The sequence below is a fragment of the Streptomyces regalis genome, from assembly GCF_001509475.1.
Taxonomy (GTDB): Bacteria; Actinomycetota; Actinomycetes; order Streptomycetales; family Streptomycetaceae; genus Streptomyces; species Streptomyces regalis.
Genome location: NZ_LLZG01000081.1, coordinates 1 through 56463, shown reverse-complemented (window position 1 = coordinate 56463; position 56463 = coordinate 1). Strand labels below are relative to the sequence as shown.

The following is a 56463-nucleotide window of genomic DNA, read 5'->3' as shown; positions in this document are numbered from 1 at the left end:
CAGCGGTGCGGCAGGGGGTGGCGGCAGGCAGTACCTGCTGACGGACACGGGCCTGCGGTACGCGCTGCCGAAGGGCAACGACAGCGCGGCGAAGGGAAGCGGCGGAGACTCGTCTTCGGACGCTTCCGGCTCTTCGAACGGTGACGCGAGCGAGACGGACAAGGCGCGTACGCGGCTGGGTTACGAGGACGCGACCCAGTCCCTGTTCGTGCCGCAGACGTGGGCGACGTTCATCCCGAAGGGGCCCATGCTGGACACCGGCAGCGCGACGCAGGAACAGAGCCAGTGACCGTCCAACACGCCTGCGGACAGACGCACTTGACAGTAAGACGGTGCGAGAGTCACAAGATGATCGCTCAAGTGTGTGAGGCGTGTAACTGATTGGCCGCGTCTGTGGCCGAGTGACAAGCTGACGATAGAGTGTTTGCAGCGCTCAACGGTGCGAAGCTTCTCCGGGCACCAGTGCAGGTTTCCCGGATCAACGACGACATGGGGGAAGGTTCATCATGGCCGGCCAGTTCCGGGTAACAGAGGACGAACTCACCAAGCTCTCCGGTGACATCAACACCGTGAACGGTCAGCTGCAGGGCGAGATCCGCCGCCTCAACGGAGTGATCGACCAGATCGCCGGAGGCTGGAAGGGCCAGGCGGCCCAGTCGTACCGCCAGCTGCAGGACCGTTGGAACCAGGACGCGAAGAGGATGACCGACATCCTCAACGACATCAAGGAAGCCGTGGACTCCACGCGGAGCAACTACTCCGCGTCGGAAGAGCAGCAGAACTCCGAGATCAGCAAGATCATGTCCGACTTCGGCTGATCAAGCCGCTCGGTCCGAAGTTCTTCGGTTCCACCCGATTTCCACAGACTTCCTTCGATTCTTCCTGAAAGGGAATGACGATGTCGATCCTCGTCAATTACGCAACCATCACCAACGCGTCCACGGACGTGAAGTCCACCGCCGGCCGCATCAAGCAGCAGCTCGACGACCTCGAGGCCGCGGTCAAGCGTGTCGCCAGCACCTGGGAAGGTGAGGCGCAGGAGGGCTACCAGCGCAAGCAGCGCGAGTGGGACCAGACCGCTGCGGACCTGCACGCGACCCTGCTGAAGATCTCCACGGCGCTGCAGAGCGCCGCCGAGAACTACCAGGCCACTGAGAAGAGCAACTCCGCGACCTGGGGCTGAGCCCGTCAGCGACCCGTGGGACCTGAGATGAAGAGAATCGGCCCAGCTGACGCCACGGCGTCGGCTGGGCCGACCTCTGCTTCGGGGTCGTACACAACTTCTGCGGGATCGCGGGCAGCCGTTGTCGGTATGTCCGCAGCAAATCCCGCAAATCTTCACATGGATCGCGACACCAACTACACCCGCGACATCCACTACACCCACTACATCCGTCACAGACACATGACCCAGCTTCGAGAGAAGCAAGGAAGCCCTGGGGGCCTGAACATGGGGGGCCTGAGCGTGAAGGGCCGGACAGCCCGCTCGCGTAGCCGCAACAGTGGAACCCGCGCACTGCAGCGGGTTTTTGGCGTGCTTGCGGTGACGGGGATCTGCTGTGCGTCGGCGTCGGCGTCGGCGTCGGCGTCGGTGCCGGCGTCGTCGGCTTCCGCCGACCGGTCGGTACCCACGCGCCTCACGGCCGCGGGCGCCTCTGGTTCCAGCGGCACTGTCTTGGCCGGTGGTTCAAGCGGCACCGTCTCGGCCGGCACGGAATTCGGCCTGGCGGACAGCTCGGAATGCGTCTTCGGCGGCAAGGTCATCAAGTCCACGCCGTGGTCGCTCCAGCGGATCCTCCTGGACCAGCTGTGGGGGCAGGCGACGGGCAAGGACGTCACGGTCGCCGTGATCGACACGGGCGTCGACGCCTCCAACCGCCAGCTGACCAGCGCCATGGCCTCAGGCAGCAAGACCTTCGTCGACGGTGCCGCCACCAAGGACATCGAAGGCCACGGCACCCGGGTCGCGGGCATCATCGCGGCCCGCCCGCTCAAGGGCACGGGCTTCGTGGGCATCGCACCCGACGCCAAGATCCTCTCCCTCCGTTACACGGGCGGACAGGAGAAGCAGGGCGACGCGGGGACCATGGCCGACGCGATCCGATACGCGGTCGCCAAGGGCGCAGATGTCATCAACATCTCCTCGGACACCCAGAACAAGCAGGACGACCAGACACTCGCGGACGCAGTGAAGTTCGCGGTGGGCCAGGGCGCCCTGATCGTGGCTGCCGCCGGCAACGACGGCGCCGACGGCAAGTTCGCGAAGACTTACCCCGCCGCCTACGACGGCGTCCTCGCGGTCGCCGCCTCCGACCGCAACGACGAACGCGCCCCCTTCTCACAGTCGGGCGACTTCGTGGACGTCGCGGCACCGGGCGTCAGCATGGTCTCCACGGTCCCCCTCGGCGGCCAGTGCACGGCAGACGGCACGAGCTTCGCGGCGCCGTACGTCGCGGGCGTCGCGGCTCTGCTGAAGGAGAAGTACCCGAAGTGGAAGGCCGCCCAGATCGCCACCCGCATCGAGGAAACCGCCCAACGCCCGGGACGCGAGGCCGACCCCTACATCGGGTGGGGCGTCGTCGACCCGGTCGCCGCGCTGCAGGAGGAGTCCACACCGGGCGAGTCCCCGGAACCGGCCCCGCCGGTTGCGCCCGGCGCGGGCGGGGTCGTCCCTATGGCTGTGACCATGGGGGAGAGCGAGGCGGAGCGGGAACGCCGGGTAGCTGTCTATGTGTTGGGCGCGGGGATGGCTCTGGCGTTGGTGGTTGCGGGGAGTGGGGTGGCTGTGCGGGACTGGCGGGGGCGGCGGGTTGGCCAGCCCGGGCGGGCTCGACGGGCTGGGCAGTCCGTCAGTCGGCTTGGGCGATGATTGGGCACCGAGTGGGTGCTGACAACTTGAGGAACAGGGGAGAGGACAACGGGGTATGAGTAACGGAATGCGGGTTGATCTGAGCGCGCTGGATGAGGTGATCCGGAAGCTGTGGACGCTGCTGGATGACATGGACAAAGCGGGGCAGACGTCGCGGTATAACACGGAGATCACAATGGCCGCGTTCGGGAACAATTGCACGTTCCTGGAGGCGGGCGATCTCTTCAGCGCCCACAAAGAGGCGAAGAGTGATCTTGAGGGCGCGATCAAGGGACTCCATGACCTGATCGACAGATTCGGCAAGAGTACCTCCAAGGTGAAAGACAAGTACACCGAGCAGGAATACGCGAACAAGAACCAAATGGGTGGTGGCGGGGGAAGCTCGGACGGCGAGTTCGCAAGGTAGTCCGATCGAGAATCACCTACTAACGGAGGAGTTCAAGTGGCCGGTGACAAGGACCTGCCTAAGCCCGAGATCGTGAATGACGTCTGCGTCGCAGACCCGGGGCGACCTCAGACCAAGACTCAATTCATCAACTACTCGCTCAAAGAGCTCAAGGCGATGCTTGAGGGAACCAATCCGGGCCTGATTGAGGAGACGGGCCGTCACTGGGGAAAGGTCAATGAAATCCTTTCCGGTGGCGAAGGAGGGGGCATTGCTGGCTTGCTCGACAAGTCGGTCGACAATGTCCTGGAGCACTGGGAAGGGGAAGCGGCCCAAGCTTTCGAGCGGGCGGCACGCAAGATCGCGCAGAGCATCCGAAATGCGGCTTGGCATGCGGATCTCAACAGCTCTCAAATGGCCGACGCCGGCTCCCAGCTACGCAGGTTCAAGGCGCAGCTGGACGAAATCGAGGAGCCCAGTGGCTGGGCCAAGGTCGGTGATGCTCTCAGTGACTGGAAATGGGACAACGGCGAAGCAGTAGCCAACGATCTCCAGGACCGCAAGCTGACCGCTAAGGAAGTAGCGGAAATCAACGAGGGCAAAATTGGCGCGAGCCGTGAAGCCCAACTCAATGGTGTTGCTGTCATGGAGAACCTGGGCGCTCAGTACATGCGCATCTCGGGGAATCTGCAAAGGAATCGGGTAAAGGACCCCGGAGACGGGCACGTCGGGGAACCGAACCGTGACGTGGTGTACCCACCGCCGGTCACGGTACCGACGGGAGGCGGGTCCCGGCCAGGGGCATCAGGCACGGCCCCCAAGCCGTGGAGTGCAGGGCCGACCACGAACGTCAAGCCAGCCCCGAACGTGCCCCGTGACCAAGGCATCACGGGAGGCGCGCAGCTCCCGACCACCAAGACGAAGGTAGACAGCATCTCTCCCGGGCTGACGGGGACCGGGCCCGGTACCAGCACTGGCGGCCCCAGCGTCGGCGGGGGCGGTGTCGGGACCGGCGGGGCTCAAGGTCCGGGCATCATGGCTCCCGGCGGAGGGGCCGGGGTCGGACGCGGTACGGCCGGACGCGGCGGCATCGGCGTTGCAGGCGGTCGTGGCGGTGTGGCTGGTTCCGGTGCGGCAGCAGGTCGCGGTGCCGGAGGCCGAGCCGGTATGGGCGGTATGGGTGGCGCGGGAGCCGGTGCGGCTGGCCGAGGCGGTGCTGGCGCTGGTGGACGTGGAGCCCTCGCGAAGTCCCGTGGCGGTGTTGTCGGCGCAGCCAAGGGGATCACCGGGAAGGGCGCCGGCGGCGGCGCGGGCCTGCACGGCAGCCGCGGTGGAACTCAGCGTGGCGCCATGGCGGGTGGAATGGCTGGCGGTATGGGTGGTCGCAGCGGCCGGCGGCCCAACGACGAGAACAGCCAAGGGGACCGTCCCGACTACCTGGTCGAGGACGAAGAGACCTGGATCTCGGAAGAAGACCGCAACCGGAACGTACCGCGGACCATCGAATAGGCACGCGAGCGAGCCGTACGGAGAAACGTGCGGCTCGCTCGCATGAAGACTGGCGGAACCAGTCGTAGTTGAGTGAGGAGCAATTAAGTGAGTTTCAAGCGAGTCTGGTCTACGGCGGGAGTCGTGACGCTGACAGGAGCTTTGCTCCTCACTACAGCCCCAACGGCATCGGCGGACTACGTCAGAGATCAACAATGGGCCTTGAACGCATTCGCAGCAGACGATGTCTGGGCTGAATCCCAAGGGCAAGGCGTCACTGTTGCGGTTGTCGACTCTGGAGTCGATGCCAGTCACCCTGATCTGAGTGGCCAGGTCCTCAAGGGGAAGGACTTCACCGGCGGAGGGAACGCCCAAGAGGACATCATCGGTCACGGAACAAAGATGGCGAGCATCATTGCTGGGCATGGGCACGGCTCGGGAAATGATGACGGTGTAATTGGACTTGCGCCGAAGGCCAAAATCTTGCCGTTGCGCACTCTCCAGACGCGAGAAGACAGGAATCTGGATGAGACATGGGGAGCTGCAGTTCGATATGCAGTAGACCAAGGCGCGACCGTTATTAATCTCTCTTTCGGTAACGATGGTGGCGGTAAGACTCTAAGTGCGGGTCGGGATGCCATCGCGTATGCACAAGCGCACGACGTTGTAGTTGTTGCAGCCTCAGGTAATGAAGCGTCTGTTGCTGTAAGCGAACCAGCAGCACTGCCCGGGGTTGTATCTGTGGGTGCCGTAGATCAAGACGCCAACCTCTGGACAGACTCGAATACTGGAAAGGGGCTGACGCTCACCGCGCCAGGTGTGAAAATCGTCGGCGCAAATAAGACCATGTCCAATGGGTACGGCGAGTCCAGTGGCACTTCGGAGGCCACGGCCTACGTATCCGCTGCTGCCGCTCTGGTCCGCTCCAAGCACCCCGACCTCACCGCAGGTCAAGTAATCAACCGCCTGATCAAGACGGCCACCTTCGCGCACCACAAGGGGCTTAAGGCGCCCGACGAAGAATACGGCTACGGGATCGTGCGGCCCTACTCGGCACTCACGATGGACATCCCCGCCGGCTCCAAGAAGAACCCTCTTGGCCAACTCTCGTCGTCTAGTTCGACGTCCACTCAGTCATCGAAGGGAACGGACTCTTCGACCCAGGCAAAAAAGAAGAAGAAGTCCTCCTCCAGCAGTTCCCTCATCCTCATCGGCGGTATCGCAGCGGTCGTCGTAATCGGTGCGATCGTCTTCGTGGTAATCCGCAGCCGCCGCAACGGCGGTAACGGCGGCCCCGGTGCCGGCGGCGGAGGCTCCCAGTACCCGGGGTACACGCCCGCCCAGCAGGCGTATCCCAATTCCGCTCCGAGCCAGGGGTACCCCGCTCCCCCGGGACAGCAGGACCCCAACCCCTATACCCAGCAGCCTCCGCACCAAGGGCAGTAGGAGCAGTTCGCCCAGGAGAGGCTGTGGACTCGGACCTACCGGACTTGAATTCACAATCTGCTGCCGATGAAATGACATCGCGGACCGCGAACTACTTCGTCGGCATCTTGCTCGGGATTGCAATCGTCGCCCCTTGGTTGCTCTTCGTCGCGTCGATCATGTCTGGCAAGCTCGTGTGGCTGACAGCCCTCGATCTGATTGGTACGCGCGTTTGGGTCTCGTGGTCATGCTGCGCGGGTGCCGCGACGACAATCGCGCCTTGAAAAGGTGGGGGCAGGGACTCACGCGATGACCCTATTGCTCTCCCTCGTCGCACTCGCGATTTTGCAGTGACCTAGATGCCAAGAACGAGCAAGAACGAGAAGGGATCCTCTTCAATGGGCCTCGTTGTCCTTGCGGTTGGCGTTGTCGGCCTTGGAGCTGTAATTGGAGCCGTCGTCGTCTTCGCTGTAGCGCGTAGCCGTCGCAACTCCGGCACCGGCCAGGTCGGCCCTGGCACTGGAATCTACCCCCAGAACATTGGTTACCCGCCCCAGCAGCCGATCCACCCACCCGCTCAGCAGCCGTACCCGCCAACTCCCCATCAGGGATATCCCGCTCCTCCCGGACAGCCGCCCCAGCACCCCGGCCCCTACACCCAGCAACCCCCGCACCAGGGATAAATGCGCGAATGTCGCATGCAAGGGGCGCCCAGGTGCGGTGGATCATTCATCGTGCCCGTCAGTGATAGGGCTAGCGTTTGAGCTGCAAGTGCCAGGCACTCATCGGGGCGAGTGGTTGGAACAGCGGCCACGACTCCGATGACTGAACAGATCTCATCATGGTTGTTGGTCAACCGACCCAAGTACCGAACTACGGAAGGGGACTTATGAGCGGGGGATTCAATGTCGAGGGCGATGCCCTCCGCAAGTATGCGAAGGCTGTGGAAGCCGCAGCCGGCCGGATCGACGGCATCCGGACGCGTACACAGCAACTGGAGCTCACGCAGGAGACGTTCGGAAAGCTGCCCCAATCGGACGACCTGAAGGCTGACTACGACACTCAGCGCAAGGAGTCCGGCAAGGACCTCACCGACGCCGTCGACACGCTGTACGCAATAGCCGACGCGCTCAAGGATTCCGCGGCCGCATACGACGGCACGGAGATGGACAACAGGGGCATGATGGGCGGGGGCAACTGATGGGGGCGGGACAGGCGGCGGGCGATGCCCTGAGCCGGGTCAACTTCGCGCTGGACTGGAGCAACCCGCTCGCCGGTGTCCTCGACGAGATCATCCGGGGCATCATCAAGCAGTTCAACCTGGACGAACTCCTGGAGCAGGTCAGCGGAGACAACGAGCTCCTCACCGAGACCGCGATCAAGTACCGCAGGGCCGCCAATGACCTACGCGGTGTGGTTGATGACCTGGTCGCCGATCGCCGCACGCTGGCCACCCAGTGGGAGGGCGAGGCGTTCGGGAAGTTCGACGGGATGATGACCGAGTTCGAGGCGGCTCTCAAGGGCGAAGCCGCGGACATGGACACCACGGCGGAGCTGCTTGAAATGGCGGCCCAGGAGTGCGCCGCCGCCGAGCAGTTGATGCTCGATCTCATCGTCGAGATCGTGGAGACCGCGCTCGCGGCCGCCGCGACGACCGCGATCCTCTCGCTCTTGACGGCGGGCGCCGCGGCGGCCATCGGCCCGCTCATCGCGGCCGCGGGCATCGCCCACAAGGCGGCGAAGGCCGTGAAGATCACCGCGAAGCTGGCGGATGCCCTGGCAGACATCGCCAAGCGCATGCAACTGCTGCGCAAAATGGAGAAGGCACGGGATGCACTGCGTAAGGGGCCTAAGTACTTTAGTGGTGGCCTCAAGCGCTACATAAAAAAGGTAGATGAGCACGGCAATCCAATTCCTGAGCGCAATCTCAACGATCTGGCCATGTATGCGGGCTACAGGGTTGTGAAGAAGGGCGTGAAGGGCGTTGTCAAGGACGTCATCGGCGCGGACCCGGCCGGGGCGGTCCAGGATCGTCTGCTGGAGGACGGGCCGGGAGTGGCGGAGGAGCGTTACGAGTACCACCAGCGTCCCGATCCACAGAGTTTCGACGAGCGTACGGATGTGACTCCTTCGAGTGCGGCAAGGACAATCAGGGACGATTTCGGATGAGCAGAATGAACATGGCAGCCTTCGTCCGTGAGACGGTCGAGCGGGCGAGGGCGTTGGCGCCAGCGGGTGAAGCGCTGCGTGCTGATCACGGGGTCAGTTTGGCCGTACGGGCACCGTCGCCCGGCTATTATCGCCGTCCGCGCGTTCTGCGATCCGAGCGCCGTGCGCTTGGTGGCTGGTTGCTGCTCCCGGTGAGCTGGCTCTTGAGACTCCTTACTGCCACCTGGAACCCGGTCGAGCGGCTGGTCGAAGCGTTTACAGAGCGTGAGAAGAAGAGGCCGGGCAAGCCGTTTCACGGCGGCTGGAACAGCATGGCCGGCCATCTGGCCCGCGGCCTGGTGCCTCGGACGAAGAACCCGGCAAACCCGGCATCCGTGGTGATGCAGGTGACCGACCGCCGCCTGCAAATCGTGTACGTGTCTCGCGTGCGTTCCTTCACTGGCAAACCCGGGCTGGTTGAAGCGGGGTGGGCCACGGCTATTCGTAATGTGACCTGGATTCGGGATCGCGGCGACGTGGTGGGCGGCGACCACGAGATCGGCTTCGTCGATGGTTCGTGGTGCACGGTCCACTTCTGGGGTGAGGGGTGGAGCCGGATGTCGGACGCGTTCCCGCTCCGGTTGAGCCACCTAGACCCGATTCCGAACCTGAGATGAGCGGCCAGTTGGCCGTGAATTCGCCCGGGACCGACTCGATCGGTCCCGGGCTGTCGGCGATGTTGTGGTGAACAGCACCAGGCGAGTCGGACAGCGGAACCTGAACCGCTCCGGGATCGGTGGAGGCTCTATGCGTTGACTCCAGCCGCCGGTTGGGGCTGGTGTTGAGCGTAGTAGTTGGTCTCGTGCTCGTGGGGCTGGATATTGCCGATCGCCGTGTGGAGACGCTGGTTGTTGAACCAGTCGACCCATTCCGCGGTGGCGAGTTCGACGTCGGCAGTGCTCCTGCGCTCGTCGAGCATCTTCTGGGACTCGGGGCCGTTCGGGTCGTACATCACCGACCACTGACAGGGACTCCTGCTCCTGTCAGGCTTCGAAGCCAAGTCTCCTAGCCCGAACGACAGTTACGAACTCCTGTGGGTGACGGCTGGCGAGTTCGATCAGTTGACCTGGGATCCAAGTTGCAGTTCAGTTCAGCACTTTGAACAGTGATGTGCAGACGATCAAGCACGCCAACGAACTCGCCAACGCTACATACATTCGCCGAGTCTGGTTCCGGCGCCAGGCCCGAACGATGACGTAGAACCCCGTGTACATGCCGATCAGATTCAGCACGGAAAGCCAGACAAGGCTCAGGTTCCTCGTCGACACGTAGATGAAGACCCATGGGGACACAACGCCGAAGAAGATCAACGCGTTTCTGTAATAGTTGTACTGGCTTTGAGTAGGCCCCTCTTGTGGAATCGGATCTCCCATGTCGGGGAGTTCTGGCACAGTCATCCTGTTCCTCCGCTGCCTTGTCAACCAGGCCACGCAGCCTCAGCGCACGGTGCCGACGGTGCGCTCCCGGTGTCCGTCGGCCTCGGGGAAGCCACAGTGGCCCGGCTCGCGTTGCGTCTCGCCGAGCCACAGGTGCGGGGCGTGCTGCCGGATCGCCTCAACCAGGGGCTCCCGATGCCTGGCGTATTGGCCGTTGGTCGGGAAGCGATAACGCAGGCGCGGGAGGCCGGGGCGGATGGGCTCTTCGTCGCGGACCAGGGTCCACAGGACTGGGTCGTCGCGGTCGATCGGGCCCGTCGGGCACAGCTCGATCGAGTACTGCCTGCCACCCCGGTTGTCGGTTTCGCTCCAGTGGACGGCAACACCGGCGAGAGTGTCCCAGCGGATGGCACGCTCGCCATTGCGGGTGCGTAGCCACAGCCCCGCGTCGTCGACGCGAACGGCCAGGTGGTGAAGTGAGAGGGCCGAGCGGAAGATCTTGAAGCCCGAGTAGCCAAGGGTCGCGAAGAGCAGTGCCACGAGTCCCACCGGCTGGGGTTCGTTGCCGTTGAGCCCGGTGGTGATGACCACTGCCAGGACCACGCAGAAGGCACCCATCGCCATGAGGATCCCACCGAGCACGAACCCTTGCCGGGCGACTCTCCTGCCGTAGGGAATGTCTGTGGCGGTGGGGGCGGGACCGTGCGGAGGGATCGTCGACATGATTCGAGAGTCTATGCAGGCTGCCGAAACACGGCCCACCGGACGTCTGGCAAAAGTGCCGGGTAGAGGTAGGGGCCACGTGCCGCGTTGGGTGCCGTATGGGCAACAGCCAGTGGTGTGGGTGTGGCTGCTGCCCGGGGACGGGCCGGGATCGCCGGCACGGTCTGCTGCGGCGACGGCACGCGGCTCAGCTGGTCGACTCCTGCTGACCCTGCCGCGCGACCTACGCGGCAATGACCTCGCACCACACGTACTTTCCCCGGTTGCCGTTTCTGGACAGCGGCTGCCACCCCCATACGTCAGCACAGGCGCTGACGAGCGCAAGACCGCGGCCTCCCTCCGCGTCGACCAAGTCGCCCAGCTTCGATGGAGGTTCGGGCGGCTCGGGGTCGGCGTCCCAGGCGCCGATACGCAGCACACCGCCGCGCCATCGCAGGCGCAGGGCGGCGGGTCCCTTGGTATGGCGTACGGCGTTGGAGACCAGCTCCGTCGCGAGGAGTTCGGCGGTGTCGACGAGGTGGATCAAGCCGTGCATCGTGAGGATCAGGCGGACGGTGCGGCGACAGACGGTGACGGCGTGGGGGTCGTTGGGGATGTGGAGGGAGTACTCCCAGGGTTCGTTTTGAGGCATGGCTGAACTCCTGTCGAGAGAGGGGGGTTGGCAGCTTGCTGCAGGAGGGCGGGCGGTGGCAGTGCCGCAGCCGTCATGGCAGGACGGGGCGGTGCGCTTCCGGGATCCCAGCAAATCCACAGCGTGTGCGTTGCGTCACTGACGGTAGACTTAATTCTTTAAGTTGTGCAAGCCGGTCGCGTAATCTGCCCCCGAACGGGCAGCGCTTCCAGGCGCGTTGAGAGGAGCGGTAGATGGCATTGAGGAGCGAGCCAACGGCACGTCAGATGCGCTTGGCCGTCGAGCTGCGGAGGCTTCGTGACTCGGCAGGACTCGCAACCCGAGAGGCGGCGGCTCTGCTCGGCGTGAGCGCTCCTCAGATCAGCCAGATCGAGGCGGCCCTCGCCGGCGTAAGTGAGAAGCGTCTACGCCGCCTTGCGGCCAACTATGCTTGTCCGGATGCAGAGTTGATCAACGCCCTGGTGGTCATGGCGACCGACCGGACGCGTGGCTGGTGGGAGGATTACCGAGGAATCCTGCCAACGCAGTTCCTGGATCTGTCCGAACTGGAGCACTACGCCAGTTACCGGCGAGACGTGGACTTCCTGCATGTTCCGGGCCTTCTGCAGACCGAGAACTACGCCCGATCGCTCTTCTCCTACGTGAATCCGGAGTTCCCGGACAGCGAGGTGGAGCGCTGGGTGGAACACCGGATGAAGCGCCAGATCATCATCGAGCACCCTGACCCGATCCCGTACGAGACCGTGATCCATGAGGCGGCGTTGCGCATCAGAACCGGCGACCGTGCCACGGCACGGACTCAGCTCGCCCGCATCCTGGAACTCTCCGAAGCGGACCATGTCACCGTGCGCGTCATCCCCTTCGAGCTGGATGGCTTCGGGGGAGCTGGGAGCACCATGGTGTATGTGGGTGGCCCAGTCTCCAAACTGGACACCGTGGTGCGCGACGGGCCCAACGGCCCCGTGTTCATCGACGCTGAAGCCCAACTCAGCCGCTATCGAACGCTTTTCCGTAGGGTAGAGGCGGTGTCACTTGAACCCGAGCGTTCGCGTGACTTCATCTACCGGCTGGTGAAGGAGCTGTAAGGACATGACCTCCCCCGACACCTGGCAGAAGTCATCTTTCTCCGGTGGTGGCCAAGGTGACGCCTGTGTGGAGATAGCGAACTTCTACACTCGAGTCGCGATACGCGACTCGAAGGCCCCGGCTCAGGGCACGCTCTCCTTTCCGGCCGAAGCCTTCACGGCGTTCATGAGCAACCTCAAAGCCGACACTGGTTGTGACACCGACGCACCGTAGGGTGTTGTTGGCTCGACCAGCCCGGGGGAGCACACAGCCGGAAGCGGCGCGTCATCAGGGACCGCAGTCGCGGCCCGCGTCGCACTGCCAGTCGGAGAAGCCACCTTCGCGGGGATGGTCGATGTCGTGGTCGAACAGGAGGAACCCCCAGGCCACCCAGGCGATGAACGCGATGCAGAGGGCGAGTCCGGACCACAGGGCCAGCCTCTTCAGAAGGCCGCCGGGCCCCGCCTCGTCCTCCTGGACGCCGGGTCCGTTCCCGTTGTTCCCGTTGCGGACGTCGTTCGGGAGCGCGGGAGGTGTGGTGCCCTCCGACCCCGGCCGCGGCTGTCCGGCGGGTGTGTGCCGGCCCTTCATACGCGGGCCGTCATCTCGCCGGGCGAGCCGGACATGCCGAAGTCCCGGGCCATGGCGGAGTAGGTATTGTCGAGTTCCCTGCTCCCGGTGGGCTTCGGACCGGTGGCGTACAGCGCGTTCAGCGCCGGTCGCATCTCGTCCCGGTTCCGGGGGAGCTTCCTGACGAGGCCGTCCAGCTCCGAGGTCTCCACCTTGCAGCCTGCTCGCATGGCACCGGTCTCCCTCTGTCTCGCAAGGCGCGGGTCATCTGCCGCCGCGACACGTTATCCAACAGGCCTCGGGCGCCCCGTCGGGGTTTTCCCGTTCGCAGAACTTTCACGACTTCTTGCGAGGTAGATTCCGGCGTTCGTGCTGAGCAGACACCGGACCATCAGGGCAGGAGCCTTCAATGCGATCGCTATACGAGTTCCAGGGGGGCGGGACACGCCTTGCGTCTGCGAAGGTCATAAGCTGTCGTGAGATTAGCGGGGGCGCCGAAAGGTATGCGAGTGGCTTTAGTTGGGCTTCGCAGCAACCTGGGCGAGTCAGTTGAGATGCGGGCTCTGTCACCGGAGGCCGGACCACCCATCGTGCTCCCTCGCAGATAGACCTGTGAGAGGGAAGAACTGATGTCTTATCCCACGCCCCCGGGGGGCGGCAACCCGTATGGGCAGCCGCCCCCGCAGAGTGGTTGGCAACCGCAATGGCAGGGGGCAGGCCCTGTGCAGCCGCCCACCCCGGCCGCGCCCCCCGGGGCCGCCGCCGATCCAACCGGGGCCGTCTCAGTACGGTGCGTACGCCCCGCCCGGGAGCCCTGTCCCCGGGAACCCCATGGGGGCGCAAGTACCCCCCTCGGGTGGGGGCGGCACTGCCCGAAAGGTCATCGGCGGTCTGCTCACCGTGTTCGGCGTGCTCGGTATGCTCGGTGGCGGAGCGCTGGCGGCTCACGCGTACAGCAACGCCGGGCAGGAGACACCGAATGACGAGTACGGCAACGTGATGTGGCGCGACGAGCCGGTGGATGACTTCTTCCCGATCACACTCGGCGGCCGTGGCGGCTACAACGGCGGGCTGTACGACCCCAAGCGGGCGATCTGGAATCGCGTGGGGATCTCGCCGGAGACCGACTGCGACAAGGGCCTCACGCGTTATACGTTGAAGGCTGCCAAGGACAACGGCTGCAAGGCAGTGTTGCGCGCTACGTACGTCGATCCCACCGCGAACATGGTCGCCACCGTGGCTGTCGTGGTGTTGCCCGAGGGACCCGAGAGCGGGCCGAGGGAGAAGGTCTACGCGGCCTACCAGGACCATCTCTACGACGATGGCGTAGTTACTCCGTACGCGGTGCCCGGCACGCTGGCCGCCAAGTGGAAGTACCGGAACGGCTCCGCCCTTTCGCCGGTGGGTGGCGAGAACATGCCGTATGTCGTGGCGGCCAGCGTCGGCTCCGTCGACGGTTACATCGCGGGCGATCTGCCTGGCGAGTGGAGCGACGACAGCGACACGGACCGCGAGTCCTGGAGCGCCAACGCCGACGACCTCGTCACTCTCTTCCGCGCTCATATGGACCGCCTGCAGAGGGGAGACACGCAGTGACCACCCGATCCATGCGCAACGCCACCGTCACCGGTGCTGTGCTGATGGTCCTGATGGGTGCGACCCTCTCTTGGGGCGCGGTACCCGCGTCAGCCGCTGAGAATGCGCCGGTCAGCTGGGAATCGGCCGCACTCGACCTACCTACGGCCCATCAGGCCACTCAGGGCGAAGGCGTCACCGTGGCGGTACTGGACACTGGTATCAACCCTGACCACCCCGCACTCAAAGACAGGGTGACCAAGGTCGGCCCTGATTTCTACGAGCTTGCCGGTCTCGAACCAGGGAACAGCGGCTACGGCGTGCACGGCACCGCCATGGTTTCGGACGTCCTCAAGGTCGCGCCTAAGGCCAAGATCGTCACGGCTCGCGTGATCGACGATGAGCACGATGATTTCAGCGGGGACGTTGAGAGTCTCAAGGACGGCGTCAGCCCGATCGCGAAGGGCATCGACTTCGCGCTGGAGAACGACGCCGACGTGATCTCGCTGTCCGTCGGTGGAGGGGTCGTCAACGAGCTGAGAGGCGAAGAGCTGGCTGCTGCTGCTCGCGCTGTGCAGAAGGGCGTCACCCTGCTGGCAGGCGCAGGCAATATGGGCGACGAAGGCAACGAAGGCAACTTCCCCGCTGGGTTGGCGAACGTCATCTCCGTCGCCGCGACCAAGCCCGGAGGACAGCGCGCCGACTTCTCCACGGTGCGCACCCACAACACCATCGCTGCCCCCGGTGTCGATATCATCAGCGCCGACAAGGACGGCGGCTACCGTCCGGTCGACGGCACCTCCCCGGCGACGGCGCTCGCCGCCGGTGTCACCGCGCTGATGCTCGCCGAGAACCCGGATCTGACCCCGGCCCAGACTCGCGCGATCCTGATGCGCACGGCCGATCATCCCGCAGGCGGGCACAACGCACTCGTTGGCGCCGGCCAGATCAACGCCGCGGCGGCAGTACGAGCGGCGGACAGCCCGCCGAAGATCGACACCGCGCCCAAGCCGTACAAGGGAGACGTCGAGCACTTCGCGTCACCGACCGGCACCGACAAGATCTCCCATCCGGCGATGGAGACGGAGCTGCTCGCGACCGGTCTCGGTGCGCTCGGTTGTGGTGTGCTGTTCGTGGCGGGGGGCGGTCTGCTGCTGTTCCGCAAGAGCAGGCGGCAACGAGCCGCGGTCTGAGACACCGGGTTTGGTGATGCCGTCCGTCTGGCGCCGTACCGCAACAATCGTCTGGCGTCGAGCAAGGGTTCGCACCCTGCTCGACCGGTGACCGGCCCCGGTGCCCCTCTTTCTCAGGGGCACCGGGGCTCCCGTCACGCGAAGACCCCCACCAGCAAACTGGCCAGGAGCCCGACCACGGCCACCAACGTCGTGATGAGGTAGGGCCGGAACCGGCGCCGGCTCCACGGTTGCGTGGAGGAGAAGCCGGTGGTGGCGCCCAGTACGCCGATCGACAGGGGCATCAGGCCAACGAAGAACCACGCGCAGCCCACCGCGATGGCGCCGACCCACCCACGGTCCGGCTTGTACGAGGTGTCGCCGGTCTTGAGGGCCTCGATGACGTAGCCGCGCTGGTGCAGGGCGTCGCTCTTGAGTTCGGCGTTGAGGTCCTTCACGGAGCCGTCGTTGGCGGTGAAGGTGCCGTAGCACCACCTGGTCTTGGTCTTCTTGCGCGAACTGCTCGACGTGCTCGAGCGGTACTTGTAGTCGACGGTGCAGGTCTCGACGGTGAGCTTGCCCGGGGTGGATGTCGCGTAGGTGTAGGGGCCGAGGTAGGCGCCGAGGGCCATGAGGACCACGCCTACGAGGATCAGGCCTGCGCCGATGAGGCGGCCGAGGCTCGCTCGGTCTTCCGGTGCGGCGGCGTTCGGCGAGGCGTTCCCGTGTACTTGTGTCATTGGGGTTCCTCAGGAATGGGATGCGGCAGGTGGCAGGCAGGTACTGCTGTTACAGGACGAGGGCGCAGACGAGTGCTGCCAGGACGCCCAGGGCGCAGAGGCCGCCCAGGACGGGGCCGGTGACGGTCCGGGCCGGCAGGCTCTGCCAAGAAGCCGTGAATCCCGGGCCGTTGCGGCTGCCGAAGCCGGTGAGGAGGCAGTAGATGCCGAAGGCCAGCAAGGAGAGGCAGAACGCGAGAATCGCGGCGTCGTCTCCGGGGTCGCGGTCCTGCGGTTGCTCGAAGGTGTCGTCCACCTGAACCACGGGGATTTTCGCCCCGGTTTCGAAACGCGATGAGGTTTCTACTACTACGTCTTGGTAGGTGGCTTCACCTTCTTGCGCGCTCCAGTTTCCGGTGCAGCTGAACTTCAGTTCTGTGGAACGTCTGTGCGTGCCGTAGTGGGTCTTCGTGTGTGTCTCGCATGAAGAAACGGTGAGGGTTCCATCGGTGCCCTCGCCGGCGAGTTCGCTGCGCAGTTCCGGAATGGTCACCGCAGCGACGACTGCGGCCAACAGAAGCAGCCCCAGGCCGAGGAGTCTTCCCGCCCACAGGCTCCCTGTGTTGCTGTGATGCGACTGTACTGTCACCACTTTTTGTCGTCCCCTTGCGTAACTTGACGATCTCTTGACTGGCGGGTTGGCCGGGTCGTGCGCGAGGAGTCTAAGGTATCCGTCTGTCGTGCAATATGAAGTGCAGCCAGGGGAGTTCGGGGGAGCGCAATGGAGTTCGAAACCTTTGATGTGGACACGGGCGTACTCCGCAGGCAGGGCGGGAAGTTCGTCGACCTCGGGGGCGATTTCTCAACCGCGTCCAAGCGGTTCAAGGACAGCCTTGAGGGGCTTGGTGAGCCATGGGCGGACGCGGATTTCGGGGAGATCTTCGGCCAGGTCTACACGCCGATTCGTGACGGAATCTTCACATCGATGGACAGCCTCGCGGAACGGCTACAAAAGATCGGGTACAACCTGCAGGACATGGCACGTAACTACGACGCATCGGAATTGTCGAACAGCGGCCTGCTGAACGGTATTTCCGGCGAACTCTAATCAAATACGGGGCTATTGGCATGTCGCTCACTCTGCCCGGCGAGCTTGTCTGGGTGCTCGACCTCCTCGGATACTCCTGGCCCGAGGCCGACGAAGAGGCACTGCACAAGGTCGCGGAGACCTGGCGGGCTTTCGGCGAGGAACTCGAAGAGATCCAGCGGGACGGCGAAGGCCTCGCCCGTACCGTCGTCGCCCACAACTTCGGTATGGCTGTTGAGGGATTCAGCAAGGACTGGGGCGCCTACACCGGCGCGAACGGCGAGGACAGATATCTGCCGGACGCCAAGACCGCGTGCGATGTGATCGCCTTCGCGTTCGACGCGGCGGCGGTGGCGGTGCTCACGGCGAAGCTGGCGGTGATCGCACAACTCGTGGCGCTGGCGATCGAGATCATCGCGGCGCAGGCTGCAGCTCCCTTCACCTTCGGACTGTCCGAGGTCGGTGCGCTGGGTGCGACACAGGCCACGCGGCTGATCGTCCGCGAGCTGCTGGACAGGCTCAAGCGGGAGGTTATGGAGGCGGTGACCAAGGCCATGGAGCACGCCACCATGGACGCCGTCAAGAAGATGGCCAAGGAGCAGCTCGAGAAGATCACCAAGGAGAAGGTCAAGCAGTTCGCCAAGGACCAGCTCAAGGAGCAGGGCAAGCAGTTCGTCCAGGAGAAGGTGGTCGACGCCGCCAAGGAGAAGGCCACAGAGGCCGCCGTCGGAATGGCGCAGAACATCGGCCAGCAGGGCATCGAGACGTACTTCGACGCGCGGTCCGGCGTCGACCTCGGTGAGACGGCGGACGTTGCCAAGACGGCGGCCGGTGAGTATGTGGACGGCCTCAAGAACGAGGTCACCGGGGGCGAGGGATCGACCTTCGCCGGCTACGTGGACCCGACCACGCACGTGAACAACGCCGTGGACGCCGCGACGGAGCGTGTCACCGGAGCGGCCGGGGACCGCGTCCAGCATGGCGTCGACGCGCTGGCCGGACACGGTGCGCAGAGCACGCAGGCGTCCGACGGGGCTACGGGCACCGCATCTGGGACGGGGGCCGGCTCCGGGGCGGGTTCCGGTTCCTCGGGCACCACGCAGGCGTCCACCAGGCCGGCGGCGGCCACTGCCTCCGCGCCGAGCTCCGCTTCCTCCGCTTCCTCCGGCTCCTCGGGGGGCGCGGACGACTGGGCCCGAAGCGAGTTCGGATGACGCTGCCGTTGCTTCGACTGGCCCCACCAAAGCTGCCCCCACCAACCACCAACGGGAAGGACGTGCGGCGCCCATGACCGCGGACCGGGAGATCCAGGACGAGGTGCTCATGGGGATCGCCCAGGACTCCGAGCAGGCCCTGCGGCTGCGCCGCTCCCTGCGCACCATCGCCGACGCGTCATCGCTCGGCCCGGACCTGCGCGAGATGGCGCGTGCCGTGCTGAGCGGGAGCGTCGACATCAAGGACGCCTTCCAGGATCCGCGCTACACCGAGGCCGTATTCCAGCGGATGCACGAGATCCGCCGGGCGGCCGACGACCAGACGCACGTGGAACACCAGCAGGCCAAGGCCCAGTTCGGGGAATGGGACGCTCGGCAGCAGGCGGACCTGGACCGCGAGCGTGCCGAGCGGGATGCGCCGGTGCACACCTCTGGGCGGGGCGGGCGGGCCGGTCGGGCCGGTCAGCGCTGAGGTTCGGAGGGTGCGCGGCGCGGCAGCCGGCTCTCGCGCCGCACGCCCAGGTCATCCGTACGTTCCGTCGGCTCTGGTGTGTTGCATGCGCGGCAATGATCAAGTACGTCGTCGAAGGCCGTCAATGCGATCCCCGTCGGCGGGCAGGCCGCTTCGGTGGCCATGTTCGCCCTGGCCGCGGCAGAGGCCATCCGACTCATGCAGCTGTGGGCCGAGGCGGCCAAGGCGTTCGACACGTTCGCGTCGGCCATGGGCGCGCTCGGCGTGGCCATCTCCTCGGCCGTCAACGGTTTCTCGGCGGCGGACGGATTTCCCCAGGTGGGCACCAGTGGTTACGATCACGCCGCGGTGTAGCGGAGAAGGCGGTCAGGAGAAATGGGTTTCCTCGGCGGGGTCGACGACCTGGAGCGTTTCCTCACACGTTCGTGCTATCTGAGCATCGCGTCCGTCCCGGCCTGCTGGGGCCTCATGATCTTCCTCATCAGTGATGTCGGCTGGCACTTCAGCTTTCTGCTCGGTGGCGTCCTCCCACCGATCGCCGCTTACCTGGGGATCCGCGCCAAACGGGAAATCCTTACGGGGATGTCGGCTACGGCGTTCGGACTCGCCCTGGTTTCCCTGCCGTTGATGCTTGGACTGGCGTACCTCGAGGGCTTGTGACGCGAGTGGCGTGATTGGCGTGATTGGTCGGGCGTGCGACGGTGCCGACGGGATCAGTCGCTAAGCTCCGCTGCCATGACTACGCATGGCGGTAACGCGGCGAACAGGCCGGACGGGACGGGCGGGGCGGGTGCTCAGCCGCTGTCTTCCGGTTCTGGCGTGACTGCGGATGAGCTGCGGTCGCAGTTCCAGGCTCAGGGCGGCCGCGGGCCGGGGCTCGTGGAGGAGCGGCGGCGCGAGGCGCGGCAGGCACGTGGGGTGTACGCGGCGGTCGCCGGGTTGGTCGCCGTCGTCTGTCTGGTCCTGATCGGCGTACGCCTTGGTCAGGGCGATGCGCTGGGGGTCTGGATCGCCACGTATGCCATGGGTGCGGCCCTCGGTGGTTGGGGTTTTGTGCTGGCCCGGATCGGTCACACTCGCTGGGCGATGATGGTCACCTGTATCGGGGGAGCGCTGGCGGGTCTCGGCGACAGCCCCGCTTTTCACTGAGGGCGCCGACTGAAGGCCGGGGTTCAGCTACCGACCGGGCACCAGGCGTTGGACGCCCGGGCCGGCACCTGAAGAGGAGTCACACCTGACGGCGCTTGTTACCGATGAGGTAGGCGAGACCCCAAGCGGCGGCTGCGGCGACCAGGAGGCCGAGCGGGGAGAACCAGTCGACTCCGCCGGAGGATTCGTCGTTCCACCAGGCCCTGGCCGGGAGGAAGGCGTCGTACCTCACCATGTCCCAGACGGCACCGGGCGATTGGGCGTCGGCGAGGATGAGGGGCCATGCGTTGGCGTAGCCGAAGAAGGCAGCGAGCGCGGCGATGACGGCCCCCCAGATCCAGGCGCCGGTGTTGCGGTGACCCACTGAGCCGACCAAGGCGCCGACGATCGCTCCGTTGAGCAGCGCGTGGCCCAAGTAGAGGGCGTTGGCCGTGGTGAGCGTGAGGTCCTTGTACGTGGCCAGGATGAGACCGCTGTAGATCATCGAGACGATGACCGAGATGAAGAATGCGAGGAAGACCGCGCCGACCGGATGACCGCTTGCGGTCGGTCGCTGCCCGAAGTGCGGTGCCTGGAAGTGCGGTGCGGGCTGCATCGGATACATCGGCTGCATCGGCGGCGGCCCCGGGACAGGCGGCGCTCCGTGGTGCATCGGGGGCTGGCCGGGGGCAGGCGGTGGGCCGGCCTGCATCGGCGGCTGCCCCGGGGCCGGCGCGGGGCCGAACCCCGGTGGCTGCTGGGGCGAAGCGGGCTGGTTGTAGGGGTTGTCGGGAGCCTGCGGTGGCTGCGACGGCTGCGGTGGTGGCTGGAACGGCGGCTGGCTCATTGACTTCCCACGGAGTGAACGGTCTGGAGCAGCAAGCTATCAGTGAGATCAGGAGGGGGCCGTCGGAGCCGGAGCGGGCTGCGTGAAGGGCGGTGCTGAGGACGACTCGATGCGCAATGAACTCCCCGCGGGGGCCGGGATCGTGGTGGATGTGTAGAGGTGTCGGAGGTGCGCCGTGAACGCCGACGCGGTCGCCCGTGAGGTGTCCGCAATGCCACTTCGACGAGCTTGACCTGCACGAACCGGCCTCGCCAAGATCTCTTGAGTCAGTCGGGGCACGAGCCCCACGTAGGGGAACGGGACAGCATTGAAGACGGACGTGAGCGGCGGGCAGAACCTGAGGAAGGCCGGAACGGGAGTTCCCGGCTTGGCCGTTGCCGCGAAACGGAGCGTCGGCAGCCGTATAGGGATCGGAGTGCTGGGGATTCTCACTCTGCTCTTCGGCCTGATTCTCGTCGGGGTGGGCTATGAGCAAGGCCCCAGGAAGGTGTCCGACGGCACGCAAGGGACGATCACCATCGAGCGTTGCGGCAAGGACATCATCGGGGACGATGTGGAGTGCTCCGGCAGCTTCCGTTCCGACGATGGCGGGAACCGCTACGAGGTGAAGGACTTCGAGCCCGGTGCGGCGTACGACAAGGGCGAGAAGATCGAGGCGGTGGCATACGACTCGGGGTGGCGGTACAAGCGCGGCACCTTCGCGTCGTTCTACGTCGACGCTGTCAAGGTCTGGTGCGTCGCTGCCGCCATGTTCGGAGTGGCGCTCTTCCCGCTGAGCGCTGCCTTCCGCCGCGGGAGCCGTCCGATGCGGCGCGGGACGTTCACCACCGGCCTCATCCTGCTGTTCGGCGGGCTGCTGGGCTGTGGTGTCTGTGCCCTGGTGAATGGCGTGCTCATTTAGTGGCCCCAGCGGGGGCTGTGGGGCTGCGGGGGTTGTCAGTGGCGGGTGCCAGGATGGCCGTATATCGACAAGGCTCGAATTCCGCATACATCGCAGGCGCTTCGTAGCGACCCGGATTCGCCGGGGCGCGCGCGGAACCCTCAGGCCTTCCGGACACAGGGCTGGCAAAGGGTTGTCGAGGACTACAACTTCGACGACCGGGTCTGACGGACCGGGCCCGGTTATTCGGCGGTTGGTTCGACAAGTGGGGCCAACCGATGCTGGTCAGGAACTGCCGACTATCCGGATCGCTCAGACCTGCTGGCAAGAAAGGGCTTGTCAGGAATTCGTGGTACAGGCAGAGAAGGGTGCAGAAATGGCGAAGACTCGTGGACACGGAAACGCCATGCGCCACCGAGCGAACCGCTGAACTCACCGGATATCTTGGAAAATTGGAGGCTGCGGCGGGCATCTCTTCGTTCGGCGGGCGTATGGGCATCCTCCGGAGAGTAAGGGCCCCTTCTACTCTCTGGCCGAATGGACCGGCGGTCGCGTGCTGCTCGATGGCGGCACCGGTGCTGTCGTCCAGGACTACAGCACGGGATACGGCTCGCCTGTACGTACTCGGCATCCCTTGCGCCCTCCGCCGTCGGCGCCCTCCGCCGTCGGCGGCTCCGCCTGCTGCACCGCCAACTCGGCGCCCTGCGCGTACCGTCGCCTGACCTGCACCCCGGCATTGGAGTCCGTGCTCTTTCCGTTCTCGGAGACGAAGGTGCCCTCGCAGCGGACGGGCCGGCGGTTCTTACGGCTGCTGCGGGAGGCGTTGCTCGGGTAGCTCACCTCGCACGGCCGCACCGTCAGGTTTCCGTGCGTGCCCGCCCAACCCGCCGTGTACGTTCCCTCGTACGCGCCGAATTCGCTCAGGGTGAGCCCCGCGAGCAGAAAGACCAGTCCGCCCGCTCGCCCGAGGCACTCGAACGCTTCGCCGACGAGGCCGGTGAGGGAACGGTCGACGCTTGTGCCGCTTCCCGTGCCCTGCGTCCGAGCCATGACGATGCGGTCCTCCTCCTCCGGCCCTTTCCTCGGCGACGTGCTTCTGCCGGTACATCCGTACGACTTCGTCGACCGGCACCGACGGTCAGACCGTCAGCTCGCCGGTCTGCCGGTCCACGACCCCGCATGCGTCGCCGATCTCGGAGGGCGGCCTCCGCTGCCCGGTCTCCGGGGCACGCTCCAGTGGTGCGGGCGCGGCCCATACGACCCAGCCCAGGTCGAACTCCTTGGACCTGACTTCGCGGCGCGGAGCATCCGAGCCGTCGGGGTTGAGCCAACGGTCGGCCGTGGCGAGCGCCTGCTCCTGGGTGGTCACGCGGGGGCTCCTTCGCGGGGGTCGGGGACGCGGGCCATGAGGCTATCGCCGGAGCCCGCCGCAGTGATCCGCAGGGCCCTCGCCCCGCGCTCGGTCGCGACGAGAAGAACGCCGTCGGGCGACAGGTCGGAGCCGACGTAGGGCGTCTCCGAGAGCAACTCGGTCACGAGAGCCTCGCCGCCGCGGTCCCAGACCCTTACGTAGTCGGCGCCGCGACTGAGCATGAGCGGGGCCGCCACCCGCTCCTCCTCGGAAAGGAGCAGGATTTGCTCGGGCGACGCACCGGCGAGGTCCACCGGCTGGACGAGGCCATGCACGACCAGTGCGGAGCCGTCGCCGACCGGATGGGCACCGGCCGTGCCCTCGGGCACGGCGAAAGCCGCCACGGGAGTGTGGGGCTCTCCGTCGCCCCCGGGCAACGTACCGACCGTCACCGCGCTGATGCCCGTCAGCGGCAGGCTCCACAGCGTCCGCCACGGAAGATCGAGGCCGAGTCCGTGCACGGCGGCTGCGTACTCGGGCAGACCGTCCTCGATGAAGGCGGTCTCCAGCAACGCCGCGCGCAGTCGAGATGGTGCCTGGGTGCGGGTGAGAAGAGGAGCGACGCGCAGGTACGTGCGGGCCGGAGCGCCGAGCGCGTCGCGAGGGACGGCCTCGACGGCCGCGCGCAGGGGCACGGGGTCGGCGTACACGAACAGGCCGGGATCGGTGAGGAGCTGCGGGAGTAGACCGGCTTCGAAGGCATGGCCCGCGACGTAGTCGCGTACGTACGGGTCGGCCTTGCTCCAGTCCTGATCGGGTACGGCATCGAGCAGCGCCGCCGCGATGCGTGCCTGGGTGGTACGCACGCTCGGCAGGCCCGCACGGACCTCGTCGCCGACGGCCGGGTGCCGGAGCCGTAGGAGCGTACGGCCGTCCTCGCTGTCCACAGGCTGGAGAAACGGGCTGACCAGGGCCGCGGCCTGCGTCATCGTCCCGGTCATGTCCTGGCCGGCCACCGCGGTCACGAGGCGTCCCCAGAGGTCCGACGGCAGCCCCTGGCCCTCGGCGAGGGCGAGTGGCGTCAGTATCAACCGGAGAGTCTGCGGATCACCGTCGACCCTGAGGGAGTGCAGATCCAGGGCCTCGCCGACGGAAGCGGGCAACAGCTGATCAGAGGACGGGGCGGCGCGGTCGGGGGCCATGAGCACGCTGCGTGTTGCGAGCTGCACGACGAGCTGGCTCGTCCCGGCCCGGCGGCCGATGGCCGCCGCCAGCGTACGACGGACCTCGGGGTCAGCGGTGAAGGGCAATTGGGGAGCCCCGAGTTGCGGGTTCAGCGCCGTGTCCGCGTGCAGGGCAAGGCTCTCGGGATCGGCCCACTCCGGCTCGTCGAGATCGATGATGCGCACCGCGCCGGTCGGCAGCCCGGCGGCCAGTTCGTGGGCCAAGGGACGCGGCACGTCAACCAGGAGGCGGACGGTCTCCGCGGCCGCGAGGGGGGCGAGCACTTCCCGGACGACGCGTGCGGGCTCCCCCGTCGCGCGCACCGGTCCTGCCCGGTCCACGTCGGGCACGACGATGGTCGTCGGCTGGTCGAGGGAAGCCAGCTGGGAGAACACGTCAGCGGCACTCGCCGCCCGCAGTTCGTGATGGTCGGCGATCAGCCACAGGACCTGGCTCGCCGTCCGCCCGGTCGGTGCGGGCACCACGGGTGCGGGCAGTTCGGGCGGGACCGTCGAGGGGTCCAACTCCCGAAGTGGCAACCGATTGCGGAACTCCGGATCGCAGAGCATGAGGAATCCGGCGAGGAGCCGTGAGCATCCGCTTCCGGGGTTTCCGGTGAGGACGAGGACACGTGGTGCGCCCGGCGCTTCCGCACGCCATGCCGTGAGCGCACGCAGCGCAGCCGAGCGTCCGCCTACGTAGGGGTGCGGTATGTAGCCATCGGTTGCGGCGGTCATCGATCCCGTCTTCCGCCCTTCCAGCAGACTTCGCGTTGTCGTCGATGTTATGGCAGCGGTCCTGTCAGACCCGGTCGTCGAAGTTGTAGTCCTCGAAGACCCTTTGCCATCCCTGTGTCTGGTAGGCCTCGGGGTCGATGAGGTTCAGCCAGTGACGTAGGTCCGACTCCGTGTCCTCGATCGACCACCAGGAGGCGCGCCACCAGAAGTAGAGGCGGACCATCGCGACGAACTGGGCGAGACTGCTTCCGGCCAGCTCGTCCTCGATCCCCGACCAGCCGTCCTGCAGCACGCGCCCGTCGCGGCCGTCGAGGAGGAGTCGCGCACGTTGCCAGACGCCGAGGGAGAAGTACGTGGTCCCGGTCTCGTCGGGTTTGCCGAAGGGTTCGGCAACGGGGTGCAGGCCGGTGTCCTCGAGGCCGGTGGTGTCGAGTTCGAGGAGGCCGGTGACACAGGGGAAGCCGACTTCGGAGAGGAAGGCGCGTGCGCTGCTGTCGGAGAGGGTGTCCGGCAGGGTCTCCTGCGGGAACCGTTTGACCGCCGCGGATCCGAAGATGTCCGTCAGCCAATCGGTCGTGGGGGCCAGGGCCTGGGCGGGCAGGTCGGCCCGGGCAAGCTGCGTTTGGGTGCTCACGAGGCGCGTGAGGAGGCCTGGTGCGTTCTCGTGTCCGGCGTTCTGGTTGATCTCGACCACGCAGAATCCGTCCACGGTGGCCAGAGCGATGTGATGGCCCGAGCGCGTGGCTCGACGGATGTACTCGGGCATGCGAGGCAGATCCACTTCGCCGTCGACGACTCCGTCAGGGCGCCACCCTCCAGGTCCCTGATCCGCCTGCGTGGTGCCGGACGTGTCCGCGGTCTCATCGGGCTCGGGACGGGGCGCGCCCGTGGCCAGGTCCCAGGTGCCGATGTGTTCGCGGCGTGTGCGAGCTGTGACCACATCGCCGGTCGGGGTGTGCACGATCCGGGGCGTCTGGACGATGGGGCGGCTGACCACTGCGTCCGTGGTGAACACGCCGGCACCGACGCCTTCGGCCCAGAGGGTCCGCCAGGGCAGGGTGACGGGGCCGGCCGCCGACAGGAGCCGGTCGGCGGCTGCTTCCTGCGTCGGCCCGGCCTGCATCAGGGTCAGGTGCAGCAGCGCCAGCCACTCACCGTGGGACGACGGCTGAACGCCACGGCGCGCCATGTAGTGGAGGCGGGCTCCGGCGCTCCCCTGCGGGATGGGCCGTGTATGGAACGCGGCCTCGAACCCTTCGAAGAGCGACTCGTGGCCGACCCCGGCGACCGCTGCCGTGTCCTCAAGGAACGCGTTGAACTGGCCGGCCGCGGCTGCGTGACCGGCCAGGGCGCGGTAGGCGTACCAGCGTGCGGCCTCGGGTGTGTTTGCGGCCGACAGGGCGGTGACTGCGCGCGCGTGCCAGGACCTGGCCTCTTCGGCGGGCATCTGCGTACGCAGATGCCGGGCCGCTGCCTCCTGCTTGAAGGAGACCAGGGGAGTGCCGGTCCCGTCGTCCGTCCGGTGGATCCAGTCCCCGGCCACCGGGTCGCCGAGCAGCGACTCCAGCCGGGACTCGGGGAAGTCTTGGCCGAGGGCGGAGCAGAGCAGGGACCACACGGGGAGGGGAACGAAACGGTGCTCGGCCAACGCCAGCGCATCAAGGGCAGATGACAGGGCGGCATCCTCGTCCGGCTCCGCGAAGGCGGGCATGCTCTCGAAGCCCCCCTGCAGGGTCAGATGCCGCCCGCCCAACTCGTCGGCCCTGCCCGGGGCATCGTCGACCTCGATTAGCAGGCGCATCCGCAGCCCGCGCGGATGGAACGTGATCAGCGCCCGCGTCACCTGATCGAGCACACGCTCCGGTTCGCGCGAGGTGCGCAGCCGGCCCGCCCACTGCGTGTTCGCGAGCACGACCACGGGGTCGCCCTTGATCTGGCCGGCCACGGCGGCGATGTCATTGTCGAAGGAGTCGGTGGCGGGGATGCCAAGGGCCGTCGCCAATTCCCGGGCCACCTCCTCCGCTGACCTGCCGGTGCAGTCGACGTGAACCGCGGCTGGGTGGCGGGTAACGACCTCGCGCAGCAGCGCCGTTCTGCCGCTGCCCGCGCGCCCGCCGATCCACAGCCAGGCGCTGGTTTCGCGAGGCCGGTCGATCCACCGCAGCGCACGGTTCAGTGCGAGTTCTGCCGTGACTTCATCCGGGTTCGGGGTGGTACTCATTGCGTCAGGTCTTTCCTACCGTCGGGTCTTCTCTATGCAGGGCTTGTTGGCGTCGGCAAGGCGTACGCCTTAAGAATATCGGCGACCTTGTTCAAGTGATCCTGGAAATCGACTTCCATAGCCTGCATCGCATTGGGTCTGTTCTTGCTGGGAACGAACGGCTCGACCTGTTCGCCTTTTCGGTAAGCCGTGGCGTAGGTCGTACCCATCTCCTCCGGCAGATAGGCGCGGATATAGCCTCCGCAGTCCGCGTGCCCCTTCGACTCGGAAGGGTGGCCACATGGCTCCCGCTCCGTATACAGGTGGGCGGGGACGAGCGGATTCTGCCCCTTGGCCGCGCGGTCCTCGTTGAGGCGTTCGATCCAGCCGCCCAAGTGCGGTTCGGAGTGGTCGGGTCGTGGCCCCACGTAGTTGAACGAACTGTCGGCCACGTAGTGGGTCTGTTTGGTGTCCGGGTCGTACACCTCCATGACCGCGAAATTACGCCCAAGGAAGTTCGGCTTCATGTCCTGGGCGGCTTCTACGATCTGATCGGCCACGCTTGCAGAGTAGGTCCGGTCGAGGTAGTGGCGGGTGCGCTGTGCAGGGTTGGCGGACGGGGAGTCGGAGCCGCGCACCTCGGAGAAGGGTTTTCCGTTCGCGGCCGCGACGGCGGCCCTTGAGTCCCGGTATTTCTCATTGTCGTTGCCCGGGAAGTTCGTCTGCCGATTTATGTCGCGCTTCCGGTGCGCCTCTCGTGCCTCTGTGGCGTCCTCCGACTCCGACCAGCGGTAAGCGGACTGGTCGCCCTCGCGACGGTACGGACTGGCGCCCACGCCCTGGTTCATGTGGAAGTCGTTGCTCAGGCGCGCCAGAACACCCACTGTCGCGGCCTGCTGGCCTCGGCTCAGATCGTTGAAGCCCGGGATGCGGTTGGCGAGGTCGTCACGGCTCCAGGTCGTACCGTCCCTGCTGCCCTCGAGCAGGTCACGCAACCCGGCGTTGTCGTTGTTCGCGAAGTCCCGCAGCGTGTCGTAGACCGGATCCAGGTCGATCTGCCGGATGTCCCGGTGGTCCCGGAAGTCCCTTTGTGCCTTGTCGCCGGCGACTCCGTAGTGCTGGTGATCCGATTTCTGGTCTTCCTCGAACGGTGTGGAGCCCAGCCGCTCAGGGTCCTTGCCCGTCGTGTCACCGGTGTTGTCACCCTCGTCGTCCCAGGAGTCCTTCGTCTCGTCGGGATCGGTTCCGGCGGGTTCGTCGGGCGCCCTGCGGTCGGCGCCCGTGGGAGTCTCGGAGGCCTCCCGCTGCGGCTGCGTACCGTCGTCGGCGCGCTGGTCGGTCGTCACCGGCTGTCGGTTCGAGTCCAGCGGAATCGCGAAGACCCCGTTGTTCCCACTGTGCAGGGGCTTCGAGCTCTGCTGCCCCGTCTGGGCGTCGATGTACGTGATCTTGCCGTTGTGGTTGACGGCGTTCCACGCGTGCGCCCGTCCGTTGGCGTCCTGCGTGATGATCACGGCCTGGGAGCCGTGGCCGCTGTTGCGGAGGGTGTTCTCCAGGCGGTTGAAGGCGTCGCGCCCGTTGCCCATGTCGTTGAAGCGGGCGCCCAGCGTGTTCTCGATGCGGTCGCGGCCGCCCTTCTCGCCGCGGTCCGAGGGGTTGCCGTCGGCGTCCAGGTCGGGGGTGCGGCTGGCCGCTGCCGTGGGGTTGCCCGCGTAGGTGTCCACCGTGGACAGGGCCACATCGACACAGTTGTTGTTGCGGCCGGGGGCGTCCCGTCCTTCGCCGTTGATGCGCTCGACCCAGCGGCCATCTGCTGGGTTCGGCGGTCGGGTCGGGTCGCCGTTCTCGTCCCGGGGGACCGAGTTCTCCAGGGCGTCCTGTTCTGCCCGGGTGGGGTCGGTGACGCCGCCTGGGGGGTTGGTATTGCGGGTCTCCGAGGCCGGGGTCGGCGGGTCCTTCGGCTTCGGGTTGTCCGAGGAATCCTGCTGGTTGGGGTTGTTGGGGGTGGAGCTCGGGGGATGTGGCGTGGACTGCTGGGGCTGGTTGTTCGGCGTCGTGACCACGTGGTGGACCGGCACCGGGATGACCTGAGGCTGCTGCTGTTGGTTCGGGGGGTTCGCTGGGGGCTGCTGGGTGTTGGGCTGCGTGCCCGGCTGGTTCGGAGTGTTCGGCGTGCTGCCCGCGGGCTGGTGGGGTGGCCTCGTGGGAGTGGGACCGGCGCTCGGCTGGTTCGGGGTGCTGGGGGTGCCGGGTGTGCCCTGGGTGGTGGGGCTGTGGGTGGCGGGGCCGGGCTGGTTCGACGAGTTCGGAGTGCTGTTGCTGGGCGTCGAGGAGCTCGGCGTATTGCTGCTCGGTGTCGACGTGGACGGCGTCGTCGTGGGAGTGCTGGAGGACGGCGATGCGGTCCTGGGGGGAGTCGACTGGGCCGGGTTCTGGTTCGGGGTGGTCGTACTCGGGTTCTGGCCCGGCGTGTGGGTACGGCTGCCGCCGCTCGAGTCCGTGGTGTTGCGGGGCGTGGTGCCGTTGTTCGGTGTTGTGGTCCCGGGGTTGTTGCGGGGCGTGGTGCCGTCGCCCGGAGTGGCGGTCCCAGGGTTGTTGCGCGGCGGAGTGCGGTCGCCCGGCGTCGTCCCGGGAGTGTTCCGTGCCGTACTGCCGTCCCCCGGCGTCGCACTCCCGGGGCGCTGGGTGGGTATTCGACCGTCTGGCGTGCTCTGTGCAGGCGTGCCCGGCGTACGGCTGTCCCCCGCACTCGGAACTCGCCCGTCCGGCGTCGAAGCAGGCGTACTCCGAGGCGCTGTTGGTGGCGTGGGGCTCGGCGTGGAGGCGGGCCCCGTCCCCGCGGCGGAGGGCGTGCCGGGCGTGCCGGCGGAAGGATTCCTCGCCGGACCGGAGCTGGGATTCGGGCTCGTGGCGGAGGAGGGACCGCCGCCCGAGGCGCCCGGGCTGTGGTTCCCACCACCCGGAACTGCACCCCCGGTGGAAGGCGCCGTGGGCGACGTCGGTATGGCCGAGCCGCCGTCGGATCGGCCACCGGAGCTGGAGGGGGACGCGTCGGCCGTCGTTGGCGTCGGTGCCGCGTTGGACTGCGTGGGAGCGCTGGCGGCCAGCCCGTCGATCTGGGTGCCGATCGAACCGCCCCCCGGAGAAGACGACGTACCACCGGACGACGCGCCCCCGGACGTGGGCGTGGACTGCGGGCTCGGCGACGACAGGCCGGATACGGGGGAGCCGCCGGAGTGCGAGGGGCCGGAGGTGCTCGGAGTGCCGGACGAACCGTTGGAGTCGGAGCCGTTGGACGAGGGACCGCCGGGCGAGGGGTCGTCGAAGTCCGACAGGGACGGCCCTGAAGAGGGCGTCGGCCTCGAGAACGGGCTGTCGGACGAGGACGAGTTCCCGGAATCGGAGCCCGACCCGGAGCCGGAGTCGGGCCCCGCGCCGATGTTGGGGGCGGGGATGTCGGCGCCGCCTGTGTCGGCGGATATGCCGCTGCCTATGTTCGCGCCGGGGATGCCGTTGCTCGAACGCGTCGACGTGGAGGAGTCCGAGGAAGAGGAGTCGGAGGAACTGGAATCGGACGAGGAGGAGTCGGACGAGGAGGAGTCGGACGACGAGGAATCCGAGGAAGAAGAGTCGGATGAAGAGGAGTCGGAACTCCCCGGCCCGGAGTCGCTGCCGATGTCACCCCCGGACAGCCCCGACGGCCCGTCATACCCGTCGATGCGGCTGTCGACCGCATGCCTCGCCCGGCTGCCGGCCTTCTGGCCCAGGCTGTCGCGGATGCCTTCGGCGAAGGTCTGGGGGCTCTGCTTGAGGGCGTCGAGGCCTGCTTCGCCGCCGGCTTTGAGGGTGGCGCCGACGTCGTAGCCTTCCTGGGCGCCGAAGCCGACGTTGACGGTCTGGCGGATGAGGTCGGTGATGATCGCCTCGATCGCGGAGATCGCGGGTTCCTTCATCGTCTCGATGATCGCCTCGATCAGGGCTTGTTTGAGCTCGTCGAGGAGGCGTCGGACGATGAGGCGGGCGGCCTGGGTGGCGCCCATTCCCGCTACCGAGGACAGGCCGAAGGTGAAGGGCGCGGCGGCAGCGGCGGCGGCGATCTGGATGGCCAGGGCGATGAGCTGGGCGATCACCGCCCATTTGGCGAACTCGACGAGGTAGGCGCAGGCCTCCAGAACGTTCGCGATGAGGAAGGCGGCCTCGGCGGCGTTGCGGAGGTAGCCGTCGTTGCCGCCTCCGCCGTCGAACTTCTCGTAGGTCTTGGTGAACTTGTCGATCGATTCACCGGCGTTGTGCGCGGTGACCTGGCGGGCGGCGCCGTTCGCCGTGGTGTGGAGCTCGTTGACCTTCTCGCCGAACTCCCGCCACACGGTGGCGCAGTCTCTGAGCTTGTCCTCGTTCGCCGTCGGCCACTTGTAGCCCAGCATCTCGAGGACCCACTCGAGCTCGTCCGGCAACATCATCGCCACAGCAGAAAGCACCCCCGTCGGACAGCACGGCCGTACAGCTCCCTCTCCAGCCAAGGGAAATCACATAGGAGTACAGCCGTCCGCAAAGTTTACGGACTCACCTGCCGGTGACTTCAGGGGTTTGCTGTCACAAGTCCGTTGCAGGCCCCCACGGTTGTGCCGAGTGGCGTGGTTCGAGACCGGCCGTTCACTGCGTACGGCCCTGGGTGCGCTGTCGGTGCCCCTTGACGTCGGGTCGGCCGACGTGGCCCTCCGCGCGCTCGGACTCGCCGAGCCACAGGTTCGGGACGTACTGCTGGACCGCCGAGACCATCTCCTGACGGCAGGGGGCAGGGAAGGAGAGGCGGTAGCGCAGACGGGGCAGGTCGGGATGCAGCGGTTCCTCGTCGCGGACCAACGTCCACAGGACCGGGTCGTCCACGTCGATGGGACCGGTGGGGAACAGCTCCAGGGAGTAGACCTTCTGGCGCTTGCCGAACTTGCTCCAGTACAGGCCGACTCCGGCGAGACCCTGCCAGGGGATGACGTTGCGCAGCTTGCCGTTGTCGACCCACAGGCCGGTGGCGTCGACGAGGATCCGGCTGCGGCGGTTCGCCCAGTTGGCGATGAAGAGGAACACGCCGAGCACACCGAGCAGCAGCATGAACCCGAGACCCGCGAACCCTGCCGGGTTGGACTCCCCCTTCTGGTTCCCGGTAGCAACCACGACCGCGCCGAAGACGCCGACCGCGCCCAGCGCGATGAGCAGGACGGAGCAGGGGAGCCCGGTCATGGCGCCGCGGCGGCCGGTCCGTATGACGGTGGCGTCCGGCTCGGGGGAGGACGTGTGCGAAGGCAACATGGTGCGTGAGCTTAGCGAATTGACCTACGCTCCCTCCTCATGACGATGCACGGCCGGGAACGCGGCGGGGAACAGGTACGGACGCAGGTGCGAGGTGGCGAGGGCGATCCGGGTCCAGCGCCGACGGCAGTCCCGCCCGGCGTGGACGAATTGAGGGCGAGTTTCCCAAGCCAGCCGGATCCGGGGTTCGCGAGGCAGCGGTCGCAGCAGGCGCGGAGCGCTCGCGTTGGGCTCATGGCCGCCGGGGCGTTGGTGGCGCTGGTCTGCCTCGTTGTGATCGTTGGGCAGCTCAGCAGCGGCACGCAGGTGGGCGTGGGGACCGTGGTGTACGGCCTGAGTCTCGCTTCCGCCGGTCTCAGCGTGGAGTTGGCGCGTCGCGGACGCACCCGCCTGGCCATGATGGCGATCATTCTGGCGGCGGCGGGCGCGTCGCTGGCGGACGCGCTGTCCTGACTCTCTCGAGTTCTGGTCAGTGAGCCGAAGGCCGGCTCAGCCCCTTCAGATCAGACCTCGGTGAAGCACAACGTGTAGTCGAAGCCCCGGCTGTTGCGGTACTGGATGCCGTAGTCGTACTGCGACGAGCATTCCTTGTCCTGGCCGGGGAGCAGAGCACCCGTCTTGTACTCGGCCTCGGGCGAGCCACAGTCGACGATCGTCGGCAGCGGATCGCCCTGCGGGTCCGCGACCTTGACGCAGTCGCCGATCTCGGGGTCGTGCGTCTTGGCCTCCTCGGCAGCCGCCGACTCCGACGCCTCCGCCTTCGCTTTGCCGCCGGTGGGGCTGGTGTTGTAGTCCCAGACCCAGTAGCCCAGGGCGCCGACCACCGCGATGACGATGACGGCGGACTTCACAGCCCGCATCAGACCTCCCGGCTGCGGTCGCTGCGGCCCGCGGGGAGGCTGCGGCTGCTGCGGATATCCGTACGGAGCCTGCGGTTGCTGCGGCTGCTGAGGTTGCTGCGGGTATCCGTACGGCTGCTGCGGCTGCCCGTACGGCGGCTGGTTCTGGTACTGCGGTGGAGGCGTAGACATGCCTGGGAGACCCCGTGGTTGGCTGAACGGATGGAGATCAACGCGAAGTTGACCAGCGCACGCTACCCTCCGGCGTCAGCCGACCGCCCACCGGGTGCGAGCTGTGTGGGAACCGTTCAGAAGACGTGTCAGAAGAAGTGTCAGGAGAAGTAACTGACCAGGAACGCCACCCCGGCGCCGACAAGACCCACCCCGATCATCCCGATCACGACCGACCGCGTCACTCCCCGCCCCGCCGCCTCCCATGCCGCGTCGAACGAGATACGGCTCCGGCCGAACGGCGCGAACCCGGTGGCGAGGCAGAAGACGCCGAGTCCCGTGAGGACCCAGCCACTGAAGAAGGCGCCGAACCAGCGCCAGGCCCGGTCCATGCCGGCCTGTACGTACTCGGCATCCCTCGCGCCCTCCGCCGTCGGCGGCTCCGCCTGGCCCTCCGCCGTCGGCGGCTCCGCCTGCTGCACCGCCAACTCGGCGCCCTGCGCGTACCGTCGCCTGACCTGCACCCCGGCATTGGAGTCCGTGCTCTTGCCATCCTGGGACACGAAGGTGCCCTCGCAGCGGACCGGCCGGCGGTTCTTACGGCTGCTGCGGGAGGCGTTGCTCGGATAGCTCACCTCGCACTGCTGAACCGTCAGGGTGCCCTGCGTGCCTGCCCAACCCGCCGCGTACGCCCCCTCGTACGCGCCGAATCCGCTCAGGACGAGCCCCGCGAGCAGAAAGACCAGCCCGCCCGCGCGCCCGAGGCGCCCGAAGGCTCCGCCGACGAGGCCGGTGAGGGAACGGTCGATGCCTGTGCCGCTTCCTGTGCCTTGCGTCCGAGCCATGACGATGCGGTCCTTCTCCTCGGTCCTTCTCCACTTCGGTTGGCGGGGCCCAGCATGGCATCCGTGTGCGACGGGAGATACTGCAGATGTCGAGAGTCGAGGAGAAGCGAATGACCAGGAAGCCCGAGAACTCACCGAACTCACCCACCCCGCAAGGCTCTTCGCCGGAACGCGGTGTGCTCGACGAGGCACTCGAACCGGACCAGATCCGTTCCCTGAACTCCGCCCTGCGCAAGCTGTCCGAGACCGAAGGCGCCGGCAAGGAGCTGCAGGACGCGGCCAAGAAGCTGCTCTCCGGCCGCCTCGCCCTGCGCGACGCCCTGGACGACCCGGCGGTGTCACGCGCCCTGGGCGGAGGCATGGCGTCCCTGCGCGGTCAGTGGGAGTCGCTGTCGGAGGAGGAACGCGATCAGGTCAGGCACGGCGAGCCGCTGGCCGGCGGTGGCCCCTCCTCCGGGTCGTCCGAGCCGAGGCGGTCGGAGGGCGAGGGTTCGCAGTCCGGGAAGAAGAACCAAGGGCGGCACAGCGGCGGCTTCTCGCTGTACTGATCACGCAGACGCCGTACGCGTCACGACTGGCGCTGCTTCCGGTACAGCGCGATGGCAGCCTCGGTCGGGTAGTTGGGGACGGTGACGGTCTCCCCGTTCTCCTTGGCGACCACGATCTTGCTGCCGCCGGGCGGAGCGGGCTGCGGCCGCCCGGCGGCGTCCGTGACAGGCGGGAACACCGCGTACACCAGGTATCCGATGTCGAACTCCTCGACACGCAGCTCGGCGGGGGTGCCGTCCGGCAGCTCGGGCTGCGCATACCGGCTGCGCACGATGGCGAGGGCCTGCTCGGAGGTGGTGGTCGGTGTGGCCGGGGTGTCCGAAGTCACGGGCCGCTCTCCCAGTCGTCTCGGTCGTCCTGGTTGTCCCGGTGGGGATCTGCCAAGAGGGCCGGGCCGGTCAGAACAACCCGTGCCACATCTGTTCGACGACCAGCGACCACCACGTCTCGACGTTCCCCAGCGCAGACGCGTCCACAGCCGCCAACTGCTCCTGCAGCGCGGCTACTTCCGCACCGGCCGCGACCGGATCCCGGCCCTGCATTCGCTGCTGTGAGGTGGCCAGCAGGGCCAGGGAGCGGGCGAAGGCGGCGACCGAGACGTTGACGTAGCGAGCCGCCGCGGTGACCGGGTCCACCGCCCAGACCGCACCGAGGCCGTCCGGCTGCCCCGTCCCCGGCAGGCACTGCACCGCGATGACCGCGACGCCGTCGAAGCCGATGCGGGTCAGGTACGACAGGACGCTGATCTTCTCCTCGCCGGCCGGGCTGCGGCGCTCGCGCAGATTCGTGGCGACGTCGGTGAACAGGCCACCGGCCGGAGGCGCGTCGGGCCGGTCAGCGGTGAAGAAGAGCGGGAGGTCGGCGGGGATCCCTGCCCAGGTGAGTGCCGACTTGGCGGCCTCGGGCAGCTGGCTCTCGGCCACGTCGTCGGCGTCGTGACGACGTACGCCGTCCTGGCCGAAGACCTCGACGAGATGGCGGCCCAGGGCCACGTCACGCATCGGCTCCGCGGGCGTCACCTGCGCGGGAACCGGCAGGCGGTGCGGGCGGGGCGGCGGCTGCTGACCGGCGATCCGGTGCATCGTCTCGACCTGCTCGACCAACGCCGCGATGCCCTCCGCACGCGCCTCGGGACGGGCTCCGTACGTCTGCGAGCAGGAGAGCTGGGCGTTGGGGAAGGTGTTGAGGAGCTCGGCCGTATAACCGCCGGGGAGCAGGCTGGGACGCAGGTCGGTGTGGACGGCCACGACATTGTCGACGGGGACGTTCATCCGCCGCAGCTCCATCCACGCCTGGTACTCGGCGGGGGGCAGGCCCGGAGCGGAGGTGCGGAAGAGGGTGGTCTCCTCGCCGTTCGCCGGATCGACGTACGTGAAGACTGCGGTGTTGCCCGGCCCGGTGACCGGACGGGCACCTTCCGACGAGCCCGCGCCCTGCGCTGCGCCCCCGTGCTTCTGCCGGTACATCCGGACGACCTCGTCGACCGGCACCGACGGCCAGACCGTCAGCTCGCCGGTACGACGGTCCACGACCCCGCACGCGTTGCCGATCTCGGCGGGCGGCCGCCGCTCCCCGGTCACCGGGTCACGCTCGGGCTCCGCGGGAGCCGCCCACACGACCCAGCCCAGGTCGAACTCCTGCACCCGGACCTCGCGGCGTGGCTCCACGGAGCCTTCCGGGTTGAGCCAACGGTCGGCGATGGCGAGCGCCTGCTCCTGGCTGGTCACGGGGAGGCTCCTTCGGGAGTGGTCGGTCGGGAGGAAAAGGTGGACGACGGGGGCGGGCCTGCGCCGTACGTGTCTATGAGGCTATCGCCAGGTCCGCCGGGCGGATCCGGAGGGCCTTCGCCCCGCGTTCGGTGGCGACGAGGAGGATGCCGTCGGGGGAGAGGTCGGCGGCGGTGAAGGACGTGTCGGAGATCAGCGCGGCGGCGGCACGCTCGTCCTCGGAGGGGCGCAGGACCTGCGTCAGGTCGGTGTCGGTGTCGCCGAGGTCCTCCGGTCGTACGAGCCCACGGACGAGCACCGCGGAACGGGACTCCTCGCGGGGATCGCCGATGGGGTGTGCGCCCGGTGTGCCCGCGGGTACGGCGAGGACGGCGACGGGGGTGGCCGGTCCCTCCGCACGGGGCAGGCTGCCCACGGTCACGGCGCTGATACCGAGCAGGGACAGGCTCCACAGGGTCTGCCAGGGCAGTTCCAGACCGAGTCGCTGATGTATCGCCTCGGCGTAGTCGGCCAGGCCGTCCTCGACGAACGCGGTCTCCAGGAGGGCGGCACGCAGCGTGGTCGGCGCCTGGGTGCGGGTCAGCAGGGGCGCCGTACGCAGGTATGTACGGGCCGGCGCGCCCAGCTCCTCAGCCGGTACGGCCTCGATGGCGGCGCGCAGCGGCACCGAGTCGGCGTGGACGAACAGCGCGGGATCCGTGAGCAGTTGAGGGAGCAGCCCGGCTTCCAGGGTGTGCCCGGCGATGTGGTCGCGCACATAGGGGTCGGCCTTGCTCCAGTCCTGCTCCGGCACAGCCTCCAGCAGGGCCATCGCGATCTGGGTCTGAGCGGCCGCAACGTTCGGCAGACCGGCGCGGATCTCGTCACCGAGGGCTGGGTGCAGCAGCCGTAGCAGCGTACGCCCGCCCTCCCCCTGCTCGCCCCCTGCCGCGTCCCCTCCCTGTTCCTGTTCCGCTTCCTGCTCCTCGGGCTGCACGAACGGCCCGGCCAGCAGCATCCCGCCCGCGATGGCCTGGCTCATGTCCTGCCCGGCGACCGTGCTCGCCAGCCGCGCCCACAGCTGGACAGGGATGCCGTCGGCCTCGGCCAGGGCCAGCGGTGTAAGCAGGAACCGCAGAGTCTGCGGGTCGGCGCCGAGTCGCTCGGCATGCAGGTCCAGCGCCTCCCCGACAGAGGTCGGCAAGTGCCTCTCGTCGGCCGGGTCGAAGCCTTCCGGCGCCATCAGGATGCAGGTGACGGCGAGTTGGACGACCAGCGGACTGGTCCCGGCCCGGCGACCGATGGCCGCTCCCAGCGCGAGGCGGGCGGCGGGATCCACGGTGAACGGCAGCTCGGGCGCCCCGAACTCCGGGTTCAGCGCCGCCTGGGCGTGCAGCACCAGGACCTCGGGATCGGCCCACTCCGGCTCGTCGAGATCAATGATCTGCATGGTGCCGGACGGCAGCCCCTCGGCCAACTCGGCGGCAAGCGGGCGTGGCACCTCGGCCAGCAGCCGGACCGTCTCGGTGGCGGCCAGGGGGGCGAGCACCTCCCGCACGAGCCGTGCGGACTCGCCCGCAGCCCGTACCGGACCGGCCCGGTCGACGTCCGGTACGACGACGGTCACCGGTTCGTCGAGTGCTGCCAGCTCGGCGTACACGCCCTCGATGCTGGTGGCATTCAGGTCGTAGTGGTCGGCGAGCAGCCACAGGACCTGGGCCGCGGTCAGCCCCTCGGCGGCGGGGACGGCCGGGACTGGCAGCTCCGGCGGCACCGTCGACGGATCCATCTCGTCCAGCGGCAGTTGCTTGCGGTACTCCGGCTCGCACAGCACCAGGAACCCGGTGAGCAGCCGCGAACGCCCGCTGCCGGAACCGCCGGTGACCACGACCACGCGCGGAGCGCCGGGCGCGGCCCCGCGCCATGCGGCGAGCGCGCGCAGTGCGGCGATCCGGCCGCCTATGTGGGGGTGCGGTGCGTAGTCCTCTGTCGAGCCGGTCATGGGTCCCCGTCCTCCGCCCTCGCGGACGCCTTCGCATACGACCCTGATCTTAGGCGCCGAGCCGGGCCCGGGGGCGAGTGGACGACCCCACCGCGAACGCCGAAGGCGACACCCGAAGCCGACCTACTCGGCCACCACTCCACCATTGTGCGGAGCCGGCTCCAGATCGAACTCCCCGTCCCGCGCCCCGAGTACGAACGCCCGCCACTCCGCCTCGGTGTACCGCAGCACGGTGTCGGGATCGAGGGACGACCGCATGGCCACCGCGCCCTCTGGCAGGTACGCGATCTCGACCCGCTCCTCGTGCTCCTCGGTACCGGGCGCGCACTGCCACTCGACCCCGGAGATGTCGAGGGCGTACAGCTCGTCCCGCTCCCGCTCCTTGCGCGCCTTGGTGTCCTCGGCCTGAGTCCCGACCTCGTTGTTCTGTGGCTCGGTAGCCTCGGTCATGCTGCTGGGCCTCTTCCTGACGTGCGAACGAAGTGTGCGTCTCAACCCTACTGGCGTGGGTGGGCCGGCACAGGTGCGTTGCGGATCAGGTGGTCGGCTCAGGTGCTCGGACGGGTGTGAATCTCGCCGCGCGCGACCCCGGGCGGAACCTCCACCTGACCGTCGTACTCGGCCATCGTCTTCTTCCAGATGGCGTCCTGCGCGGCCTCGTTCTGCTCGTGCGCCACGCCCATCCTGGCCAGGGCGGCCCCCATCCCGGCGATCCGCTCCGCCAGGCTGCCCATCGAGTCGTACATGCCGTCGCGCAGGCCCTCGTAGACGACTCCGAACTTCTCGCCGATGTCGTCGTCACCCCACGGCGGGGTGTCGCCCTTTTCGAGCGCGGTCAGCCCGTTCGTCAGCTTGGTCACGGCCTTGGAGAACTCCAGGCCGACATTGAACATGTGGAATCCCTCGGTCTTCAGTACCTCAGGATCGGAGTCCATGTAGTCCGACGGCACAACTGCCCCCCGTGGCTCGTCATTTCTGTCGCGGCTCAAGCTTAACGGCGACGGCCCGACGAGCCCCAGCCCCCGCGGACAACACACACGGACAACGAAGAGGGGCGGCACCCACGCGGGTACCGCCCCTCCTGCTCGACCGGTCGTCGAGCCGCCGCCACTCAGAACCGGTTCGGCAGCCACCCCGTCTGAATCAGCTGCCCACCGCGTCGGCGCGTGTGGAAGTACCCACGGCCGGGCGGCAGTTGCGTCGCCGTGATGTTGCCGAGCAGTGCGCCCTCCGCGCGGTCGCCGGAGAGCACGAGGCCCTGGGCGCCGAGCTCACGCAGGCGCTGCATCACCGGCTCGTACAGCGACCGGCTGGCACCGCCCGAGGCACGCGCGATGATGATGCGCAGGCCCACGTCACGGGCGAAGGGCAGGTACTCCAGGAGCGGGGCCAGCGGGTTCACGCCGGTCGCCACCAGGTCGTAGTCGTCGACGATGACGAACGCGTCCGGGCTGCTGTACCAGCTGCGGTTGCGCAGCTGCTCGGGCGTGACGTCCGGGCCCGGCATACGGCGGCTGAGCGAACCGGCCAGGCCCTCCAGCGTCTCCGAGAGCGCCGGCGCCGAGGCGCAGTACCGCGACAGGTGCGTCTCCGGGACGCCCTCCAGGTGGGCGCGCCGGTAGTCACCCATGACGATCTTCGCCTGGTCCGGCGTGTAGCGCTCACAGATCTGCTTGATGAGCAGCCGCAGCATCGCGGACTTACCGGACTCGCTCTCACCGAACACGATGAAGTGCGGGTCCGTCTCGAAGTCGACGAAGACCGGCGAGAGCGACGACTCGTCGATGCCGATCGCGACACCGCGCTCGGGGTGCTCGAAGCCCTTGGGCAGCCGGTCCGACGGCAGCATGGTGGGCAGCAGCCGTACGGCCGGAGCGTGGTTGCCCTGCCAGTTGTCGTTGATGCCGCGGATGAGGATCGACTGCGCCTCGGACAGGTCCTCCGTCTCCGAGGATCCGTCGACTCGGGGCAGCGCCGCCATGAAGTGCAGCTTGTCCTGGGTCAGACCACGGCCCGGGACGGTGGCGGGGACGTTCTGCGCGACCTTGCGGTCGATCTCCGACTCCGTCGGGTCACCGAGGCGCAGCTCGATCCGGTTCTGCAGCATGTCCTTGAGCGCGGGCCGCACTTCGGTGTAGCGGCTCGCCGTCAGGATCACGTGCACACCGAAGCCGAGGCCACGCGTGGCGATCTCCGTGACGGTGGCCTCGAGCATCTCGTAGTCCGTCTTGAAGGTCGCCCAGCCGTCGATGACGAGGAAGACGTCACCCCAGGGCTGGTCCGGCAGCTGGCCCGCGTTCCGGCGCTGCCGGTAGGTCTGCACCGAGTCGACGTTGTTCGCGCGGAAGTACTCCTCCCGCGCGTTCAGGATCCCCTCGACCTCGCTGACCGTACGGCGCACCTTCTCGGCGTCGAGACGGTTGGCGACCCCGCCGACGTGCGCCAGCTCCTCCATCGAGATCAGACCGCCACCGCCGAAGTCCAGGCAGTAGAACTGCACTTCGGAGGGGGTGTGGGTCAGGGCGAACGACGAGATGAGCGTGCGCAGCAGGGTCGACTTGCCGGACTGCGGACCACCGACGAACAGACCGTGACCGGCACCGCCCGCGAAGTCCCGGTACAGCACGTCACGCCGCTGCTCGAACGGCTTGTCCACCAGACCGACCGGCACGTTGAGCCGGCCGAGCGCCGTGTAGTCGGGCGCGGTCAGGCCGCGCTCCGGGCTGACGGCGAGCTGGGGCAGGAGCTGCTCCAGCGAGGGCGCCTCCTCCAGCGGGGGCAGCCACACCTGGTGGGCGGGCGGGCCCTGGTTGATCATCCGGCCGACGAGGACGTCGAGGACGGTGTCGGCGAGCGCGTCGTCCACCCGGTTGTCGGGCTCCGGCTCCTCGATCACCGGCTGCGGGGGCAGCGCCACCTGCTCCGCCGAGAACAGCGCGGGCCGCAGCTGCGTCGAGCGGTGCACCCGGGACGGGCCCTCGCCGTGGTACGGCCCCGACACGTACGCCGCCTTGAAGCGGACCATGGTGTCGGTGTCGTAGCGCAGGTAACCCGAGCCGGGGATCGACGGCAGGTGATAGGCGTCCGGGACACCGATCGCCGTACGGGACTCGGCGGCGGAGAAGGTACGCAGACCGATGCGGTACGACAGGTACGTGTCCAGGCCGCGCAGCTTGCCCTCCTCCAGGCGCTGCGACGCCAGGAGCAGGTGGACACCCAGCGAACGGCCGATACGACCGATCTGGATGAACATGTCGATGAAGTCCGGCTTGGCCGTGAGGAGTTCGGAAAACTCGTCGAGCACGATCACCAGCGAGGCCATCGGCTCCAGCGCGGCACCCGCCGCCCGGGCCTTCTCGTAGTCGTGCAGGTTGGCATAGTTGCCCGCCGAGCGCAGCAGCTCCTGACGGCGCTGCGTCTCACCCATGATCGAGTCACGCATACGGTCGACGAGGGTGAGGTCGTCCGCGAGGTTGGTGATCACGGCCGCGGTGTGCGGCATGTCCGCCATGCCCGCGAAGGTCGCGCCGCCCTTGAAGTCCGCGAGGATGAAGTTCAGCGTCTCCGAGGAGTGCGTCACCGCGAGACCGAGCACCAGCGTACGCAGCACCTCGGACTTACCGGAACCGGTGGCGCCGACGCACAGACCGTGCGGGCCCATGCCCTCCTGCGAGGCCTCCTTGAGGTCCAGCATGACCGGCTCGCCGTTCTCGCCGACACCGATCGGCACGCGCAGCCGCTCGTGCAGCGTACGAGGACGCCAGGTGCGGGAGACGTCGACGGTGCCCGCGTCGCCGATGCCCATGAGGTCGGTGAAGTCCAGGTTGGACAGAAGGGGTTCGCCCTCCTCCGCGGAGCCGACCCGGAAGGGGGCCAGCTGCCGCGCCAGCGACTCGGCCTGCGCCGGGTTCAGCAGGTCGGGCTTGCCGGTGTACGCGGACTCGTGGCCGACGAACAGCCGCATCCGGTCCGGCTTCACATACGCCGTCAGACCGGCGCGCAGCTCCTCCTCCAGTTCGCCGGGAGCGATCTCCAGGAAGGTGACACCCTGGAGTCCCTCGCTGCCGGCGAGCTCGGAGTCCGGCGGCACGGTGCCGCCGTCGAGCACCACGATCAGGTGCGGCTGGTCGTAGACGGGGGTCGCCTCACGGTTCCAGCGGGGCCTGTCGTCCAGCTGGTCCGCGAGCGCCTCCTCCAGCTCACCGAGGTCGTCGAAGAGGAGCCGGGCCGAGCCCGCTCCGTCCTTCGCCTTCGGGTGCTGGCTGTGCGGCAGCCACTTGATCCAGTCCCAGTCCGCCGCCGCGGAAGGGTGTGCCACCACGGCGATCAACAGGTCCTCGGGCGAGTGCAGCGTCGCCAACTGGGACAGGGTCGCACGGGCGTTGCCGTAGACCGTGTCGGTTTCTCCGCAGATCGTCACGTGGTAGAAGGCACGCAGCGAGATGGAGACGGGCAGGTCGTGCAGACTGCCGTGCGCGTCCAGGAAGGCCTTCATGGCCGCCGCGGTCAGCGGCTCCAACTCGTCCTTGGGAGCCGTCTCCGGCGCGACGAGCGGGGTGTTCAGCTGCTGGACACCGCGACCGATCCGTACGGACGCGAAGTCCGCGTCGATCGGACGCCGCTCCCACAGACGCCTGCTGTCCGCCGCCACCGCCCACAGCTGCTCCGGGTCGGGGTGCTGGAAGAGCTGGCTGCGGCGCTGCAGTTCAGCGGTCTTGTGCACGTCCTTGCGGACCTGCTCGAGGTAGCGGAAGTAGTCCCGCCGGTCCTGGGCCATGCCCGCCCCGGGGCCCTGGCGGGCCTTGGCGAACTGGGCGATCATCATGGCCAGGGTCGAGGCGAGCATGAGCCCACCGACGACCTTCATGTAGGACTGGCCGGCTGTGAAGAAGAAGGCGACGGAACCAAGCATGCCCATCATGGGCAGCATGTTCATCAGCATGCTGTCGTCGCCCTCGCGCGGAATCTCGGGCGGCGTCTCGAGTTTTACCTCGCCGTCCGGGACGGCCGGGGGCACTGTCCGCGGTGGTCGTTTGATGATGACGACGCTCACCGATGCACTCATCCTTCGCGATTGATACGTGATACGTCCTGGCACCGACGCCCCCGTGTACCGCGACGTGTTCTCGTTCGCGTAGGCGTCGTTCGCGTAGGCGTCGATCCTACTGATGCGTGGAGTGCCCGAGTGAGGCAGGCGGATGGAGATGCGGCGCAGGTCCTGGGAGGAATGGGGGAGGTAGGTCCTGTGCCGGGTGCCGCAACGGATATGGTGGCGCTCCGCGTCGTACGAGCGGCGCGAGGAAGCCTTGTCTAGCAGGGGGAACACCAGGTGAGCACGGGGACTTCGACAGGTTTCTGCCGAATCACCATCGCAGCACCGGACAGCCGTGTAGATGTCGCGCTGCCGGAGGACCTGCCGATCCAGGACCTCTTTCCTGAGATCATCAGGCTCTCGGGCCTGGTCCAGTCGGACACCAGCCCCTCCGGTTATCACCTTGTGACCCGCGAGGGCCAAGTACTCGACGCGAGCCGTTCGTTGCTCGAGCACCGGGTCAGAGACGGCGAGGTGCTGCTGCTGCGCACTTTCGCCGATTCGCTGCCGCCGGCCGTCCACGACGACGTGGTGGACGCGATCGCCGCCGCGGTCAAGCAGGACATGCGCAGCTGGAACGACAACCTGATGCGGGTGGCCGGCCTCGTCGCGGGGTCGCTGCTGCTGATCATGCTCGGCTTCGTCTTCTGGTTCGCGGATCCGATCCGGCACGACATGCACGGCCTCCAGGGCATCCTCGCCGGCGTGACCGCGCTCGCCCTGACGGCACTCGCCGGTGTGCGGGCCCGGGTCTACGAGGACCGGGGCTCCGCCGTCGCGCTCGGCATCTCGGCGCTGCCGCACGCGCTCATCGCTGGCTCCGGTGCCATCGCCCAGGACGCGGGTGAAGGGCCCGGCCGGATCCAGTTCCTCGTCGGCTGTGTCGCCGTACTCCTCTTCTCCGTCGTACTGATCATGCTGCTGCCGCAGGGAGACGCCCCGTTCGTGGCCGCCGCGCTGGCCTCCGCGATCGGCACGCTCGCCGTGTTCTGCGGTGTGCTCACCCAGGCGGAGCCGCGGGAGATCGCCGCCGGCACCTCGGTCGTCGCCCTCGCGGTCGTCGGCTTCCTGCCCGGCTGGTCGGCCCGCTTCGCCAAGCTGCCGATCGGCTTCCGCAACCCCGAGGACCTCGCCCGGGCCCGTCGTGAAGGCGACGAGGGCGACCTCGAGGCCGTCGACGTCCAGCGCATCGTCGCCCAGACCAGCCGCGGCCACGAACTGCTGCTCGGCCTGGTCGGCGGTTGCGCCGCCGTCATCATCGGCGCGGGCGGCGCGGTGCTCGGCTTCAGCAGCAGCGGCTGGGCCCAGCTGCTGGCCCTGTGCACCGGCCTCGCCGCGATGCTGCGGGCGCGGCTGTTCCGCTACACCGCCCAGGTGACCTGCCTGTTCGTGGCCGGTGTCGTCACCCTCGCCCTGCTGGTCCTCGGCCTCGCGATCTCGCCGCCGGCCGACATCATCATGGAGCTGCTCCAGAACAACTCCGGCCCGGTCAACGTACGGACCCTGTGGCTCGGCGCCTCGGTCGGGGCCGGCGTGCTGCTGCTGATCGCGATCGCCCTGATCGTGCCGAAGAAGGGGCTCTCCCCCTTCTGGGGCCGCATGCTGGACCTCGCCGACTCGCTGGTGCTGCTGTCCCTGGTGCCGATCTGCCTGGCCGTCCTCGACATCTACGCCAAGGTCCGCGGCGGTCTCTGACCTGCGCGGCACCGCGGGGGAGCGCCGGTCAGGGGCGTGCCCGTGTGCTGGTACGCTGTGTAACGGCCGTTTGTGTACGCGCCTCCGGGTTCGCCTGGGGGATGCGCCCAGCGGATCCCCGCCTCCCGAGTAACGGAAGCTCCCCCGAGACACAGACCGGGGGCACTCGGTGGCCACTCAAAGACTACGAGGAGTACGCGTGCCGCTCGACGCCGCTACGAAGAAGCAGATCATCACCGAGTTCGGCCAGAAGGAGGGCGACACCGGCTCCCCCGAGGTCCAGGTCGCCATGCTTTCGCGCCGGATCTCGGACCTGACCGAGCACCTCAAGACCCACAAGCACGACCACCACTCCCGTCGTGGTCTGCTGATCCTGGTCGGTCAGCGTCGCCGCCTTCTCCAGTACCTGGCGAAGAAGGACATCCAGCGCTTCCGTACGCTGGTCGACCGCCTCGGCATCCGCCGTGGTGCGGCGGGCGCCAAGTAAGACGCCGTGAGGGGAGCGGTTCCCGGAGAGATCGGGAGCCGCTCCCTTTGCTGTACGTGCGGAACGTCAACCGTGCGTGCGGAAACATGCGGAGTGTCACACGCGCTTTGTAGTGTGGTAGCACAACGCCATACGGACGACACAGCACGACAAGAAGAGGAGAAGCGCGCCTAGCCGCCGCCGGTCCTCGGTAGTGGCCCCCGGGGGAAGCGAGCCCCGGGTGCTTCGATCGAAGACCGGCCCGCACCGCACGGAGCGCTTCTCCGCAGCCGTCCCCCTGCCACACGGGCAGCGACGGGACGAAAGACGACAAGTATCGGAGAAAACGCTAGTGGAGAACGAGACCCACTACGCCGAGGCCGTTATCGACAACGGTTCCTTCGGCACCCGCACCATCCGCTTCGAGACGGGCCGCCTGGCCAAGCAGGCCGCCGGCTCCGCCGTGGCGTACCTGGACGACGACACCATGGTGCTGTCGGCCACCACCGCCTCCAAGAACCCCAAGGACCAGCTCGACTTCTTCCCCCTGACGGTGGACGTCGAGGAGCGGATGTACGCCGCCGGCAAGATCCCCGGCAGCTTCTTCCGGCGTGAGGGCCGGCCGTCCGAGGACGCCATCCTCACCTGCCGCCTCATCGACCGCCCGCTGCGCCCGTCCTTCAAGAAGGGCCTGCGCAACGAGATCCAGGTCGTCGCCACGATCATGGCGCTCAACCCCGACCACCTGTACGACGTCGTGGCGATCAACGCCGCGTCCGCGTCCACGCAGCTGGCCGGTCTGCCCTTCTCCGGCCCGATCGGCGGCGTCCGCGTCGCGCTGATCAACGGCCAGTGGGTGGCCTTCCCGACGCACTCCGAGCTCGAGGACGCCGTCTTCGACATGGTCGTCGCGGGCCGCACCCTGGAGGACGGCGATGTCGCGATCATGATGGTCGAGGCCGAGGCCACCGAGAAGACCATCCAGCTGGTCAAGGGCGGCGCCGAGGCTCCGACCGAGGAGGTCGTCGCCGCCGGTCTGGAGGCCGCGAAGCCCTTCATCAAGGTCCTGTGCAAGGCCCAGGCCGACCTCGCCGCGAAGGCCGCCAAGCCGACCGGCGAGTTCCCGATCTTCCTGGACTACCAGGACGACGTCCTCGAGGCCCTCACCGCCGCCGTCAAGCCGGAGCTCGCCTCCGCGCTGACCATCGCCGGCAAGCAGGAGCGCGAGTCCGAGCTGGACCGCGTCAAGGCGCTCGCCGCCGAGAAGCTCCTGCCGGAGTTCGAGGGCCGCGAGAAGGAGATCTCCGCCGCGTACCGCTCGCTGACCAAGACCCTGGTCCGTGAGCGCGTCATCAAGGAGAAGAAGCGCATCGACGGCCGCGGTGTCACCGACATCCGCACGCTGGCCGCCGAGGTCGAGGCCATCCCGCGCGTGCACGGCTCCGCGGTGTTCGAGCGTGGCGAGACCCAGATCCTGGGCGTCACCACCCTCAACATGCTCCGCATGGAGCAGCAGCTGGACACCCTCTCCCCGGTGACCCGCAAGCGCTACATGCACAACTACAACTTCCCGCCGTACTCCACCGGCGAGACCGGCCGCGTCGGCTCCCCGAAGCGCCGCGAGATCGGCCACGGCGCCCTCGCCGAGCGCGCCCTCGTGCCGGTCCTGCCGACGCGCGAGGAGTTCCCCTACGCGATCCGCCAGGTCTCCGAGGCGCTGAGCTCCAACGGCTCGACGTCCATGGGCTCGGTCTGCGCCTCCACCATGTCGCTGCTGAACGCCGGTGTGCCGCTCAAGGCCCCCGTCGCCGGTATCGCCATGGGTCTGATCTCCCAGGAGATCGAGGGCGAGACGCACTACGTCACCCTCACCGACATCCTCGGTGCGGAGGACGCCTTCGGCGACATGGACTTCAAGGTCGCCGGCACCAAGGAGTTCGTGACCGCCCTCCAGCTCGACACCAAGCTGGACGGCATCCCGGCCTCCGTCCTGGCCGCCGCCCTGAAGCAGGCCCGTGACGCCCGCCTCCACATCCTCGACGTGATGATGGAAGCGATCGACACGCCGGACGAGATGTCCCCGAACGCCCCGCGGATCATCACCGTCAAGATCCCCGTGGACAAGATCGGCGAGGTCATCGGCCCCAAGGGCAAGATGATCAACCAGATCCAGGAGGACACCGGCGCCGAGATCACGATCGAGGACGACGGCACGATCTACATCGGTGCCGCTGACGGCCCGTCCGCCGAGGCCGCCCGCACCACGATCAACGGCATCGCCAACCCGACGATGCCCGAGGTCGGCGAGCGCTACCTGGGCACGGTCGTGAAGACGACCACCTTCGGTGCGTTCGTCTCGCTCCTGCCCGGCAAGGACGGTCTGCTGCACATCTCGCAGATCCGCAAGCTGGCCGGCGGCAAGCGCGTGGAGAACGTCGAGGACGTCCTCGGTGTGGGCCAGAAGGTCCAGGTCGAGATCGCCGAGATCGACTCCCGCGGCAAGCTCTCCCTCATCCCCGTGATCGAGGGCGAGGGCGAGTCCGACAGCGACTCCGCCGACGACAAGAAGGACGACGCCGACAAGTGACGTCGAGTAGCTCCACGGCGACGGCCCGCACCTCTTCGGAGGCGCGGGCCGTCGCCCGTACCCAAACCCTGATCAAGGGCGCAGGCGGCATCGGCACGGTCCGCAAGACCACCCTCCCGGGCGGCCTGCGCGTCGTCACCGAGACCCTGCCCTCGGTCCGCTCGGCGACCTTCGGCATCTGGGCACACGTCGGCTCCCGCGACGAGACCCCGGCCCTGAACGGCGCCACGCACTACCTGGAGCACCTGCTCTTCAAGGGCACCACCCGCAGGTCCGCCCTGGACATCTCCTCCGCCATCGACGCCGTCGGCGGCGAGATGAACGCGTTCACGGCGAAGGAGTACACGTGCTACTACGCGCGCGTGCTCGACGCCGACCTGCCGCTGGCCATAGACGTCGTCTGCGACATGCTGACGGGCTCGCTCATCCTCGAAGAGGACGTCAACGTCGAGCGGGGCGCCATCCTCGAAGAGATCGCCATGACCGAGGACGACCCGGGCGACTGCGTGCACGACCTGTTCGCGCACACCATGTTCGGCGACAACCCCCTCGGCCGCCCGGTCCTCGGCACGGTCGACACGGTCAACGCCCTCACCGCCGACCGCATCCGCCGCTTCTACAAGAAGCACTACGACCCGACCCACCTGGTCGTGGCGGCCGCGGGCAACATCGACCACAACAAGGTCGTACGGCAGGTCCGCGCGGCCTTCGAGAAGGCGGGCGCCCTCAAGAGCCTGGACGCCACGCCCATCGCCCCGCGCGACGGCCGCCGCGCCCTGCGCACCGCGGGCCGCGTCGAGCTCATCGGCCGCAAGACCGAGCAGGCGCACGTCGTCCTCGGCATGCCCGGACTGTCCCGCACGGACGAGCGCCGCTGGGCCCTGGGCGTCCTGAACACGGCACTGGGCGGCGGCATGTCCTCCCGTCTGTTCCAGGAGGTCCGCGAGAAGCGCGGCCTGGCCTACAGCGTGTACTCGTACACCTCCGGCTTCGCCGACTGCGGTCTGTTCGGCGTGTACGCGGGCTGCAGGCCGTCGCAGGTGCACGACGTGCTGAAGATCTGCCGCGACGAACTCGACCACGTCGCCGAACACGGCCTGCCCGACGACGAGATCGGCCGCGCCATCGGCCAGCTCAAGGGCTCCACCGTCCTCGGCCTGGAGGACACCGGCGCGCTCATGAACCGCATCGGCAAGAGCGAGCTGTGCTGGGGCGAGCAGATGTCCGTCGACGACATGCTGGCCCGGATAGCGTCGGTCACCCCGGACGACGTCCGCGCGGTCGCCCGCGAGATCCTGGGACAGCGGCCCTCGCTGTCGGTCATCGGCCCGCTGAAGGACAAGCAGGCGTCCCGGCTGCACGACGCGGTCGCCTGACCCGCCCGCCCTCGGAACATCCGACGTAAGGAACCAAGACAGATGAGCAAGCTGCGCGTGGCGGTCCTCGGTGCCAAGGGCCGTATCGGCTCCGAGGCCGTACGGGCGGTCGAGGCCGCCGAGGACATGGAGCTGGTCGCCGCCCTGAGCCGGGGCGACAAGCTGGAGACCCTGGCGGAGACGGGCGCCCAGGTCGCCGTCGAACTGACCACGCCGGACTCGGTGATGGCCAACCTCGACTACTGCGTCGGCCACGGCATCCACGCCGTCGTAGGCACGACGGGCTGGACCGACGAGCGCCTCGCGCAGCTGAACGGCTGGCTCGACCGCTCCCCGGAGACCGGCGTCCTCATCGCGCCGAACTTCTCCATCGGGGCCGTCCTGACGATGAAGTTCGCGCAGATCGCGGCGCCCTACTTCGAGTCGGTCGAGGTGGTCGAGCTGCACCACCCGAAGAAGGTGGACGCCCCGAGCGGTACGGCCACGCGCACCGCCCAGCTCATCGCCGAGGCCCGCCGCGCCGCCGGCACGGCCCCGGCACCGGACGCCACGACCACGGCCCTGGACGGCGCGCGCGGCGCGAACGTCGACGGCGTCCCGGTCCACGCGGTCCGCCTGCGCGGCCTCCTGGCCCACCAGGAGGTCCTCCTCGGTGGCGAGGGCGAGACCCTCACCATCCGCCACGACTCCCTCCACCACAGCAGCTTCATGCCGGGCATCCTGCTCGGCGCGCGCCGCGTGGTGACCACTCCGGGCCTGACCTTCGGCCTGGAGCACTTCCTGGACCTCGGCTGACACGAGGCCCTGAGAACATGCGCGCGAAGATCTCCTACGCCATAACGGCCGCCGTCCTGGTCGTCTACTTCGTCCTGGTCGGCAGCCGTGGCGTGATGCTCATCCAGTCCGGCACGGTCCTCACCGTCACCTTCGGGGTGGCGGTGCTGATCCTGCCGGTGATCGGCCTGTGGTTCCTGTGGAAGAACACCCAGTTCGTCCGCAAGGCCAACGCCCTCGCCGCCGCCCTCGACGCCGAGGGCGGCCTGCCCGTCGACGAGCTGAAGCGCACCCCCGGCGGCCGCATCGACCGTGACTCGGCCGACGAGGTCTTCGCCAGGCGCAAGGCCGAGACGGAAGCCGCCCCCGACGACTGGCGCAGCTGGTTCCGCCTCGCCATCGCCTATCACGACGCCCGCGACACCCCGCGCGCCCGCAAGGCGATGCAGAGGGCCATCGCCCTGCACGAGGGCAGGACCGTCGAGGCCTGAGCCGTACGACGACTGCGCCGTACGACGACTGCTCAGGCATACGCGAAGGGGCCGGCCCGCACTCGCTGCGGACCGGCCCCTTCGACGTACGTCCCCTCGGGTCAGCCGCGCGGGCTCTCCGCGGCCCACGCCTCGATCGCGTCGGCGGCCCGGTCGAATGCTGCGACCCGCCCCAGGAAGTCCGCATTGTGCGTGGTCATCAGCACCGGCATGTCATCCGCCGCACGACCCCGCTGTACGAGCATCAGCGCCTGCCCCTGCACCGTCCGCGGCAGCCCCAGCCAGCGCACCGGCTGCTGCACCGTCCGCACGGCGTCGACCTGCTCCCAGGGCGTCGTACGAGTCATGAGGAACCCCACTTGGCGCAGCCCGCGCGCGCTGACCCACACGCCCATGCGCAGCAGCCGCAGGGCACCGGCAATGACGAGCAGCGCGATGCCGAAGACGACAGCCGCCTCGGTCACCGTGCCGGTCAGGGCGATGATGACCGCGGCGAACAGCACGTACGAGGCGAGCAGCAGCCACAGTGCTGCCACGCCCACCCGCCAGGGACCGGGACGGTAGGGGCGCCGCCAGCGGTCACGGTCCTCGAAGGGCAGCGCGACATCGTCGGCTGCCTCGAATGCGCGGTCGGCCGTCAGGAAGGGCAGGGGCACGGCTGGTCCTCACTCATCCATGCGTGGGCTGTGCCCGGTGAGGTTATCGACCGGCGTCCCTGGTCACCACTCTTGGGGGTCCGGTTGAGTCAGCGCCCCTGGGAGGCCTGTGACTGCTGAGTCCGAGTGGCGGTGTCGGTGGACAGCGCCGGCATGCCGAGCACCAGTGAGCCCACCAGCCCGGCGACGATGGTGAGTCCCAGCAGCCAGCGCCCGGCTATCTGACCGATGGACGCCCGCTCAGGGGGTGGGGGAGTGACATCGCTGCGGAACCTGTCAGCCTCGGCAAGGAAGGCGAACGGGACGGGCTCGCGCCGACGGAACATCGGAGGCTTCTCCTCTCGGGGTCGTGTGGGTGACCGTCACCAACACAGACGGGCGAGCGCCCCAAGAGGTGCCCGGTTTCGCCGAATTCACAGAAATTCGCCGAAGTTCGCCGCCGTATGTCGCGACCCGGCACCGAACGCCCCGTTGTCAGTGCCGGGCCGTAGAGTGGGCGCCGCCCAGCGAAGTGATGGAAGGACCCTCCGAGCCGTGACCGACACCCCCGCCGACGACCTCAAGCCCAGCTTCCGCAGCGACGTCACCGTCGAGCTGGTCAAGCACAGCGCGGCCGACTCCGACGTGCTGTGGGCCGCCCGCGTCTCCACCGCCGGTGAGCAGTCCCTGGAGGAGCTGCAGAAGGACCCCGAGCGCTCCAAGGGCCTGATCAACTACCTGATGCGGGACCGGCACGGCAGCCCCTTCGAGCACAACTCGATGACCTTCTTCATCAGTGCCCCGATCTTCGTCTTCCGCGAGTTCATGCGGCACCGCGTGGGCTGGTCGTACAACGAGGAGAGCGGCCGCTACCGCGAGCTCCAGCCCGTCTTCTACGTCCCCGGCGAGTCCCGCAAGCTGGTCCAGGAGGGCCGCCCCGGCAAGTACGTCTTCGTCGAAGGCACCCAGGCCCAGCAGGAGCTGGTCGGCCGAGTCATGGAGGACTCGTACCGGGAGTCGTACGAGGCCTACCAGGAGATGCTCGCCGCCGGCGTCGCCCGCGAGGTCGCCCGCGCGGTCCTCCCGGTCGGCCTGTTCTCCTCGATGTACGCCACCTGTAACGCCCGCTCCCTGATGCACTTCCTCGGCCTGCGCACCCAGCACGAGCTGGCCAAGGTCCCGTCCTTCCCGCAGCGGGAGATCGAGATGGTCGGCGAGAAGATGGAGGCGGAGTGGGCCAAGCTCATGCCGCTGACGTACGCCGCCTTCAATGCGAACGGTCGTGTGGCGCCGTAACGCAGCCAAGTTCGCCGACCGGGCAGGGCCGCACGGACCAGCCTCACGAAGTGTCCGTATTGCGGCATTTAGAGAAGTTCATCTAGCCTGATCAAACGGACCCGGCACTGCTTGAACCCCCGAGCAGGCAGTGCCGGGTTCCATCTTTGTCCGGACTTTTCCGTACCCCCCTAGGGCAGACCAGGCCGTGCGCAACGAGTAGCGTGTAACCCATGGCTCCGACCTCCACTCCGCAGACCCCCTTCGGGCGGGTCCTCACCGCCATGATCACGCCCTTCACGGCGGACGGCGCACTTGATCTCGACGGCGCGCAGCGGCTCGCCACGCACCTGGTGGACGCAGGCAACGACGGCCTGATCATCAACGGCACCACCGGTGAGTCGCCCACCACCAGTGACGCGGAGAAATCGGACCTGGTACGAGCGGTACTGGAGGCAGTCGGAGACCGTGCCCACGTCGTGGCCGGCGTCGGCACCAACGACACCCACCACAGCCTCGAGCTCGCCCGCACGGCGGAGAAGGTGGGCGCACACGGGCTCCTGGTGGTCACGCCGTACTACAACAAGCCCCCGCAGGAGGGCCTGTACCGGCACTTCAAGGCCATCGCCGACGCCACCGAGCTGCCGGTCATGCTCTACGACATCCCCGGCCGCAGCGGCGTCCCGATCAACACCGAGACGATCGTCCGCCTCGCCGAGCACCCGCGGATCGTCGCCAACAAGGACGCCAAGGGCGACCTCGGCCGAGCCAGCTGGGCCATCGCCCGCTCCGGCCTCGCCTGGTACTCCGGCGACGACATGCTGAACCTGCCGCTGCTCTCCGTGGGCGCGGTCGGTTTCGTCTCGGTCGTCGGTCACGTGGTCACCCCGGATCTGCGCGCGCTCGTCGAGGCGTACGTCTCCGGCGACGTCCAGAAGGCCACCGAGATCCACCAGAAGCTGCTCCCGGTCTACACCGGCATGTTCCGCACCCAGGGCGTCATGACCACCAAGGCCGCGCTCGCCCTCCAGGGCCTGCCCGCCGGACCACTGCGCGCGCCGATGGCGGAGTGCTCACCCGAGGAGATCGAGCAGCTCAAGATCGATCTTGCTGCAGGCGGGGTACAGCTCTAGCACGAGACTTCGCGCGCCCGGGCGCGCACCAGACTTCACAACTGAATAGGCAGGCCACCGGTGCCTGCACCCCACAACGACAACTGCTTCTGCACGAACGTCACGCGCGCCACGTGCCCAACCGGTACGTGGCGCGCGTGGTGAGGAGAGTCTTTTGAGTCATCCGCATCCTGAACTCAGCGCGCCCCCGCCGCTCCCCGAAGGCGGCCTGCGGGTCACCCCGCTCGGCGGCCTCGGCGAAATCGGCCGAAACATGACGGTCTTCGAGTACGGCGGCCGCCTGTTGATCGTCGACTGCGGAGTGCTCTTCCCAGAGGAGGAGCAGCCCGGAATCGACCTGATCCTGCCGGACTTCTCGTCCATCCGGGACCGCCTCGACGACATCGAGGGCATCGTCCTCACCCATGGCCACGAGGACCACATCGGCGGCGTCCCCTTCCTCCTCCGTGAGAAGCCGGACATCCCGCTGATCGGCTCCAAGCTGACCCTCGCCCTCATCGAGGCCAAGCTCCAGGAGCACCGCATCCGCCCGTACACCCTCGAGGTGGCGGAGGGTAACCGCGAGCGCATCGGCCCCTTCGACTGCGAGTTCGTCGCGGTCAATCACTCCATCCCGGACGCCTTGGCGGTCGCGATCCGCACACCCGCCGGCATGGTGGTCCACACAGGCGACTTCAAGATGGACCAGCTACCGCTGGACAACCGTCTGACGGATCTCCACGCCTTCGCGCGCCTGAGTGAGGAGGGAATCGACCTCCTCCTCTCCGACTCCACGAACGCGGAGGTCCCGGGCTTCACCGCGCACGAGCGCGACATCTCCAACGTCCTGCGCCAGGTCTTTGCGGGCGCTCGCAAGCGGATCATCGTGGCAAGCTTCGCCAGCCACATCCACCGCATCCAGCAGATCCTGGACGCGGCCCACGAGTACGGCCGCCGGGTCGCCTTCGTCGGCCGCTCGATGGTCCGCAACATGGGCATCGCCAGGGACCTGGGCTACCTGAAGGTCCCCCCGGGCCTGGTGGTCGACGTCAAGACGCTCGACGACCTCCCGGACAGCGAGGTCGTGCTGGTCTGCACGGGCTCGCAGGGCGAGCCGATGGCAGCCCTGTCGAGGATGGCGAACAGGGACCACCAGATCCGGATCGTCCAAGGCGACACCGTGATTCTCGCGTCCTCCCTGATCCCCGGCAACGAGAACGCGGTCTACCGCGTGATCAACGGCCTGACCCGCTGGGGCGCCAACGTCGTCCACAAGGGCAACGCCAAGGTCCACGTCTCGGGCCACGCCTCGGCCGGCGAGCTGCTGTACTTCTACAACATCTGCCGCCCGAAGAACCTGATGCCGGTGCACGGCGAATGGCGCCACCTGCGCGCCAACGCCGAACTCGGCGCCCTGACCGGCGTCCCGCACGACCGCATCGTCATCGCCGAGGACGGCGTCGCCGTCGACCTCATCGAGGGCAGGGCGAAGATCTCCGGCAAGGTGCAGGCGGGTTACGTGTACGTCGACGGCCTGTCGGTCGGCGACGTGGGCGAACCGGCGCTCAAGGACCGCAAGATCCTGGGCGACGAGGGCATCATCTCGGTCTTCGTGGTGGTGGACTCCTCCACCGGCAAGATCACGGGCGGCCCGCACATCCAGGCCCGCGGCTCCGGCATCGAGGACTCCGCCTTCGGGGAGGTCATCCCGAAGATCACGGAGACGCTGGAGCGGTCGGCCCAGGACGGCGTGGTCGAACCCCACCAGCTGCAGCAGCTGGTGCGCCGCTCCCTGGGCAAGTGGGTCTCGGACACCTATCGCCGCAGGCCGATGATCCTCCCTGTGGTGGTGGAGGTCTGACGGTCCGTCGGACGCACGACCGTGTGAACCCGGAGCGGGGCGCCTCGATTTGCATCGAGGCGCCCCGCTCCAGTACGTTTACGGCTCCGCCTGAACGGGAACCCGGCCACCTCGTGCGCCGGAACCAGTCCCCGCAGGGGGCGGGAATTCCGACTCAGAATCTCTGATAAAGTCGGAACCGCCGGAAAGGGAAACGCGAGAGCGGAAACCTGGAAAGCGCCGAGGAAATCGGATCGAAAAGATCTGATAGAGTCGGAAACGCAAGACCGAAGGGAAGCGCCCGGAGGAAAGCCCGAGAGGGTGAGTACAAAGGAAGCGTCCGTTCCTTGAGAAC

General features: G+C 67.9%; 58 protein-coding genes and 1 pseudogene (1 of these 59 only partly in view). 33 read left to right on the top strand and 26 right to left on the bottom strand.

Annotated elements, in window-relative coordinates; translation table 11 throughout:
• The 8 genes from eccB to ADL12_RS13545 form a co-directional block, all read left to right on the top strand.
• Nucleotides 1-289: the 3' portion of a type VII secretion protein EccB gene (eccB, locus tag ADL12_RS13580; protein ID WP_062701984.1), read on the top strand. Its footprint begins 1310 nt before the window's first position; only the last 289 of its 1599 coding nucleotides appear in the window; the start codon falls outside the window, past its left edge; it ends in the stop codon at nucleotides 287-289.
• A gap of 217 nt (nucleotides 290-506) precedes the next feature.
• Nucleotides 507-818, top strand: coding sequence for a WXG100 family type VII secretion target (locus tag ADL12_RS13575; protein WP_062701982.1), 312 nt, complete (start codon nucleotides 507-509; stop codon nucleotides 816-818).
• A gap of 74 nt (nucleotides 819-892) precedes the next feature.
• A complete protein-coding gene (locus ADL12_RS13570) occupies nucleotides 893-1183 on the top strand; it encodes a WXG100 family type VII secretion target (protein ID WP_062701981.1) in 291 nt (96 codons plus the stop codon).
• A 492-nt stretch (nucleotides 1184-1675) separates the two neighbouring features.
• Nucleotides 1676-2869 (top strand): type VII secretion-associated serine protease mycosin, encoded by a 1194-nt coding sequence (mycP, locus tag ADL12_RS13565; RefSeq protein WP_244187892.1) that lies wholly within the window; start codon nucleotides 1676-1678, stop codon nucleotides 2867-2869.
• Nucleotides 2870-2924: 55 nt separating this feature from the next.
• A complete protein-coding gene (locus ADL12_RS13560) occupies nucleotides 2925-3275 on the top strand; it encodes a hypothetical protein (protein WP_159053161.1) in 351 nt (116 codons plus the stop codon).
• 36 nt (nucleotides 3276-3311) lie between these two features.
• Nucleotides 3312-4763 carry a hypothetical protein gene (locus tag ADL12_RS55535; RefSeq protein ID WP_208614537.1) on the top strand — a complete coding sequence of 484 codons (1452 nt, stop codon included), beginning with the start codon at nucleotides 3312-3314 and terminating at the stop codon, nucleotides 4761-4763.
• Nucleotides 4764-4850: 87 nt separating this feature from the next.
• Nucleotides 4851-6188, top strand: coding sequence for a type VII secretion-associated serine protease mycosin (gene mycP, locus ADL12_RS50290; RefSeq protein ID WP_244187891.1), 1338 nt, complete (start codon nucleotides 4851-4853; stop codon nucleotides 6186-6188).
• Between the two features lie 23 nt (nucleotides 6189-6211).
• Complete coding sequence (locus tag ADL12_RS13545) at nucleotides 6212-6451, top strand: hypothetical protein (protein ID WP_062701973.1); 240 nt, start codon at nucleotides 6212-6214, stop codon at nucleotides 6449-6451.
• A 111-nt stretch (nucleotides 6452-6562) separates the two neighbouring features.
• Here the strand turns inward: ADL12_RS13545 and ADL12_RS53940 are convergent, their stop codons facing one another.
• Nucleotides 6563-6832, bottom strand: a complete 270-nt coding sequence (locus ADL12_RS53940) for a hypothetical protein (RefSeq protein WP_159053160.1) — start codon at nucleotides 6830-6832, stop codon at nucleotides 6563-6565.
• 224 nt (nucleotides 6833-7056) lie between these two features.
• Between ADL12_RS53940 and ADL12_RS13540 the strand changes: the two genes are divergently transcribed.
• From ADL12_RS13540 to ADL12_RS13530, 3 genes are read left to right on the top strand one after another with little or no spacing between them, the layout of a single operon-like run.
• The gene (locus tag ADL12_RS13540; RefSeq protein WP_062701971.1) at nucleotides 7057-7368 is read left to right on the top strand and encodes a WXG100 family type VII secretion target; all 312 of its coding nucleotides are present in this window, start codon (nucleotides 7057-7059) and stop codon (nucleotides 7366-7368) included.
• Complete coding sequence (locus tag ADL12_RS13535) at nucleotides 7368-8336, top strand: WXG100 family type VII secretion target (RefSeq protein ID WP_062701969.1); 969 nt, start codon at nucleotides 7368-7370, stop codon at nucleotides 8334-8336. The genes ADL12_RS13540 and ADL12_RS13535 overlap by 1 nt, the downstream gene beginning before the upstream one ends.
• Entirely contained in the window at nucleotides 8333-8992 is a 660-nt protein-coding gene (locus ADL12_RS13530) for a hypothetical protein (RefSeq protein ID WP_159053159.1), read from the top strand. The genes ADL12_RS13535 and ADL12_RS13530 overlap by 4 nt, the downstream gene beginning before the upstream one ends.
• A gap of 128 nt (nucleotides 8993-9120) precedes the next feature.
• Here ADL12_RS13530 and ADL12_RS56415 read toward each other — a convergent pair.
• The 4 genes and pseudogenes from ADL12_RS56415 to ADL12_RS13510 all read right to left on the bottom strand — a co-directional run.
• Nucleotides 9121-9279 (bottom strand): annotated as a pseudogene (locus ADL12_RS56415) (integrase core domain-containing protein); the annotation flags it as partial.
• 181 nt (nucleotides 9280-9460) lie between these two features.
• Entirely contained in the window at nucleotides 9461-9772 is a 312-nt protein-coding gene (locus tag ADL12_RS13520; protein ID WP_062701963.1) for a hypothetical protein, read from the bottom strand.
• Between the two features lie 39 nt (nucleotides 9773-9811).
• The gene (locus ADL12_RS13515) at nucleotides 9812-10474 is read right to left on the bottom strand and encodes a hypothetical protein (RefSeq protein WP_063806659.1); all 663 of its coding nucleotides are present in this window, start codon (nucleotides 10472-10474) and stop codon (nucleotides 9812-9814) included.
• Nucleotides 10475-10697: 223 nt separating this feature from the next.
• A complete protein-coding gene (locus ADL12_RS13510) occupies nucleotides 10698-11105 on the bottom strand; it encodes an ATP-binding protein (RefSeq protein ID WP_062701959.1) in 408 nt (135 codons plus the stop codon).
• 233 nt (nucleotides 11106-11338) lie between these two features.
• On the opposite strand from ADL12_RS13510, the gene ADL12_RS13505 reads away from it, so the two are divergent.
• Both ADL12_RS13505 and ADL12_RS13500 read left to right on the top strand, forming a co-directional pair.
• Complete coding sequence (locus ADL12_RS13505) at nucleotides 11339-12190, top strand: helix-turn-helix domain-containing protein (protein ID WP_062701957.1); 852 nt, start codon at nucleotides 11339-11341, stop codon at nucleotides 12188-12190.
• 4 nt (nucleotides 12191-12194) lie between these two features.
• The gene (locus ADL12_RS13500; RefSeq protein WP_062701954.1) at nucleotides 12195-12404 is read left to right on the top strand and encodes a DUF397 domain-containing protein; all 210 of its coding nucleotides are present in this window, start codon (nucleotides 12195-12197) and stop codon (nucleotides 12402-12404) included.
• A 54-nt stretch (nucleotides 12405-12458) separates the two neighbouring features.
• On the opposite strand, the gene ADL12_RS13495 is transcribed toward ADL12_RS13500, so the two are convergent.
• Together ADL12_RS13495 and ADL12_RS13490 are read right to left on the bottom strand one after the other, a co-directional pair.
• The gene (locus ADL12_RS13495) at nucleotides 12459-12761 is read right to left on the bottom strand and encodes a hypothetical protein (protein WP_062701952.1); all 303 of its coding nucleotides are present in this window, start codon (nucleotides 12759-12761) and stop codon (nucleotides 12459-12461) included.
• Nucleotides 12758-12970 (bottom strand): hypothetical protein, encoded by a 213-nt coding sequence (locus ADL12_RS13490; protein ID WP_062701950.1) that lies wholly within the window; start codon nucleotides 12968-12970, stop codon nucleotides 12758-12760. Before ADL12_RS13490 ends, ADL12_RS13495 begins: the two co-directional genes overlap by 4 nt.
• Before the next feature lie 679 nt (nucleotides 12971-13649).
• Between ADL12_RS13490 and ADL12_RS13485 the strand changes: the two genes are divergently transcribed.
• Both ADL12_RS13485 and ADL12_RS13480 read left to right on the top strand, forming a co-directional pair.
• Nucleotides 13650-14336, top strand: a complete 687-nt coding sequence (locus tag ADL12_RS13485) for a hypothetical protein (RefSeq protein WP_159053158.1) — start codon at nucleotides 13650-13652, stop codon at nucleotides 14334-14336.
• Between the two features lie 11 nt (nucleotides 14337-14347).
• Nucleotides 14348-15508, top strand: a complete 1161-nt coding sequence (locus ADL12_RS13480; protein ID WP_244187890.1) for a S8 family peptidase — start codon at nucleotides 14348-14350, stop codon at nucleotides 15506-15508.
• Between the two features lie 134 nt (nucleotides 15509-15642).
• Here the strand turns inward: ADL12_RS13480 and ADL12_RS13475 are convergent, their stop codons facing one another.
• Both ADL12_RS13475 and ADL12_RS53935 read right to left on the bottom strand, forming a co-directional pair.
• Nucleotides 15643-16227, bottom strand: a complete 585-nt coding sequence (locus ADL12_RS13475; RefSeq protein ID WP_062701944.1) for a hypothetical protein — start codon at nucleotides 16225-16227, stop codon at nucleotides 15643-15645.
• Nucleotides 16228-16276: 49 nt separating this feature from the next.
• Nucleotides 16277-16858 (bottom strand): hypothetical protein, encoded by a 582-nt coding sequence (locus ADL12_RS53935; RefSeq protein WP_159053157.1) that lies wholly within the window; start codon nucleotides 16856-16858, stop codon nucleotides 16277-16279.
• A gap of 129 nt (nucleotides 16859-16987) precedes the next feature.
• Here ADL12_RS53935 and ADL12_RS13465 point away from each other — a divergent pair, with 129 nt between their 5' ends.
• From ADL12_RS13465 to ADL12_RS13440, 6 genes are all read left to right on the top strand, one after another.
• Nucleotides 16988-17314, top strand: a complete 327-nt coding sequence (locus ADL12_RS13465) for a hypothetical protein (protein WP_062701941.1) — start codon at nucleotides 16988-16990, stop codon at nucleotides 17312-17314.
• 20 nt (nucleotides 17315-17334) lie between these two features.
• Complete coding sequence (locus ADL12_RS13460; RefSeq protein ID WP_063806658.1) at nucleotides 17335-18507, top strand: WXG100-like domain-containing protein; 1173 nt, start codon at nucleotides 17335-17337, stop codon at nucleotides 18505-18507.
• Between the two features lie 73 nt (nucleotides 18508-18580).
• On the top strand, nucleotides 18581-18979 hold the full coding sequence (locus ADL12_RS13455; protein ID WP_062701939.1) for a hypothetical protein: 399 nt from the start codon (nucleotides 18581-18583) through the stop codon (nucleotides 18977-18979).
• Nucleotides 18980-19135: 156 nt separating this feature from the next.
• Entirely contained in the window at nucleotides 19136-19333 is a 198-nt protein-coding gene (locus ADL12_RS13450; protein ID WP_244187889.1) for a hypothetical protein, read from the top strand.
• A gap of 21 nt (nucleotides 19334-19354) precedes the next feature.
• Entirely contained in the window at nucleotides 19355-19639 is a 285-nt protein-coding gene (locus ADL12_RS13445) for a hypothetical protein (RefSeq protein ID WP_062701934.1), read from the top strand.
• 159 nt (nucleotides 19640-19798) lie between these two features.
• Complete coding sequence (locus ADL12_RS13440) at nucleotides 19799-20128, top strand: hypothetical protein (RefSeq protein WP_244187888.1); 330 nt, start codon at nucleotides 19799-19801, stop codon at nucleotides 20126-20128.
• A 79-nt stretch (nucleotides 20129-20207) separates the two neighbouring features.
• On the opposite strand, the gene ADL12_RS13435 is transcribed toward ADL12_RS13440, so the two are convergent.
• On the bottom strand, nucleotides 20208-20723 hold the full coding sequence (locus ADL12_RS13435; protein WP_244187887.1) for a hypothetical protein: 516 nt from the start codon (nucleotides 20721-20723) through the stop codon (nucleotides 20208-20210).
• Nucleotides 20724-21321: 598 nt separating this feature from the next.
• Here ADL12_RS13435 and ADL12_RS13430 point away from each other — a divergent pair.
• Entirely contained in the window at nucleotides 21322-21855 is a 534-nt protein-coding gene (locus ADL12_RS13430; protein ID WP_159053156.1) for a hypothetical protein, read from the top strand.
• Nucleotides 21856-22425: 570 nt separating this feature from the next.
• On the opposite strand, the gene ADL12_RS13425 is transcribed toward ADL12_RS13430, so the two are convergent.
• The 6 genes from ADL12_RS13425 to ADL12_RS13400 all read right to left on the bottom strand — a co-directional run bounded on the left by ADL12_RS13425 (nucleotide 22426) and on the right by ADL12_RS13400 (nucleotide 32653).
• Nucleotides 22426-22884 (bottom strand): hypothetical protein, encoded by a 459-nt coding sequence (locus ADL12_RS13425; RefSeq protein WP_062701926.1) that lies wholly within the window; start codon nucleotides 22882-22884, stop codon nucleotides 22426-22428.
• Between the two features lie 88 nt (nucleotides 22885-22972).
• A complete protein-coding gene (locus ADL12_RS13420) occupies nucleotides 22973-23203 on the bottom strand; it encodes a hypothetical protein (RefSeq protein ID WP_062701924.1) in 231 nt (76 codons plus the stop codon).
• Nucleotides 23200-25146: a hypothetical protein gene (locus tag ADL12_RS13415; protein ID WP_062701922.1), complete on the bottom strand. Its 1947-nt coding sequence runs from the start codon at nucleotides 25144-25146 to the stop codon at nucleotides 23200-23202. Before ADL12_RS13415 ends, ADL12_RS13420 begins: the two co-directional genes overlap by 4 nt.
• Nucleotides 25147-25210: 64 nt before the next feature.
• Nucleotides 25211-27367: an SUKH-4 family immunity protein gene (locus tag ADL12_RS13410; RefSeq protein WP_062701920.1), complete on the bottom strand. Its 2157-nt coding sequence runs from the start codon at nucleotides 27365-27367 to the stop codon at nucleotides 25211-25213.
• Between the two features lie 32 nt (nucleotides 27368-27399).
• On the bottom strand, nucleotides 27400-31806 hold the full coding sequence (locus ADL12_RS57695; RefSeq protein WP_279617142.1) for a toxin glutamine deamidase domain-containing protein: 4407 nt from the start codon (nucleotides 31804-31806) through the stop codon (nucleotides 27400-27402).
• Nucleotides 31807-31999: 193 nt separating this feature from the next.
• A complete protein-coding gene (locus ADL12_RS13400) occupies nucleotides 32000-32653 on the bottom strand; it encodes a hypothetical protein (protein WP_062701915.1) in 654 nt (217 codons plus the stop codon).
• A gap of 234 nt (nucleotides 32654-32887) precedes the next feature.
• Here ADL12_RS13400 and ADL12_RS13395 point away from each other — a divergent pair, with 234 nt between their 5' ends.
• Nucleotides 32888-33106, top strand: a complete 219-nt coding sequence (locus ADL12_RS13395; protein ID WP_159053155.1) for a hypothetical protein — start codon at nucleotides 32888-32890, stop codon at nucleotides 33104-33106.
• 50 nt (nucleotides 33107-33156) lie between these two features.
• On the opposite strand, the gene ADL12_RS13390 is transcribed toward ADL12_RS13395, so the two are convergent.
• Together ADL12_RS13390 and ADL12_RS13385 are read right to left on the bottom strand one after the other, a co-directional pair.
• Entirely contained in the window at nucleotides 33157-33684 is a 528-nt protein-coding gene (locus tag ADL12_RS13390) for an LppU/SCO3897 family protein (protein WP_062701912.1), read from the bottom strand.
• A 140-nt stretch (nucleotides 33685-33824) separates the two neighbouring features.
• Nucleotides 33825-34508: a hypothetical protein gene (locus ADL12_RS13385; RefSeq protein WP_062701910.1), complete on the bottom strand. Its 684-nt coding sequence runs from the start codon at nucleotides 34506-34508 to the stop codon at nucleotides 33825-33827.
• Nucleotides 34509-34618: 110 nt separating this feature from the next.
• On the opposite strand from ADL12_RS13385, the gene ADL12_RS13380 reads away from it, so the two are divergent.
• On the top strand, nucleotides 34619-35056 hold the full coding sequence (locus ADL12_RS13380; protein ID WP_062701909.1) for a hypothetical protein: 438 nt from the start codon (nucleotides 34619-34621) through the stop codon (nucleotides 35054-35056).
• Nucleotides 35057-35076: 20 nt separating this feature from the next.
• Here the strand turns inward: ADL12_RS13380 and ADL12_RS13375 are convergent, their stop codons facing one another.
• The 6 genes from ADL12_RS13375 to eccCa form a co-directional block, all read right to left on the bottom strand.
• Nucleotides 35077-35385: a hypothetical protein gene (locus tag ADL12_RS13375; RefSeq protein ID WP_244187886.1), complete on the bottom strand. Its 309-nt coding sequence runs from the start codon at nucleotides 35383-35385 to the stop codon at nucleotides 35077-35079.
• Between the two features lie 70 nt (nucleotides 35386-35455).
• On the bottom strand, nucleotides 35456-36784 hold the full coding sequence (locus ADL12_RS13370; protein WP_062701907.1) for an SUKH-4 family immunity protein: 1329 nt from the start codon (nucleotides 36782-36784) through the stop codon (nucleotides 35456-35458).
• Between the two features lie 73 nt (nucleotides 36785-36857).
• On the bottom strand, nucleotides 36858-38765 hold the full coding sequence (locus ADL12_RS13365; protein ID WP_062701905.1) for a hypothetical protein: 1908 nt from the start codon (nucleotides 38763-38765) through the stop codon (nucleotides 36858-36860).
• A gap of 123 nt (nucleotides 38766-38888) precedes the next feature.
• Nucleotides 38889-39215: a DUF397 domain-containing protein gene (locus ADL12_RS13360; protein ID WP_062701903.1), complete on the bottom strand. Its 327-nt coding sequence runs from the start codon at nucleotides 39213-39215 to the stop codon at nucleotides 38889-38891.
• A 98-nt stretch (nucleotides 39216-39313) separates the two neighbouring features.
• Entirely contained in the window at nucleotides 39314-39700 is a 387-nt protein-coding gene (locus ADL12_RS13355; protein WP_063806660.1) for a hypothetical protein, read from the bottom strand.
• Nucleotides 39701-39876: 176 nt separating this feature from the next.
• Nucleotides 39877-43818 (bottom strand): type VII secretion protein EccCa, encoded by a 3942-nt coding sequence (gene eccCa, locus ADL12_RS13350; RefSeq protein WP_062701901.1) that lies wholly within the window; start codon nucleotides 43816-43818, stop codon nucleotides 39877-39879.
• A 276-nt stretch (nucleotides 43819-44094) separates the two neighbouring features.
• Here eccCa and eccD point away from each other — a divergent pair, with 276 nt between their 5' ends.
• From eccD to ADL12_RS13320, 6 genes are all read left to right on the top strand, one after another.
• Entirely contained in the window at nucleotides 44095-45552 is a 1458-nt protein-coding gene (eccD, locus tag ADL12_RS13345; protein WP_079052018.1) for a type VII secretion integral membrane protein EccD, read from the top strand.
• 199 nt (nucleotides 45553-45751) lie between these two features.
• Nucleotides 45752-46039, top strand: a complete 288-nt coding sequence (rpsO, locus tag ADL12_RS13340; RefSeq protein WP_062701899.1) for a 30S ribosomal protein S15 — start codon at nucleotides 45752-45754, stop codon at nucleotides 46037-46039.
• A gap of 331 nt (nucleotides 46040-46370) precedes the next feature.
• Nucleotides 46371-48605, top strand: coding sequence for a polyribonucleotide nucleotidyltransferase (locus ADL12_RS13335; protein ID WP_062701897.1), 2235 nt, complete (start codon nucleotides 46371-46373; stop codon nucleotides 48603-48605).
• Nucleotides 48602-49981 carry a M16 family metallopeptidase gene (locus ADL12_RS13330; protein ID WP_062701896.1) on the top strand — a complete coding sequence of 460 codons (1380 nt, stop codon included), beginning with the start codon at nucleotides 48602-48604 and terminating at the stop codon, nucleotides 49979-49981. Before ADL12_RS13335 ends, ADL12_RS13330 begins: the two co-directional genes overlap by 4 nt.
• Nucleotides 49982-50023: 42 nt before the next feature.
• Entirely contained in the window at nucleotides 50024-50776 is a 753-nt protein-coding gene (dapB, locus tag ADL12_RS13325; RefSeq protein WP_062701894.1) for a 4-hydroxy-tetrahydrodipicolinate reductase, read from the top strand.
• A gap of 17 nt (nucleotides 50777-50793) precedes the next feature.
• A complete protein-coding gene (locus ADL12_RS13320) occupies nucleotides 50794-51246 on the top strand; it encodes a tetratricopeptide repeat protein (protein ID WP_062701892.1) in 453 nt (150 codons plus the stop codon).
• Between the two features lie 101 nt (nucleotides 51247-51347).
• Here ADL12_RS13320 and ADL12_RS13315 read toward each other — a convergent pair whose 3' ends face one another.
• Together ADL12_RS13315 and ADL12_RS13310 are read right to left on the bottom strand one after the other, a co-directional pair.
• Nucleotides 51348-51902, bottom strand: coding sequence for a hypothetical protein (locus tag ADL12_RS13315; protein WP_062701890.1), 555 nt, complete (start codon nucleotides 51900-51902; stop codon nucleotides 51348-51350).
• An 89-nt stretch (nucleotides 51903-51991) separates the two neighbouring features.
• On the bottom strand, nucleotides 51992-52228 hold the full coding sequence (locus ADL12_RS13310; protein ID WP_062701888.1) for a hypothetical protein: 237 nt from the start codon (nucleotides 52226-52228) through the stop codon (nucleotides 51992-51994).
• 208 nt (nucleotides 52229-52436) lie between these two features.
• Here ADL12_RS13310 and thyX point away from each other — a divergent pair, with 208 nt between their 5' ends.
• The 3 genes from thyX (at nucleotide 52437) to ADL12_RS13295 (ending at nucleotide 56129) form a co-directional block, all read left to right on the top strand.
• Entirely contained in the window at nucleotides 52437-53177 is a 741-nt protein-coding gene (gene thyX, locus ADL12_RS13305) for an FAD-dependent thymidylate synthase (RefSeq protein WP_062701886.1), read from the top strand.
• 212 nt (nucleotides 53178-53389) lie between these two features.
• A complete protein-coding gene (gene dapA, locus ADL12_RS13300; protein WP_062701884.1) occupies nucleotides 53390-54289 on the top strand; it encodes a 4-hydroxy-tetrahydrodipicolinate synthase in 900 nt (299 codons plus the stop codon).
• Between the two features lie 154 nt (nucleotides 54290-54443).
• Complete coding sequence (locus ADL12_RS13295) at nucleotides 54444-56129, top strand: ribonuclease J (protein ID WP_062701882.1); 1686 nt, start codon at nucleotides 54444-54446, stop codon at nucleotides 56127-56129.
• Nucleotides 56130-56463 lie beyond the last annotated feature (334 nt).

Coding starts and splice junctions, on each gene's coding strand:
- ADL12_RS13495 (WP_062701952.1), bottom strand. CDS start 12,761: ATGAAGGGCCGGCACACACCCGCCGGACAGCCGCGGCCGGGGTCGGAG.
- ADL12_RS13510 (WP_062701959.1), bottom strand. CDS start 11,105: ATGCCTCAAAACGAACCCTGGGAGTACTCCCTCCACATCCCCAACGAC.
- ADL12_RS13475 (WP_062701944.1), bottom strand. CDS start 16,227: ATGACACAAGTACACGGGAACGCCTCGCCGAACGCCGCCGCACCGGAA.
- ADL12_RS13535 (WP_062701969.1), top strand. CDS start 7,368: ATGGGGGCGGGACAGGCGGCGGGCGATGCCCTGAGCCGGGTCAACTTC.
- ADL12_RS13445 (WP_062701934.1), top strand. CDS start 19,355: ATGGGTTTCCTCGGCGGGGTCGACGACCTGGAGCGTTTCCTCACACGT.
- ADL12_RS13390 (WP_062701912.1), bottom strand. CDS start 33,684: ATGTCTACGCCTCCACCGCAGTACCAGAACCAGCCGCCGTACGGGCAG.
- ADL12_RS13520 (WP_062701963.1), bottom strand. CDS start 9,772: ATGACTGTGCCAGAACTCCCCGACATGGGAGATCCGATTCCACAAGAG.
- ADL12_RS13560 (WP_159053161.1), top strand. CDS start 2,925: ATGAGTAACGGAATGCGGGTTGATCTGAGCGCGCTGGATGAGGTGATC.
- ADL12_RS13500 (WP_062701954.1), top strand. CDS start 12,195: ATGACCTCCCCCGACACCTGGCAGAAGTCATCTTTCTCCGGTGGTGGC.
- ADL12_RS13460 (WP_063806658.1), top strand. CDS start 17,335: ATGTCGCTCACTCTGCCCGGCGAGCTTGTCTGGGTGCTCGACCTCCTC.
- ADL12_RS13465 (WP_062701941.1), top strand. CDS start 16,988: ATGGAGTTCGAAACCTTTGATGTGGACACGGGCGTACTCCGCAGGCAG.
- ADL12_RS13490 (WP_062701950.1), bottom strand. CDS start 12,970: ATGCGAGCAGGCTGCAAGGTGGAGACCTCGGAGCTGGACGGCCTCGTC.
- ADL12_RS13570 (WP_062701981.1), top strand. CDS start 893: ATGACGATGTCGATCCTCGTCAATTACGCAACCATCACCAACGCGTCC.
- ADL12_RS13435 (WP_244187887.1), bottom strand. CDS start 20,723: ATGCAGCCCGCACCGCACTTCCAGGCACCGCACTTCGGGCAGCGACCG.
- ADL12_RS13505 (WP_062701957.1), top strand. CDS start 11,339: ATGGCATTGAGGAGCGAGCCAACGGCACGTCAGATGCGCTTGGCCGTC.
- dapA (WP_062701884.1), top strand. CDS start 53,390: ATGGCTCCGACCTCCACTCCGCAGACCCCCTTCGGGCGGGTCCTCACC.
- ADL12_RS13355 (WP_063806660.1), bottom strand. CDS start 39,700: ATGGACTCCGATCCTGAGGTACTGAAGACCGAGGGATTCCACATGTTC.
- ADL12_RS13480 (WP_244187890.1), top strand. CDS start 14,348: ATGCGCAACGCCACCGTCACCGGTGCTGTGCTGATGGTCCTGATGGGT.
- ADL12_RS13540 (WP_062701971.1), top strand. CDS start 7,057: ATGAGCGGGGGATTCAATGTCGAGGGCGATGCCCTCCGCAAGTATGCG.
- ADL12_RS13310 (WP_062701888.1), bottom strand. CDS start 52,228: ATGTTCCGTCGGCGCGAGCCCGTCCCGTTCGCCTTCCTTGCCGAGGCT.
- ADL12_RS57695 (WP_279617142.1), bottom strand. CDS start 31,806: ATGATGTTGCCGGACGAGCTCGAGTGGGTCCTCGAGATGCTGGGCTAC.
- ADL12_RS13400 (WP_062701915.1), bottom strand. CDS start 32,653: ATGTTGCCTTCGCACACGTCCTCCCCCGAGCCGGACGCCACCGTCATA.
- ADL12_RS13380 (WP_062701909.1), top strand. CDS start 34,619: ATGACCAGGAAGCCCGAGAACTCACCGAACTCACCCACCCCGCAAGGC.
- ADL12_RS13410 (WP_062701920.1), bottom strand. CDS start 27,367: ATGAGTACCACCCCGAACCCGGATGAAGTCACGGCAGAACTCGCACTG.
- ADL12_RS13530 (WP_159053159.1), top strand. CDS start 8,333: ATGAGCAGAATGAACATGGCAGCCTTCGTCCGTGAGACGGTCGAGCGG.
- ADL12_RS13365 (WP_062701905.1), bottom strand. CDS start 38,765: ATGACCGGCTCGACAGAGGACTACGCACCGCACCCCCACATAGGCGGC.
- ADL12_RS13455 (WP_062701939.1), top strand. CDS start 18,581: ATGACCGCGGACCGGGAGATCCAGGACGAGGTGCTCATGGGGATCGCC.
- dapB (WP_062701894.1), top strand. CDS start 50,024: ATGAGCAAGCTGCGCGTGGCGGTCCTCGGTGCCAAGGGCCGTATCGGC.
- ADL12_RS13320 (WP_062701892.1), top strand. CDS start 50,794: ATGCGCGCGAAGATCTCCTACGCCATAACGGCCGCCGTCCTGGTCGTC.
- ADL12_RS13385 (WP_062701910.1), bottom strand. CDS start 34,508: ATGGCTCGGACGCAAGGCACAGGAAGCGGCACAGGCATCGACCGTTCC.
- ADL12_RS13515 (WP_063806659.1), bottom strand. CDS start 10,474: ATGTCGACGATCCCTCCGCACGGTCCCGCCCCCACCGCCACAGACATT.
- ADL12_RS13360 (WP_062701903.1), bottom strand. CDS start 39,215: ATGACCGAGGCTACCGAGCCACAGAACAACGAGGTCGGGACTCAGGCC.
- ADL12_RS13395 (WP_159053155.1), top strand. CDS start 32,888: ATGGCCGCCGGGGCGTTGGTGGCGCTGGTCTGCCTCGTTGTGATCGTT.
- ADL12_RS13425 (WP_062701926.1), bottom strand. CDS start 22,884: ATGGCTCGGACGCAGGGCACGGGAAGCGGCACAAGCGTCGACCGTTCC.
- ADL12_RS13575 (WP_062701982.1), top strand. CDS start 507: ATGGCCGGCCAGTTCCGGGTAACAGAGGACGAACTCACCAAGCTCTCC.
- ADL12_RS13415 (WP_062701922.1), bottom strand. CDS start 25,146: ATGACCGCCGCAACCGATGGCTACATACCGCACCCCTACGTAGGCGGA.